This window comes from Mycobacterium sp. TY815, from assembly GCF_030755135.1.
Lineage (GTDB): Bacteria > Actinomycetota > Actinomycetes > Mycobacteriales > Mycobacteriaceae > Mycobacterium.
Map to the genome: position 1 here is coordinate 920,665 of NZ_JAUFRX010000001.1, position 57,671 is coordinate 978,335.

Annotated in this window: 42 protein-coding genes and 1 pseudogene (2 of these 43 only partly in view); 19 read left to right on the forward strand and 24 right to left on the reverse strand. The window is 67.8% G+C overall.

What is annotated here, in order from left to right:
• Positions 1 to 2,925, forward strand: partial view of a PPE family protein gene (locus QXK92_RS03950; protein ID WP_306240361.1) — the 3' portion only. The gene continues 1,341 nt to the left of window position 1, outside the view; only the last 2,925 of its 4,266 coding nucleotides appear in the window; its start codon lies off the left edge, out of view; it ends in the stop codon at positions 2,923 to 2,925.
• A 76-nt stretch (positions 2,926 to 3,001) separates the two neighbouring features.
• Here QXK92_RS03950 and aceA read toward each other — a convergent pair whose 3' ends face one another.
• Positions 3,002 to 5,290, reverse strand: coding sequence for an isocitrate lyase ICL2 (aceA, locus tag QXK92_RS03955; RefSeq protein ID WP_306240362.1), 2,289 nt, complete (start codon positions 5,288 to 5,290; stop codon positions 3,002 to 3,004).
• 294 nt (positions 5,291 to 5,584) lie between these two features.
• On the opposite strand from aceA, the gene QXK92_RS03960 reads away from it, so the two are divergent.
• Positions 5,585 to 5,959 (forward strand): hypothetical protein, encoded by a 375-nt coding sequence (locus tag QXK92_RS03960; protein ID WP_306240363.1) that lies wholly within the window; start codon positions 5,585 to 5,587, stop codon positions 5,957 to 5,959.
• A gap of 8 nt (positions 5,960 to 5,967) precedes the next feature.
• Here QXK92_RS03960 and QXK92_RS03965 read toward each other — a convergent pair whose 3' ends face one another.
• Positions 5,968 to 6,672 carry an MBL fold metallo-hydrolase gene (locus QXK92_RS03965; protein WP_306240364.1) on the reverse strand — a complete coding sequence of 235 codons (705 nt, stop codon included), beginning with the start codon at positions 6,670 to 6,672 and terminating at the stop codon, positions 5,968 to 5,970.
• The gene (locus tag QXK92_RS03970) at positions 6,672 to 7,943 is read right to left on the reverse strand and encodes a PucR family transcriptional regulator (protein ID WP_306240365.1); all 1,272 of its coding nucleotides are present in this window, start codon (positions 7,941 to 7,943) and stop codon (positions 6,672 to 6,674) included. The genes QXK92_RS03965 and QXK92_RS03970 overlap by 1 nt, the downstream gene beginning before the upstream one ends.
• Positions 7,944 to 8,030: 87 nt before the next feature.
• Here QXK92_RS03970 and QXK92_RS03975 point away from each other — a divergent pair, with 87 nt between their 5' ends.
• The 3 genes from QXK92_RS03975 to QXK92_RS03985 are packed head-to-tail and all read left to right on the forward strand — an operon-like array spanning position 8,031 to position 9,861.
• The gene (locus tag QXK92_RS03975; RefSeq protein WP_306240366.1) at positions 8,031 to 8,357 is read left to right on the forward strand and encodes a helix-turn-helix transcriptional regulator; all 327 of its coding nucleotides are present in this window, start codon (positions 8,031 to 8,033) and stop codon (positions 8,355 to 8,357) included.
• A gap of 13 nt (positions 8,358 to 8,370) precedes the next feature.
• Positions 8,371 to 9,375 (forward strand): zinc-binding dehydrogenase, encoded by a 1,005-nt coding sequence (locus tag QXK92_RS03980; RefSeq protein WP_306240367.1) that lies wholly within the window; start codon positions 8,371 to 8,373, stop codon positions 9,373 to 9,375.
• Between the two features lie 42 nt (positions 9,376 to 9,417).
• On the forward strand, positions 9,418 to 9,861 hold the full coding sequence (locus QXK92_RS03985; RefSeq protein WP_306240368.1) for an SRPBCC family protein: 444 nt from the start codon (positions 9,418 to 9,420) through the stop codon (positions 9,859 to 9,861).
• Here QXK92_RS03985 and QXK92_RS03990 read toward each other — a convergent pair.
• Positions 9,858 to 11,420: an NAD(P)/FAD-dependent oxidoreductase gene (locus QXK92_RS03990; RefSeq protein WP_306240369.1), complete on the reverse strand. Its 1,563-nt coding sequence runs from the start codon at positions 11,418 to 11,420 to the stop codon at positions 9,858 to 9,860. The genes QXK92_RS03985 and QXK92_RS03990 overlap by 4 nt on opposite strands.
• Positions 11,421 to 11,601: 181 nt before the next feature.
• On the opposite strand from QXK92_RS03990, the gene QXK92_RS03995 reads away from it, so the two are divergent.
• Positions 11,602 to 12,216: a TetR/AcrR family transcriptional regulator gene (locus QXK92_RS03995; protein ID WP_306240370.1), complete on the forward strand. Its 615-nt coding sequence runs from the start codon at positions 11,602 to 11,604 to the stop codon at positions 12,214 to 12,216.
• Positions 12,213 to 13,181 carry a nitronate monooxygenase family protein gene (locus QXK92_RS04000; protein WP_306240371.1) on the forward strand — a complete coding sequence of 323 codons (969 nt, stop codon included), beginning with the start codon at positions 12,213 to 12,215 and terminating at the stop codon, positions 13,179 to 13,181. The genes QXK92_RS03995 and QXK92_RS04000 overlap by 4 nt, the downstream gene beginning before the upstream one ends.
• Here QXK92_RS04000 and QXK92_RS04005 read toward each other — a convergent pair.
• Together QXK92_RS04005 and QXK92_RS04010 are read right to left on the reverse strand one after the other, a co-directional pair.
• Positions 13,178 to 14,611, reverse strand: coding sequence for a class I adenylate-forming enzyme family protein (locus tag QXK92_RS04005; protein WP_306240372.1), 1,434 nt, complete (start codon positions 14,609 to 14,611; stop codon positions 13,178 to 13,180). The two genes, QXK92_RS04000 and QXK92_RS04005, sit on opposite strands and share 4 nt — an antisense overlap.
• A 6-nt stretch (positions 14,612 to 14,617) precedes the next feature.
• Positions 14,618 to 15,307 carry a hypothetical protein gene (locus tag QXK92_RS04010; RefSeq protein ID WP_306240373.1) on the reverse strand — a complete coding sequence of 230 codons (690 nt, stop codon included), beginning with the start codon at positions 15,305 to 15,307 and terminating at the stop codon, positions 14,618 to 14,620.
• A 199-nt stretch (positions 15,308 to 15,506) separates the two neighbouring features.
• On the opposite strand from QXK92_RS04010, the gene QXK92_RS04015 reads away from it, so the two are divergent.
• The 3 genes from QXK92_RS04015 to QXK92_RS04025 are packed head-to-tail and all read left to right on the forward strand — an operon-like array spanning position 15,507 to position 17,172.
• Positions 15,507 to 16,136 (forward strand): nitroreductase family protein, encoded by a 630-nt coding sequence (locus tag QXK92_RS04015; RefSeq protein WP_306240374.1) that lies wholly within the window; start codon positions 15,507 to 15,509, stop codon positions 16,134 to 16,136.
• Entirely contained in the window at positions 16,136 to 16,630 is a 495-nt protein-coding gene (locus QXK92_RS04020; RefSeq protein ID WP_306240375.1) for an SRPBCC family protein, read from the forward strand. The genes QXK92_RS04015 and QXK92_RS04020 overlap by 1 nt, the downstream gene beginning before the upstream one ends.
• Positions 16,631 to 16,680: 50 nt before the next feature.
• Complete coding sequence (locus tag QXK92_RS04025; RefSeq protein WP_306240376.1) at positions 16,681 to 17,172, forward strand: hypothetical protein; 492 nt, start codon at positions 16,681 to 16,683, stop codon at positions 17,170 to 17,172.
• A 1-nt stretch (position 17,173) separates the two neighbouring features.
• Here the strand turns inward: QXK92_RS04025 and QXK92_RS04030 are convergent, their stop codons facing one another.
• The 3 genes from QXK92_RS04030 to QXK92_RS04040 form a co-directional block, all read right to left on the reverse strand.
• Complete coding sequence (locus QXK92_RS04030) at positions 17,174 to 17,596, reverse strand: anti-sigma factor antagonist (RefSeq protein ID WP_306240377.1); 423 nt, start codon at positions 17,594 to 17,596, stop codon at positions 17,174 to 17,176.
• A 207-nt stretch (positions 17,597 to 17,803) separates the two neighbouring features.
• Positions 17,804 to 18,202: a phage holin family protein gene (locus tag QXK92_RS04035; RefSeq protein ID WP_306240378.1), complete on the reverse strand. Its 399-nt coding sequence runs from the start codon at positions 18,200 to 18,202 to the stop codon at positions 17,804 to 17,806.
• A gap of 44 nt (positions 18,203 to 18,246) precedes the next feature.
• A complete protein-coding gene (locus QXK92_RS04040; RefSeq protein WP_306240379.1) occupies positions 18,247 to 19,314 on the reverse strand; it encodes an amidohydrolase family protein in 1,068 nt (355 codons plus the stop codon).
• Between the two features lie 67 nt (positions 19,315 to 19,381).
• Here QXK92_RS04040 and QXK92_RS04045 point away from each other — a divergent pair, with 67 nt between their 5' ends.
• On the forward strand, positions 19,382 to 20,641 hold the full coding sequence (locus QXK92_RS04045) for a sialate:H+ symport family MFS transporter (RefSeq protein ID WP_306240381.1): 1,260 nt from the start codon (positions 19,382 to 19,384) through the stop codon (positions 20,639 to 20,641).
• On the opposite strand, the gene QXK92_RS04050 is transcribed toward QXK92_RS04045, so the two are convergent.
• The 7 genes and pseudogenes from QXK92_RS04050 to QXK92_RS04080 form a co-directional block, all read right to left on the reverse strand.
• Positions 20,631 to 21,914 carry a competence/damage-inducible protein A gene (locus QXK92_RS04050; protein ID WP_306240383.1) on the reverse strand — a complete coding sequence of 428 codons (1,284 nt, stop codon included), beginning with the start codon at positions 21,912 to 21,914 and terminating at the stop codon, positions 20,631 to 20,633. The genes QXK92_RS04045 and QXK92_RS04050 overlap by 11 nt on opposite strands.
• A 168-nt stretch (positions 21,915 to 22,082) precedes the next feature.
• Positions 22,083 to 25,973: a PE family protein gene (locus tag QXK92_RS04055; protein ID WP_371934535.1), complete on the reverse strand. Its 3,891-nt coding sequence runs from the start codon at positions 25,971 to 25,973 to the stop codon at positions 22,083 to 22,085.
• Positions 25,974 to 26,867: 894 nt separating this feature from the next.
• On the reverse strand, positions 26,868 to 32,387 hold the full coding sequence (locus tag QXK92_RS04060) for a PE family protein (protein WP_306240385.1): 5,520 nt from the start codon (positions 32,385 to 32,387) through the stop codon (positions 26,868 to 26,870).
• Between the two features lie 487 nt (positions 32,388 to 32,874).
• Positions 32,875 to 35,469, reverse strand: coding sequence for a PE family protein (locus QXK92_RS04065; protein ID WP_306240386.1), 2,595 nt, complete (start codon positions 35,467 to 35,469; stop codon positions 32,875 to 32,877).
• A gap of 449 nt (positions 35,470 to 35,918) precedes the next feature.
• A pseudogene (locus QXK92_RS04070) lies at positions 35,919 to 41,991 on the reverse strand (PE family protein).
• A 644-nt stretch (positions 41,992 to 42,635) separates the two neighbouring features.
• Entirely contained in the window at positions 42,636 to 42,977 is a 342-nt protein-coding gene (locus tag QXK92_RS04075) for a hypothetical protein (RefSeq protein WP_306240387.1), read from the reverse strand.
• Between the two features lie 214 nt (positions 42,978 to 43,191).
• The gene (locus tag QXK92_RS04080) at positions 43,192 to 43,497 is read right to left on the reverse strand and encodes an MTH1187 family thiamine-binding protein (protein WP_306240388.1); all 306 of its coding nucleotides are present in this window, start codon (positions 43,495 to 43,497) and stop codon (positions 43,192 to 43,194) included.
• Positions 43,498 to 43,541: 44 nt separating this feature from the next.
• Between QXK92_RS04080 and dtd the strand changes: the two genes are divergently transcribed.
• Positions 43,542 to 43,973, forward strand: coding sequence for a D-aminoacyl-tRNA deacylase (gene dtd, locus QXK92_RS04085; RefSeq protein ID WP_306240389.1), 432 nt, complete (start codon positions 43,542 to 43,544; stop codon positions 43,971 to 43,973).
• A 16-nt stretch (positions 43,974 to 43,989) separates the two neighbouring features.
• Positions 43,990 to 44,898 (forward strand): class I SAM-dependent methyltransferase, encoded by a 909-nt coding sequence (locus QXK92_RS04090; RefSeq protein WP_306240390.1) that lies wholly within the window; start codon positions 43,990 to 43,992, stop codon positions 44,896 to 44,898.
• Between the two features lie 4 nt (positions 44,899 to 44,902).
• Here QXK92_RS04090 and QXK92_RS04095 read toward each other — a convergent pair whose 3' ends face one another.
• Genes QXK92_RS04095 through QXK92_RS04105 form a run of 3 tightly spaced genes read right to left on the reverse strand, consistent with a single transcriptional unit; the run spans position 44,903 to position 48,794 of the window.
• Positions 44,903 to 45,823 (reverse strand): carbon-nitrogen hydrolase family protein, encoded by a 921-nt coding sequence (locus tag QXK92_RS04095; protein ID WP_306240391.1) that lies wholly within the window; start codon positions 45,821 to 45,823, stop codon positions 44,903 to 44,905.
• Between the two features lie 9 nt (positions 45,824 to 45,832).
• Positions 45,833 to 46,858, reverse strand: a complete 1,026-nt coding sequence (locus QXK92_RS04100) for a zinc-binding dehydrogenase (RefSeq protein ID WP_306240392.1) — start codon at positions 46,856 to 46,858, stop codon at positions 45,833 to 45,835.
• A gap of 4 nt (positions 46,859 to 46,862) precedes the next feature.
• Entirely contained in the window at positions 46,863 to 48,794 is a 1,932-nt protein-coding gene (locus tag QXK92_RS04105; RefSeq protein ID WP_306240393.1) for an NAD(P)/FAD-dependent oxidoreductase, read from the reverse strand.
• A gap of 135 nt (positions 48,795 to 48,929) precedes the next feature.
• On the opposite strand from QXK92_RS04105, the gene QXK92_RS04110 reads away from it, so the two are divergent.
• The 3 genes from QXK92_RS04110 (at position 48,930) to QXK92_RS04120 (ending at position 51,028) form a co-directional block, all read left to right on the forward strand.
• A complete protein-coding gene (locus QXK92_RS04110) occupies positions 48,930 to 49,328 on the forward strand; it encodes a hypothetical protein (protein ID WP_306240394.1) in 399 nt (132 codons plus the stop codon).
• Entirely contained in the window at positions 49,328 to 49,786 is a 459-nt protein-coding gene (locus QXK92_RS04115; RefSeq protein ID WP_306240395.1) for a hypothetical protein, read from the forward strand. Before QXK92_RS04110 ends, QXK92_RS04115 begins: the two co-directional genes overlap by 1 nt.
• Before the next feature lie 111 nt (positions 49,787 to 49,897).
• Complete coding sequence (locus tag QXK92_RS04120; protein WP_055578921.1) at positions 49,898 to 51,028, forward strand: nitronate monooxygenase; 1,131 nt, start codon at positions 49,898 to 49,900, stop codon at positions 51,026 to 51,028.
• Between the two features lie 2 nt (positions 51,029 to 51,030).
• Here QXK92_RS04120 and QXK92_RS04125 read toward each other — a convergent pair whose 3' ends face one another.
• From QXK92_RS04125 to QXK92_RS04140, 4 genes are all read right to left on the reverse strand, one after another.
• Positions 51,031 to 51,249 (reverse strand): hypothetical protein, encoded by a 219-nt coding sequence (locus tag QXK92_RS04125; protein ID WP_055578922.1) that lies wholly within the window; start codon positions 51,247 to 51,249, stop codon positions 51,031 to 51,033.
• Between the two features lie 65 nt (positions 51,250 to 51,314).
• A complete protein-coding gene (locus QXK92_RS04130) occupies positions 51,315 to 51,590 on the reverse strand; it encodes a hypothetical protein (protein ID WP_306240396.1) in 276 nt (91 codons plus the stop codon).
• A gap of 13 nt (positions 51,591 to 51,603) precedes the next feature.
• On the reverse strand, positions 51,604 to 52,011 hold the full coding sequence (locus QXK92_RS04135; protein ID WP_306240398.1) for a hypothetical protein: 408 nt from the start codon (positions 52,009 to 52,011) through the stop codon (positions 51,604 to 51,606).
• Between the two features lie 150 nt (positions 52,012 to 52,161).
• Entirely contained in the window at positions 52,162 to 53,580 is a 1,419-nt protein-coding gene (locus QXK92_RS04140) for a PE-PPE domain-containing protein (RefSeq protein WP_371934287.1), read from the reverse strand.
• A 204-nt stretch (positions 53,581 to 53,784) separates the two neighbouring features.
• Between QXK92_RS04140 and QXK92_RS04145 the strand changes: the two genes are divergently transcribed.
• From QXK92_RS04145 to QXK92_RS04155, 3 genes are read left to right on the forward strand one after another with little or no spacing between them, the layout of a single operon-like run.
• Positions 53,785 to 55,080 carry a cytochrome P450 gene (locus QXK92_RS04145; RefSeq protein ID WP_306240401.1) on the forward strand — a complete coding sequence of 432 codons (1,296 nt, stop codon included), beginning with the start codon at positions 53,785 to 53,787 and terminating at the stop codon, positions 55,078 to 55,080.
• A gap of 15 nt (positions 55,081 to 55,095) precedes the next feature.
• Positions 55,096 to 56,109 carry an alcohol dehydrogenase catalytic domain-containing protein gene (locus tag QXK92_RS04150; protein WP_306240402.1) on the forward strand — a complete coding sequence of 338 codons (1,014 nt, stop codon included), beginning with the start codon at positions 55,096 to 55,098 and terminating at the stop codon, positions 56,107 to 56,109.
• A gap of 3 nt (positions 56,110 to 56,112) precedes the next feature.
• Complete coding sequence (locus tag QXK92_RS04155) at positions 56,113 to 56,670, forward strand: YceI family protein (RefSeq protein ID WP_306240403.1); 558 nt, start codon at positions 56,113 to 56,115, stop codon at positions 56,668 to 56,670.
• 3 nt (positions 56,671 to 56,673) lie between these two features.
• Here QXK92_RS04155 and QXK92_RS04160 read toward each other — a convergent pair whose 3' ends face one another.
• A protein-coding gene (locus QXK92_RS04160) for a hypothetical protein (protein WP_306240404.1) crosses the window boundary here: on the reverse strand, positions 56,674 to 57,671 show its 3' portion. The gene runs 142 nt beyond the window's last position; only the last 998 of its 1,140 coding nucleotides appear in the window; the start codon falls outside the window, past its right edge — the gene reads right to left on this strand; the stop codon is at positions 56,674 to 56,676.

Genomic DNA, 57,671 nt, shown 5'->3' on the forward strand with positions numbered 1-57,671 from the left:
CCACCCCTCGAGATCCCCGGATTCTCGATTCCGGCATTCGATCTGCCCACGGCCAGTCTGCCCGGGCTGACCATCCCCTCGTTCTCTATCCCCGCAGGCACCGCCTTGGGTGCGTTTGACCTGCCGACGTTGAGCATTCCGTCGCTGAATGTGCCATCGTTCTCGATTCCGGCGGGGACGGCGTTGGGTGCGTTCAATCTGGGGACGCTGAGCATTCCGTCGGTCACGGTGCCGTCATTCTCGATTCCGGCGGGGACGGCGTTGGGTGCGTTTGATTTGCCGACGTTGAGTGTTCCATCGTTGAATGTGCCGTCGTTCTCGATTCCGGCGGGGACGGCGTTGGGTGCGTTTAACCTGCCGGAGTTGAGTATTCCGTCGTTGAATGTGCCGTCGGTGTCGATTCCGGCGGGGACGGCGTTGGGTGCGTTCAATCTGGGGACGCTGAGCATTCCGTCGGTCACGGTGCCGTCGGTGTCGATTCCGGCGGGGACGGCCTTGGGTGCGTTCAACTTGCCGGAGTTGAGTATTCCGTCGTTGAATGTGCCGTCGGTGTCGATTCCGGCGGGGACGGCGTTGGGTGCGTTCAACTTGCCGGAGTTGAGTATTCCGTCGTTGAATGTGCCGTCGGTGTCGATTCCGGCGGGGACGGCTTTGGGTGCGTTCAACCTGCCGGAGTTGAGTATTCCCTCCCTCACTGTCCCGTCGTTCAAGATCCCGGCGGGGACTGCGTTGGGTGCGTTCGATCTCCCGCCGCTGAGCATTCCGTCCTTGAATGTGCCGTCGTTCTCGATCCCGGCGGGCACAGCTTTAGGTGCGTTCAACCTGCCGGCGCTGAGCATTCCGCCGTTGACCGTCCCGTCGTTCACGATTCCGGCAGGGACCGCATTGGGTGCGTTCGACTTGCCGGCGTTGAGTATCCCCTCGCTGACCATTCCGTCGGTCACGATCCCGGCGGGGACAGCCTTGGGTGCCTTCAACCTGCCCACACTAAGCATTCCATCGCTGAGTGTGCCGCCGATTACCATTCCCGCCGGGACGGCGCTCGGTGCGTTCAGCCTGCCTGCGCTGAGCATTCCATCAGTCACCGTCCCGTCGTTCTCGATTCCGGCGGGAACTCAGATCGGAGGGTTCAGCCTGCCGAAGATCGATACCCCAGCTATTGCCATAAAGGGCATCACGACGGATGCATTCAATACGCCAAGAATCGCCGGAACTCTTACTACGGGCACCATCTATCTGCCTGAGGCGCGAATCAACGACATCGTCATTTTCCTCCCCAACAACATCACGTTCCTGCAAACGGGTTTGGCGGGGGTATATCCGCAGATCGGTGGTAACGGTGGACCCAATGCGTTTGTCAGTATCGGCGGCGGCTACATCAATGGCTTCGGAATTCCTTACGCGATTGAATCGCTGACGATACCGCCAATCAACCTGCCTACGATCAACATCCCCGCCATCCACGTCGATCCAATCACGACCGCCGGCTTCACGTTGCCGGCCATCACGACTCCGCAAATCTCGACGCCGCCGTTGACGATTAACCCGATCGGTGTGGGTAACTTCGCGCTGCCGGATATCACCACGCCGGCGTTCTCGACTCCGCCGTTGACGATTAACCCGATCGGGGTGAGCAACTTCGCGCTGCCTGACATCAAGACGCCGGTGATCACGACGCCGCCGTTGGAAATTGGCCCGATCGGACTGAGTGGTTTCACACTTCCAGACATCATCACACCAGCGTTCTCGACGCCGCCGTTGACGATCAACCCGATCGGGGTGAGCAACTTCGCCCTGCCGGATATCACCACCCCGGCGTTCACGACGCCGCCGCTAGAGATCGGCCGGATCGGATTGGGCGCCTTCAACTTGCCCGATATCACGACGCCGGCAATTACCACGCCGCCGCTGGAAATCGGGCGGATCGGCCTGGGTGCCTTCACATTGCCGGATATCACGACGCCCGCGTTCTCGACTCCGCAGTTGACGATCAACCCGATCGGCGTGAGCAACTTCGCCTTGCCCGATATCACGACGCCGGCGTTCTCGACGCCGCCGCTGAACATCGGCCGGATCGGTTTGGGGGCGTTCGCGTTGCCGGATATCACGACGCCGGCGTTCTCCACGCCGCCGTTGGAGATCGGCCGGATTGGTTTGGGTGGGTTTACGTTGCCGGATATCACGACGCCGGCGTTCAGCACGCCGCCGCTGAACATCGGGCGAATCGGGCTGGGGGCCTTTACGTTGCCGGATATCACGACGCCGGCGTTCTCCACGCCGCCGTTGGAGATCGGCCGGATTGGTTTGGGTGGGTTCACTCTGCCGGATATCACCACAGTGGCGTTCACCACCCCGCCGCTCGAGATCGGCCGAATTGGTTTGGGTGCCTTCACGTTGCCCGACATCACCACGCCGGCGTTCACCACCCCGCCGCTGGAGATCGGCCGGATCGGACTGGGTGCCTTCACCCTGCCGGATCTCACCACGGTGCAGTTCTCGACGCCGCCTATCACCATCCCGCCGATCGGTCTGTCGTCGTTCACCACGCCACCGCTGGTCATCCCGAGCATCCATCTGCCCAGCACATTGATCACCGAATTCAACATCCCCCCGGCGCCGGGATACTTGAACTCAAGCCTCGGGCCGTCGTCGGGATTCTTCAACTCCGGCACCGGCGGCAACTCCGGATTCGGCAACAACGGTGCAGGCCTGTCTGGTTGGTACAACTCGAATGGTCCTGGGCTAACTGGTGGTTCAGGTTTCCAGAACTGGGGTGGCCTGATCTCGGCTGTCAGCAACTTCGGCAGCGGCGTCTCAGGCTTCGCCAACACCGGCGTGCTCGACCTCGCCGTGCGCAGCTTCGTCTCGGGCGTCGCCAACGTCGGCAACAACCTGTCAGGCCTGTTCTTCCGCGGCACGACGTAAACCCCCCTCAACGCAATTCGCGCCTGTCCTGTTAGGCAGGCGCGAATTGCGTTGTAGTGAAGCGAGACTCGAGGGGTCAGTCCTCCTTGAGGACGAGCTTCCGCAGCGCCACCCGATCCGGGTTCAGCAGCTCCTCGATGCGCGGCTTGTTCACGTCGGCGACGATGATCTCCCCGACCTCCTGGTAGACCTCGCTGAAGATGCCGTGCGACTTCATCTTCTCGGTCTGGTACTGGTTGTCCTCGGTCGGTGTCACGTAGTAGACCGCGTCCGCCTTGAACCGGTGCACCAGCCAAAGGTGGATCAGTGTCATCAGCCGCTTCTGCCGCAGCTTTTCGGCGAAGGTGTTCTGGTCACGCACCTGCAGGATGCTGCGGCCATGCCGGTCCTTGATCGGGTCGACGACGACGTTGGCCAACTGCTCGTCGCCCTCGCCGTAGATCCCGAGTTCCAGCACGTCCGAGCCGGCGCGGCGGGGCCGCAACGTGACCCGCAATTTCTCGCCGAGCTGGTAGTGCTCGCTCCACAGTGCCAGCCACTCCTCCAGCAGCTTCTTGGGCACCTCGGTCTGCACCAGATGCTGGTGCTGTGTCGAGCCTTTGCCCATGGACTTGGTGGTTGCCGTGCGACCGGAGGACGCGGCCAGCGCCGCATCGCTGCGTGGCCCGCCGACCAGGGTCTGCGGGGTGCGGTAGGGCGATTCCACCAGACGCATCTTGCGCTGCAACCGTGCCAGCGCCAGCATGCCGTCCTGGCGCAGGTTGGTGGCGAACTCCTCGGCGGCGACACCGTCGATCTGATGCCCGCCATAGGTGATGAAGTTGAAGACGAAGCCCATCTTGCCGAGTTCGACGGGGAACTGCCGCATCTCGTCGTCGCTCATCCCGGTGGTGTCCCAGTTGAACGAAGGCGAGAGGTTGTAGGCGAGCATCTGGTCCGGGAACACGGCGTGGATCGCCTCGGCGAACTGGCGCGCGTCGGCGAGGTCGGCGGTCTTGGTCTCCATCCACAGGATGTCGGCGAAGGGCGCGGCGGCAAGCGACTTGGCGATCGCATACGGAATGCCGCCCCGGATCTGGTAGTAGCCCTCGGGCGTCTTGGCCAGCTCGCAATCCCAGCTCGCGTCGGCGCCCAGTTCTTTGGCTTTGGCCCGTGCGGCATAAAGGGACGCCGTCGAGGCGAATTCGCGCCACTCCGCGGGACTCATCCCAGAGGGCTCTCCTTCGCTCTCACCGAATTCGAGCTTCTCGGCCACGGCCTCGCCGTAAGTCATCACTCCGGCGGCGTCTTCCCAGGCGGCGACGAAACGCGACTCGACCTCGTCGTACACGTCGTCGATCGACAGCTCCCCGCTGTCACGCCACTTGCTGATGGCCTCGGCGACGAGATCCAGGATCCCGTTGCGTTCCAGCCACGCGTTCGCTGCCGCGTATTCGCCGTCGCTGAGCGCGTACAGCAGATGGCCGTTGATCTCCTCGACGCCCGAGTCATAGAAGCGCCGCATCATCGCCAGGAAACAGCTCTTGTACGAGGGGATGCTCAGGTTCGTCGCGCCCAGCAGGAAAGGCTGGTCACGCTCGTCGCCGCGGCTGTCGATGAGGTTCGCGGCCTCGGCGTCGGTACGGGCCACGATGATTCCGGGCACCCGCATGATGTCGAGCTGGAAGCGGGCGGCGTTGAGGCGCTTGATCTGCTCGTCGGACGGCACCAGAACCTTGCCGCCCTGGTGGCCACACTTCTTGGTGCCCGGACGCTGGTCCTCGATGTGGTAGCCCGGCACACCGACCTCGACGAAACGGCGAATCAGGTTGCGCACGTGCGGATCACCACCGTGGCCCGTGTCGGCGTCGGCGATGATGAACGGCCGGAAGTCGTACTTGGTCGCCGTCGCCCGTTGCCGCTCGTTCATGTTGAGCCGCTGGTACTCCTGGTTGCGGTCGGCCGTGAGCAGCGCGCGCACCAGCACGGCGGCATCGTCGGGGACCTGGCTGAGTGGATAACTCGCCAGGTCAGGCCCCGGGTCCTCGGTGGTGGAGCCCTTGGCGGAGGTTGCCCAGCCGCCGAGGTAGATCCCCTCGATGCCCATGCGCTTCATACTCACGGCCTGGCCCGGCGAGTAGGGGCCGAAGGTGGTGATGCTCTTGTGTTCGGCGTACAGCTCGCGCAGGCGCTCGTAGAACGCGGCCGCCGCTTCGCGTGCCACGGTGTAGTCGGTCGGGATCGTGCCGCGCTGCTCGACGACCTGCCGGGCGGTATAAAGCCGGGTGATGCCGTTGAACCGCGAACTCTCGAAATACCGCTGGGTGGCGGCGACATCCTGCTCGAACGGTGATTGGACTGCGTTGTCCGTTTCAGCGATGGCCATGGCCTTCCGCTCCTCCTAAGCCCCGGTTCCCCTGACGCAGTGAGTGTATGCCCACCAGACGTGAGCTAAATCACCGGCCGAGGCCCGCACAGCGCGGCCATGCTGCTACGACACCCGCCGTGCGATCGGGCCGGTTGCGTCGGAGGCCGGCGGCGCATCGGGCTGCCGGATCAGACACCGGGTGCCGTAAGGGAACTCCTTCTCGTACAACGGGTTTTGTATTCAAAGACGTCCGTTTGTGGCGGCCGGCCGAAACGCTCGCCCGGACGCCCCGCCAGGCGTACCGTCACAACCGTGCAAGCGGAATTGCGCTTTGACCGGTGGTATGTCCCCTTAGCGGTGGCGGTCGGGCTCGGGCCCAAGAGCAGCGAGTTGCGGGTCGAGGGCGGCAAGCTGCACGTCAAGATGGGGTGGGCCTTTACCGCCGACATCCCTCTGTCGTCGATCAAGAGTGCCGAGGCGAGCAACGAGCGGGTGTTTACCGCCGGCGTCCACGTCATGGGCTCCCGCTGGCTGGTCAACGGGTCGCGCAAGGGTCTCGTGCAGTTGACGATGGACCCCCCGGTACCGGCGAGCGTCTGGTGGAAGTCGATCACCCTGAAGGTGCTGGTGGTCAGCGTCACCGACCCCGACGCGCTCATCGCCGCGTGCACCGCGTCCGCACGTTGACTCAGGTTCTAGGGTCCGGTTCGCAACCAATCCCGTTGGCGCCGGACGAACTCAGCGTCGACTACCCGTCCATGTCCGGGCACGAACACGGCATCTGATCCCGCGGTCGCCAGGAGCCGGTCCAGGGTGTCCGGCCAGGCCACCAAGTCGGAATCGGCGTCCACCGCGGGGTCGGCGGACTCCTCGACCAGGTCGCCGGTGAACACCACGGTTGGCTCGCCCGAGTGGCGTGCCGGAACCACGACGACCAGGTCGGAGCGGGTGTGGCCAGCGCCGAGGTGAGTGATGGTGACCGAGCGGTCACCCAGATCGACCGTTGCGTCGGATATTCCGTGCGGCGGTAGCCGCAAGGCGGCAATCGCGTCATCGACCGCCGCGGCATCGGCACCGTATGCCAACGCATCGGCACGCAGATGATCCGGCGCTGACGACAGATAGTCGACTACCTCCGGTGCGCAGTAAATCCGGGCTCCGCTGAACACCGAAGAACCGAGGACATGGTCAAAGTGCTTGTGCGTCAGCACAACATGAGTCACGGGCTGGGCCGCGAGTTCGCGCACATCGGCCTGCACTGCCCGGGCCTCCCCGAGAGTGGTGCCGGTGTCGACGAGCAGCGTTCCGTTGTGCCCGCAGACCAGGCCGATCGTGACGTCGCAGAAGGCCAACCGGCACCGATACACGCCGTCGCTCAGCCTCTCCCAATCTTGCTGCATCAGGCCGGTCGCAGCACAGCCGAGCCGTACCAATGGCAGACGAACAACGCGAGCTCGACGTCGGCGCGATCGTCGATCGGCCGGCCGCGGCGGCCGACCGCGCGTTCGACCCGACTGCGAAGGTCATTGAAGCTGACGTTGAGTTCCTTCGCCGCGACCTCGTGCGTGGAGCCGCGGTGCAGGAATACCCGCAGTGTCTCCCTCAGCAGCGCGTCGCCCTCGGTATCGGACGCCAGATTGCCCAGGACGTCTGCGACCCAGCCACGGACCTCGCCGATGCTGGTGCCCAACAACGCCGTCCCCATGACTGCGGGATCAGTGGCCGCGACCAGCACCCGTCGGGATGCCGGGGGTTTGCGCTCCCCGGTCAGCACGGCGGCCCGTGCACGCTGGGCCTGACGGTGAGATCGGCGGAATCCCTGGACGCCGGAGCCCAGTGCACCCATCGCAATGCTCGGGGATTCCGGACGTGCGTTGGTGTAATCGCGCACTCGGGCGGTGAGTTCACCGGGTGCTGATCGAAAAGGCAACCAAACCCACGCGGTGGCCCGGTCGACCGCAGCGAAAAGCGGTCTCGCTGAGGTACTTACCGCGGTAGCCAATTCGTGGGTGAACCGCTGAAGCCGGGGTAGATCGTCCTCTGTCGCATGCCAGACGACCAGTGCGAGGTGCTGTGCGTGAAGGGGATAATCGATTGCCGCAGAGGCGGTGTCGATGGCGACGGCGGTGTCGTCGCTGAGCAGGTCGCGAACCCGCATCGCCCGGATGCTGTTCTGATTCTCCAGCCACTGTCTTTGTTCGGTTTCGTACGCTCCCATGAAGTGTTGTGAAACCCAGTCCACGTACTCGAAGACGACGGTGGTGATCGCCTCGATCACCGCGACCTGGGTGGTCGGTTCCATCTGCAGGGTGCGCAGTTCGCCGAATACGTGCTCAGTCATCTGTCGCTGCCCAAGCCGGTAGGCACGTACCAGGCTGTTGGCCGGGACTTCATGTCGGGCCAGGCGCCGGACGTAGTCGATGGCCAGCCCGGGGACAGAGCAATCACTGACCGGCACGTCATGCAGCAGCACCTGGAAAATCGTGTCGAGGTTGGCCGCAACGCCGGCGTCGAGCATCTCGAACGTACGGTCCTCGCCGCATAGTTCGGGTATCTCGGCAACGAGAGCGGTGCAGATCGCGACGCTGATCTGGTCGACCTTTTGTTGTAGCCGGGCGGCGATGGTGACGACGCACTGATGCGCGTCCATACTTGCCGCATCGTCGCTCACGTGTGGTCACCTTAGATGGCGGACGCCAGGGTTGCCAGATGTCGGAAGAAGTTGACATGTCGGGAAACCCCGACATATAGTGCGCGAGTGGCCAACGCCGACCGCGTCTGTGATCGCATCTTCGCGGCACTGGCAAATCCGGTGCGGCGCAGACTCCTTGAGATCCTGAGCTGCCAGTCTATGTCCGCCGGGGAACTCAGTGAACGGTTCGAGTTGAGTCGGCCGGCCGTAGCTGAACACCTCAAGGTGTTGCGTGACGCCGGCTTGGTGGCTGATGAGGCGCAGGGCCGCCGCCGCATCTACCGCCTGACCGCGGAACCGTTGGCCGAGCTCGGTGACTGGCTGCACCCGTTCGAGAAGTTTTGGCGGGCAAGGCTTGCCGCACTCGCCGAGTCGGCGGAGAAGCAGCAATGAACGAGAGGTAAGAATGCGCGCAGTCGTTATCACCAAGCACGGCGACCCGTCGGTCCTGAAGGTGCAGGAGCGACCGGACCCGCCACCGCCGGGTCCAGGCCAACTGCGCGTCGAAGTCCGCGCCGCCGGAGTCAATTTCGCCGACCACCTCGCCCGCGTGGGCCTGTATCCCGACGCACCGAAGCTTCCGGCCGTCGTCGGCTACGAGGTGGCCGGCACGGTGACGGCCGTCGGCGACGGCGTGGATCAGGGTCGCGTCGGCCAAAGGGTTTTGGCGGGAACGCGATTCGGCGGCTACGCGGAGATCGTCAACGTTGCCGAAGCCGATTCGGTGGCGCTGCCCGACGCGGTGAGCTTCGAGCAGGGCGCCGCGGTCCCGGTAAACTACGCGACCGCGTGGGCCGGCCTGCACGGTTACGGATCGCTGCGCGCCGGCGAGCGGGTGCTGATTCATGCCGCTGCCGGCGGGGTCGGCATCGCGGCCATTCAGTTCGCCAAGGCGGCCGGCGCGGAAATTCACGGCACCGCATCCCCGGGCAAGCACGGCAAGCTCGCCGAACTCGGGGTGGATCGTGCGATCGACTACCGCCAGGACGGCTGGTGGAAGGGACTCGAGCCCTACGACATCGTCCTGGACGCGCTGGGTGGCACGTCGCTGCGTCGCTCCTACCACCTGCTACGTCCGGGCGGACGGCTTGTGGGTTACGGGATCTCGAATATGCAGGAGGGTGAGAAGCGTTCGCTGCGCAAGGCTGCGCCGCATGCCCTGGCGATGCTGCGCGGGTTCAACCTCATCGACCAGCTCTCGGAGTCCAAGACCGTCATCGGGCTCAATATGCTCAAGTTGTGGGACGACCGGGGCTCTCTCGAGCCTTGGATCACCCCGCTGAGCGAGGCGCTGCACGACGGGACGGTGTCTCCGGTCGTGCATGCGGCGGTGCCCTTCGCACAGGCGCCGGAAGCGCATCGCATCCTGGCCTCGCGGGAGAACATCGGCAAGGTCGTGCTCGTCCCATAGCCGGATGGTTTCAGGCGGCGCCGTGGTGGTTATGTTTGGCGCATGGCTGTCACCGAGTCCCGTGAGGTCGTCATCGAGGCGAAACCCGACGAGATTATGGATGTGTTGTTCGATATCGAGACTCTGCCGGAGTGGTCGTCAGTGCACCAGAAGGTCGAGGTGCTCGAACGGGATGACCAGGGTCACCCGCTGAAGTCGCGACAAGTCGTCAAACTCGTCGGGTTCACCGAGGAACAGGAACTGGCCTACACCGTGCACGACGACGGGGTGGGCTGGAGTCTGATCAAGGCCAAGCAGCAGAAGGCGCAGAACGGCCGCTACACCCTGACGCCCGACGGTGACTCCACCCGCGTGCGCTTCGACCTGACAGTCGAACTGAGTATGCCGGTGCCCGGATTCTTTGTCAGGCAGGGCACGAAAGTGTTGATGGACATGGCGACCAAGGGCCTGCGCAAGCGCGTCCTGCAGGTGAAGAAGAGCGCCTAGGTCGCGTCCTCGAGGGCCTGATACGCGGCGTTGTAGCCGGGCGTGAAGGTGATGCCGGGTCCACCGTGGCACCCGGCGCCGCCGAGGTAGAGCCCCGCGATCGGTATCGGGAAATCCAGAAAGCCCTTCGGGCCGGGACGGTTTGGACCCATCAGGTCCGGGTGCAGCAGTCCGTGGCAGAAGTCCCCGCCGGGCGCGGCGAACATGGTGTTCATGTGATAAGGCGCGAACGTGATGTGGCGAATCACGATGTCTTTAAAGTTCGGGGCGAATCTGCTGATCTTGTCGATAACCCGTTGCGCCATCTCATTTTTGAGGTGTCCGTGCTGGTCGCGGGAGACCTCTACCGGGAAGGCGTACGCGTAGGCGCTGGCGGCGTGCTTGCCGCGCGGCGCGAGGCCGGGATCGTGCACCGACGGGATCTGCAGGCCCATCGAGGGGTTGTCCGGCACGATGCCGCGGCGGCAATTCTCCCAGTGCCGCTGCTGCTCTTCGGGCGAGCCGAAGATGCCGACTGACATCTGCATGCCCTCTTCGTTCAGCAACTCATAGGGCGGGGCGAATTCGGGCAGCCCGTCGAGGGCGAAGTGCATCTGGATGAACGAGGCGCGGTGGTCACGGCCCGCCAGGCGCGAAACGAGTTCGGCAGGAACATGTTCGGGTTCGATCAGACCTGTCAGGGTGAGATCGGGTGCCAAGTTCGACACCACGATAGGCGCCGTGATGGTGGAGCCGTCCCGCAGTCGAACGCCGGTCACCTTGCCGTGACTGACGAGAATCTGCTCGACCTTGGCGCGATAGCGGATCTCGCCGCCGTGGCAGACGAAAAGCTCGCGCAGGTGTTCGGTGAGTGCGCCGATTCCGCCCTTGAGCTTGGTCATCATCGAGGTGCTGTTGTCGGGTACCGCCAGGGCGAAAGCGAGGCATGTTGCGCTGCCCGGTGTGTAGGGGCCCCGGTAGGTGGAGTTTACGGCCAGGAAAGCCAGCATCCCGCGCATCACCGCATGTCTGTCTTTATCAGGCAGATAGCGGTCGATGACGTCCATGGCCGAGCCGAACAGCATCTCGTGGATCGCGCGCCGCTCCCCCTCGTTGGCCGCGCACGCGTACATCTCGTCGAGAGTCTTCGGAGGCTTGCGAACATCGAAGCGGCCCAGTGCTTTTGCCGGGCCATGGCTCCAGCCGATCAGTTCGGCCATTCCCAGCACCGCCTCGACGCCGTGCTTCTCCCCCAGGTGTGTCATCAATTGCATCGGGTCGCGGTAGAAGACCATGGGCTCCTCACCGTTTTCACCGATGTTGGTGGACATCACCTCCGGTTCCACGGTGGGCAGCGTGTCCAGGCCGAGGTCCTTGGTGATCTGGCTTGCGGTGGGGAACTGCACCGACCCTGCGATCTCGTACCGGAAGCCGTCGATCAACTCGACGGTCGCCGCCATACCTCCGGCGTAGGTGTTGGCCTCCAGGCAGACCGTGCGCAGCCCCGCGCGCTGCAGTATCGCCGCGGCGGTCAGACCGTTGTGTCCCGCGCCCACCACGATCGCGTCGTAATCCGTCATCCGACCTCCTCGCCGAGACCCGTGCGGCAAGAATATGTCAGTACTGACATAATCGGAAGATGTCAGCACTGACCAGTTCCCATGTCGCGAGCAGACACAAACTCGCGCGCGGCAGCGCCGCGTGGCGCGAGTTTGTGTCTGCTCGCGTGGTAGGTCTCGTCGGATACCATCCGGTGTGGACATGAGCGCTGCGATGAACGGCCACCAGGCTCGTCGCCGGTCGACGCATGACGCGCTTCGGCAGGCGGCGCTGAAAAGCTTTGCCCGCAAAGGGTTTGCGAACGTCACAGTGACGGAGTTGGCCCGTGCGGCAGGCGTCACCGAGCGCACCTTCTTCCGGCACTTTCCCACGAAAGAGGCGGTGCTGTTCCAGGACTACGAGACCCAGCTGGAATGGTTGGCCGACGCGCTGGCCGAGCGTCCGGCCTCGGAATCGCTGTTCGACGCGGTGCTTGCCGGTGTGGCCTCCTACCCGCATGATCTCGAAGTTGTCCGCCAGGCAGCAACCGCCCGTACGGAGCTGATCAGCGCCGAGCGCATCGCCGGTCATCTGCGGGTGGTGCAGGCCTCGTTCGCCACCGTTCTGACCGATTTCGTCCGGGCCCGGAACTCCGAGCTGCCCGACATCGACCTGGTGGCCGAAGTGGCCGGCTCGACACTGGCAGCGGCTCTCGTTGTGGCCGTGGAGAATTGGGGCCGTAATGGCTGTTCTGGTGATTTGGGCGAGTTAGTTGCCAAGAGTCTGGCTCTGGTTCAGTCCGGGCTGGCGCCGCTGGCGGCGCAGGCACAACGATGACGCTGCGCACCCGCCTTACGGATTTCCTGGCCATTGAGCATCCGGTCCTGCTGGCGCCGATGGCCCTGGTGTCGGGTGGTCGGCTGGCGGCGGCGGTCACCGCTGCCGGTGGCCTGGGACTCGTCGGCGGCGGATATGGCGATCCGCAGTGGTTGCGGTCCGAGATCGCCGCGGCCCGGGGCGCCCGCGTCGGCTACGGCTTCATCACGTGGAGCCTGGCGCGTATACCCGACCTTCTCGACACCGTGCTGGAGCAACAGCCGCCAACGGTCATGCTGTCGTTCGGCGACCTCGAACCGTTCGCGGATCGCATCCACCGGGCTGGTGTTGCATTGACCGCCCAGGTGCAGAACCTGGCGCAGGCCGGCCAGGCGATGGAGGCCGGCGCAGACATCATCGTCGCCCAGGGTGGCGAGGCGGGTGGGCACGGGATGAGCGTCCGTTCCACCTTCACGCTGGTGCCCGAAGTCGTCGACCTGGTCGCGGAACGGGCACCCGCGACACTGGTAGTGGCTGCCGGGGGAATCGCCGACGGCCGCGGCCTGGCCGCGGCGCTGGCCCTCGGCGCGGACGGGGTCTTGGCCGGTACCAGATTCTGGGCGTCTGAAGAAGCGCTGGTGTCTCCCGCGGCGCAACGGCGGGCGATTGCGGCCGGCGGCGACGATACGATGCGCACCACAGTGTTTGACATTGTGCGACAACGGGATTGGCCAGACGGCTATGATCTGCGGCTGGTGCGCAACGCTCTGATCGAGCGCTGGCACGCCAGCCCGGACGAGCTGCTCGCGCGGCTTCCCGAAACCATCAGCGCCTACCGGGAAGGCGTTGCGGCCGAGGACTTCGACGTCGATACCGTACTGGTGGGTGAGGCCGTGGGGCTGATTCATGAGGTGCGGCCGGCCGCCGACATCCTCACCGCCATGGTGCGCGACGCGACGCGAATTATGAAGCGGGACAACGACTAAGAACGCTCGCAGATCAGCTCGGCCAGCCGGCGGCGGTCGACCTTGCCGGTCGCGTTGTAGGGGATGTCGCCGACGACCGCCAGACGTTCGGGCAGCTTGAAGTAGGCGATCAAGTCCCGGCAGTGCGACCGCAGCTCCTCGAGTGTCACCGGTGCGCGGGGCACGACCGCGGCGCCCACCCGCTGTCCCAGTTCATCGTCGGGAACTCCGGCGACCGCCACATCACTGACGGCCGGATGCGAACGCAGCGCCTCTTCCACCTCGATGGGGCCGAACTTCTCACCGCCACGGTTGATGGTGTCGCGCAGTCTGCCGCTGGGAAAGATGTAACCGTCGGCGTCCACGCGGCCCAGATCGCCGGTGCGCAACCATCCCGCGACGGTGTTGACCGGCGAGTTGACCCACAGTTCCCCGACCGCTCCCGGCTCCACGTCGGCGCCGGTGACCGGGTCGACCACCCGCACCTCGACCCCCGGCAACGGCCGGCCGACCGAGCCCGCCCGGGCCGGATCGAGATGATCGGCGGCGGTGAGGTTGGCGTAGGTACCCAGCGTCTCGGTTTGACCGAAAACGTTGGTGAACGCCACATTCGGCAGTGCGGCTATGGCCCTGCGCATCAGTGCCGAGGGTGCGGCGGCGGCTCCGTAGGTGATGGCAGCCAGCGACGACAGATCGGTCGCGGCGAAGTCGGGGTGTTCCAGAATCCGGTGCAGCATCGTCGGCACCAGGAACATGCCGGTGACCCGATGCTGCGACACCAGACGCAACCACTCGCCGGCGTCGAACCGCTGCTGCACCACCAGGGTGTTGCCCGAATACAGGCTGGCGAGCAGTCCGAGGGAACCGCCTACGTGAAAGTAGGGCACACACATCATCACAATTACGGGTGGAGTGCCCGGCGCGAACGGCTTGGATGTCCTGCTCAAACGCGCAGCCAGCTGACGGCTGCCGATGTCGACGGTTTTCGGCAAGCCGGTGGTGCCGCTGGTGAACAGCACCATGGCCGGTCGATCCACGTCATCGGCAGCGGCGGTCATGGACGCGTCGGCGCTGAGGAGTTCGGCCGCCGTGAGCGCTCTCGTCGACTCGGGGAGCCGATGCACGAACGCCTCCCCCGCCACCGCCGCCGAACAGCAACCGGCGTTGTCGAGCAGCGCAGCCAACTCCGCCGGCGTCAACGCGGGGTTCATCAAGGCAGCGGTGGCTCCGATTCGCGCCGTGCCGAGCAGAGAGGCGATGGACAGCACGCTCGCCGTGTCGACGACCGCGACCCGGTCGCCGGATTTGACCCCCGCCGCCGCCAGCCCGGCCGTGCACCGGCGCACCGCGTCATCGAGCGCCCCGTAACTGATTCGCTGGCCGTCGATGATCAGGGCGCTGCGCTGCGGATCGGCGACCGCGGCGGCGTCGATGATCGTCCCGAGATTCATGAATCCTTAGTACAGGGGCGACCAGGTCGAGGTGCGCAGCAGCCTGCTGGTCCACTGGTCACGCAGGTCCAACGCGTCGTGCAGCCAGGTTCCGGGGGTGCGGTACTCCGCCGGGATGTGGGTCCGGAGCAGGTCGAGCAGCGCTTCGGGCCGGCTGATCTGCTGCATCAGAATGACTTCACGACGCAGATGGCTGCCGAGCGCGGGCTGAAACGAGGCATCCATCTTCAACATCGACGACGGCTGCTCGAGGCTGCGGGCATATACCTCGCCGCACCGGACGATGTACTCCTCGAACTTGTCCTCGTAGGGCCACATGGTGTCTTCCATGTAGAGGCTCATCTCGTGTTCGCGGCCGTCGACCGGCACCTCGTCGAACGCCACCTCCTGCATCGGCGACCACGGCAGCGGCACCAGCAGTTTGGCGTCGACGCCATGGCGCAGTTCATCGGTGTGGTGCATCCAGTCGCGCAGGTCACCCTGCTGGACCCGCTTGGTCAAGCGCTCCCAGGCCGCTCCGTCACGCACCGCGGTCACGGTGATGACGGTGTAGGCCGGCCCGCTACCCTGCGCCTGGTTGGTGTACCAGAGCAGTCGGGCCTCGTCGCCGGCCGCCAGCATCGGCATCCAACCGTCCCGAAACGCGGCCTCGAACTCGTCTTCGGCGCGGCCTCGCACCGTGTGAACTTCGTGCATGAAAAGCAACGACCAAGACCTCCCACGCGGCGCTGCCTTCTGAACGCCCGCTCACTCACTTACTGGCAGGACGTTAATAGCAGCAAATCGTCCTGTCCACGCAGGGCCGACGGTGACGTCAATATCGGCGGGATGGCGCTGGGATGCGTCGGGTAAACCGCGGTAACTTCGTGACACGGAAACCGGTGAAAGGGACGGGATGGATATCGCTTCGGTCGACGAACTGCTCACCACCACCCGTGCGGTTCGCAAACGTCTCGACCTGACCCGCCCGGTGAGCCGTGACGTGGTCATGGAATGCATACGCCTGGCGATGCAGGCACCCACCGCCAGCAACGCCCAGGACTGGCGCTGGGTGGTGGTCACCGATCCCGGCAAGCGCGCCGCCATCGCGGAGATCTACCGCAGCGTGGGCGCCGAGTATCTGGTTCATGCCGCCGCCAACTCCGAAAATCCGCAGACCAAGCGCGTCTATCAGAGCGCGCTGGGCCTCACCGACACCCTGGCCAAGGTTCCGGTGCTGGTAATTCCCTGCCTTCTGCAGTCCATCGACGAAAGCAATCGACTGGCCGCCGCGTCGGCCTGGGCGTCCATCATTCCGGCCGGCTGGAGCTTTCTGCTTGCCTTGAGGTCGCGCGGTCTGGGCTCGGTGTGGACCACGATGCACCTGGCCCGGGAGCGCGAGGTCGCGGACCTGCTCGGTATTCCCAGCTCTGTCACTCAGGCGGCCTTGTTTCCGGTGGCCTACACGATCGGGACCGATTTTCGGCCCGCGGCGCGACCGCCGGCCGAAACGATCACCTTTTTCGACGAATGGGGTGAAGGCTGATGCAGTCCTACACCGTGCGGTTCCACGTGGACGCTCCGCCGGCCAGGGTGTGGCGCGTGTTGCATCCTCCGGTGCCGCCGAACGCGCCGCGCCCGCGGGTGCTCAGTTGGCCTACGGGCAGCATGGAAATTCTCAACGAGGGCGATGAGGCGGGTGAAGGGCTGGTGCGTACGTGCGTCTTTCCGGTGCCGAAATACCTGTTCTCCGGAGGAAAGGGCCGGTCGTGGGAGACCGTCACCGAGGCGAAGATCAACAAGTTGTCGCGGTATGTCGCCATCGGAAAGCCGTTGTGGTCCCGGGCCGAGGGCTACCACCAACTCGACGAGCAGCCTGACGGCACTACCGTGCTCACCTTCCACGAGACCTACCACGCGTACAACCCGGTACTGCGTTTACTCCTGGAGCGTCCGGTACACGCCCGAATCTCGCGGGACAATCTCGACACCTACGAACACGCGCTGGGCTACGCCGGCCCGGTACGGCGCCTGGACTGATCGGCTCGCGGGTTCGAAATGAGCCCCGCAGCCCGCTAAGCTAGTTACTTATGGGCTCTAAGCAAATCGCCGCCCGCACTGGTGTAGCCGCGCTGCTGGTAGCCGGCTGGTTCAGTGCGGCGGGTATCTCCGCCGCCGATCCCGACCCGACGCCTGCACCGGAACCAGTCCCAGCCCCGACGCCGGCACCGGCTCCGGCGGGCGCACCCGCGGCGGGCTCGCCCAAGACGACGATCGATCACGACGGCATCTTCACCGTCGGCACGGACATCGCGCCGGGCACCTACAGCACGGCCGGGCCGGTGGGCACCGGCACCTGCTACTGGAAGCGGACGGGCAATCCCGACGGCGCTCTCATCGACAACGCCATGTCCAAGAAGCCGCAGATCGTGCAGATAGAGCCGACCGACAAGACTTTCAAGACGAGTGGTTGCCAGCCCTGGCAGCCCACCAGTGACGCACCTCCGCCGAACACCCCCGGCCCGCAGGTGCAGGCGGGCCTGGGAATCCTCAACGGCCTACTCGCGCCGCACGGGCCCTGATCTAGGCGGGTGGCGCCAGCGCCGCCTCGACCGTGGTGTACATCGGCAGCAGACGGCGCAGTCCGCACGCGGCAATGGTGCGGGCGACGATCGGCTGATTGTTGACCAGACGCAGGTTGACGCCGCGGCGGCGGCAGCGCACCGATTCCTGGGCGAGCACCGCGTAGGCGCAGGATCCCAGGAAGTCCAGTTCGCGGATGTCGATGACGAACGGACCCGGTGCGATCGCGATCGCGGCGCTCCTGTTCACCAGCCGCTGCCAGATGACTTCGTTGCTGGCGTCGATGTCGCCGCCGACATGAACCACGACGGCGGACCCGGTGCATTCGGTGACCGCCCGCAAACCGCTGTTCGGGTCAGCTATTTGAGAACTCAGCCGCGTAGTCGAAGGACCTGACGTTGCTCCGATCGCGACAGTGTTCATTCGGCAGTATCCCGTCTTCGTGTGAATCACATAGGTACAGCGACGATCTCCGGCACGACAACGTTGCTCGATTTCGTGCCGAGAGACAGCGTAAATGTCCGGGGGCGTCGAGGGGCGGTCTTCGTAAGCACGGCTTAATCAGCATATGTGTAACAGGGCCTGACAACATAGGATGTCCACGCGATTTTTCCCGGCTGACGGGCTGAATTATTGGCGTTGCCGGGTGGCTCTGCGGGTGAGTAGCGACAGCAGCCAGCTAACGATCGACAAGAGGATCGCCGCCCAGATCGCGGTCCACCAGAAGTGGTCGATCTGCAGGCCCCAGTGCGTGGTGTCCCTGGTGATCTGCGCCGTGATCCACAACATGAACGCGTTGATGACGATGTGGAACAGGCCGAGGGTGAGGATGTACATCGGGATCGACAGGATCTGCACGATCGGTTTGACGATGGCGTTGACCAAGCCGAAAAGCACTGCGACGACAAAGATGATGCCGATGCGCTCGATTGTGCTGTTGCCGCCGACGAAGGTCAGCCCGGGTACGAAAAGGGTGACGACCCAGAGTGCGAGTCCGGTCAGTGCCGCGCGGATCAGAAAAGCCGCCATGTGCTGATCCTGCCACCCGGCGCCAATCCTGCCACCCGGGATGTTTAATTCAGCCCATAAAAGCGTTGGGCGTTGAGTCCGCCGATCTTTTCGCGTGACTGCTCGCTGATATCAGGCCGGTTGCGCAGATGCTTGGTGCTCTCCGGCCATTCCCCGTCCCAGTGCGGGTAGTCGCTGGCGAACATGATGAAGTCGTCGCCCAGCACGTCGATCACTCCGGGCAGAATCGGCTCCTCCGGTTCACACGTCACCCAGACGTTGCCGGCACGCAGGTATTCATGCGGATCACGGCGCCAGCCGCCCTCGATCCAGTCACCGCGCTTCTCGTAGTGCTCGTGCAGCCGGTCGACAAAGAACGGCACCCATCCGGCCCCCGACTCCAGAAATGCGACCCTCAGGTCGGGATGGCGTTCAAAGACACCGCCGGACACCAGCGCCGTCATCGCGGTCATCTGGTCGAACGGAAAGCTGACGCAGTGCACCTGGATGTAGTTGGTGAAGCGGTCGACGCCGATCTTCGGTAGATGGATGCCGGGCGCGCCGTGAATGCCCAGCGGCATATTGAGTTTCACGGCAGCGGCGTAGAAGGGGTCGAGATCCGGGTGATCGAGATTGCGGGTCTTCAGCGCGGGCGGAACAAGGGTTGCGACCAGGCCCAGCTCCTTGGCCTCGGTCATGACGTCGATCGCCACCTCACCGTGTTCGATCGGCGCGACGGCCACCCCGCGCAGCCTGCCATGCGTGGGCTCGCAGAAATCGGCGATCCACTGGTTGTAGAGGCGCGCGAAGCCGGCCGCGAATACGGGATCCTCCAGGCTGGGCACGCACAGCCCGAGACTGGGATAGAGCACCATCGTGTCCAGATGGTCACGGTCGGCGTCGGCGAGCACCCCCTCTGCGGTCGAGCAGTTGATGCCGGGCGCCTTGGTAATGCCGTGCTCGGGCGGACAGCCCGCGCCCGGGCCGGTGTCCTCGGGATAGTTGCGGCCCTCGATCGTCAGCCGCGGCCGCCGATCGTTGCTCAACTGCACGTGATCCGGCCAGCGCTTCAGCGCTTCGAAAGCGAGCGACGCGTTCTCCGCGACATGTCCGTCGGCATCGATGATCCGCATGTATCCGGAACATACTCGCTCGCGCGCCAGACTCGCGGTATCGGGACACGTAGGCCACGATGCTCTCGTGACCAGACAGCGGTTGACCAGCGACCAGCGCAACTCCTTCATGGCAGCCTTCCTGGGCTGGACGATGGACGCTTTCGACTTCTTCATCGTTGTGCTGGTCTACGCAGACATCGCCGAGACATTTCATCGCAGCAAGACCGAAGTCGCGTTCGTCACGACGGCCACGCTGGCCATGCGACCGGTCGGCGCGCTGCTGTTCGGGCTATGGGCCGACCGGGTCGGCCGCCGGCTTCCGCTGCTGGTCGACGTGTTGTTCTACTCGGTGGTGGGGTTCCTGTGCGCGTTCGCGCCGAACTTCACGGTGCTGGTGATTCTGAGGCTGCTCTACGGCATCGGCATGGGCGGCGAGTGGGGTTTGGGCGCGGCGCTGGCCATGGAGAAGGTTCCCACCGAGCGGCGCGGCTTCTTCTCCGGTCTGCTGCAGGAGGGTTACTCGTTTGGGTACCTGCTGGCCAGTGTGGCCTCGCTGGTGGTGATGAACGGGTTGGGTCTGTCCTGGCGCTGGCTGTTCGCGCTGAGCATCATCCCGGCGCTCATCAGCCTGATCATCCGCTACCGAGTGGAGGAATCCGAGGTCTGGGAAGCCGCGCAGGACCAGATGCGGCTGACCAAGACAAGGGTGCGCGACGTGTTGCGCGAGGCTAAGGTCATCCGCCGGTTCTTCTATCTGGTCTTGCTGATGACCGCATTCAACTGGATGAGTCACGGCACCCAGGACGTCTATCCCACCTTCCTAAAGGCGACCACCGATCACGGCGCGGCGCTGTCGAGTGCGACCGCCCGCTGGATTGTCGTGGTCTACAACGTCGGTGCGATCATCGGCGGCTTGATTTTCGGGACTCTTTCCCAGCGGTTCGGCCGCCGCTACACCATCGCGTTTTGTGCCGTCCTCGCGCTGCCGATCGTGCCGGTCTTCGCGTATTCCCGGACCGCGGCGATGTTGTGCCTGGGCTCGTTTCTGATGCAGTTCTTTGTGCAGGGCGCCTGGGGTTGCATCCCGGCGCACCTGACCGAGCTCTCACCAGATGCGATCCGAGGCTTGTACCCCGGGGTGACGTATCAGCTCGGCAACCTGCTGGCGGCTTTCAACTTGCCGATCCAGGAGCATCTGGCCGAGACGCACGGTTATCCATTCGCGTTGGCCGCAACGATCGTGCCGGTGCTGGTGATGGTGGCGTTGTTGACGCTGATCGGCAAGGACGCCACCGGAATTCGGTTCGGGTCCTCGGAGAGCGCGTTTCTGCCGGCTAAGAGCTGAGCAGCTTCAGCAGCAGGTGCATGGCCACCGTGGTCGAGCGTTCCCGGACGTCGGAGCGGTTTCCGGGCAGCCGCAGGGTGCGGGTGAGTTTCGGACCGTCTGCGAGTGCGACTGTGAAACACACTGTGCCGACCGGCTTTTCGTCGGTTCCACCGCCGGGGCCGGCGATTCCGGTGATGGCGACCGCGGTGTCGGCGTCGAACCGTTTGAGCGCGCCTGCGGCCATCGCTTCGGCGACCGGCTCGGAAACCGCGCCGTATTGCTGGATGAGTGCTGCGTCGACGCCGAGCAGTTCCACTTTCGCCTCGTTGGAGTACGACACCACCCCGCCGGCCACGTAGTCCGAGGATCCGGGGCGGTCGGTCAGCCGTGCCGCCAGCAGGCCGGCGGTGCAGGATTCCGCGGTGGCGATGGTGCGGCCCTTGAGCAGTTGGGCGACCAGGTCGTCGACCTGCGAACCGTCCTCGGAGAACACCTGGTCGCCGTGCCGGTCGCGTAGCAACTTGGTGAGTTGCGCGTAGGTGTCGGCGGCGTCCGGCTCGTAGCGCGTCACGATCTCGAGCTCGCCGCGCCGCAGGCAGGTGGTGATCTCCAGCGCGGCGAATCCTGGGATGGCGGTTTCGGCTTCGCGCAACGTCTCGGCGAGTCCCGACTCCGGCAGCCCGAACATCCGCACCATGTCCTGGCGGTAGACGGTGCGCCCGGCCAGGGCTTCCTGCACGCCTTCGGTCTCAATTGCCTTGTGCCACATAGGTTGCAGCTCGCGTGGTGGGCCGGGCAACACCAGCACGGTCGGCTTGCCCGGCACCACCACGCCGGGCGCCGTGCCCACCGGGTCGAGGATTTGCGAGCCGACCGGAACCATCGCCTGCTTGCGGTTGGCGGCCCGTACCGATTCGAACTTCCCCGGTTCCATCAGCGCGGCGAACGCGGGATTGCGCGCCATCAGGGACTTGAGGATCTCGGCGATCCGGTTCTCCAGCGCCTCGTCGAGTTTGAGCTCGCGGCCGCAGAAGCGGGACACCACCTCGACGGTCATGTCGTCGGCCGTGGGGCCCAGTCCGCCGCTGGTGATGATCAGGTCCACGCCCTGGTCGGCCAGGAAACGCAGCTGCGCCTCAATGTCGGCGGGCCGGTCCCCGCAGATGGTGATGTGGGCGAGCTCGACGCCCAATTCCAGCAGCCGGTCGGCCAGCCAGGGGCCGTTGCGGTCCTGGACCCGTCCGGTCAGAACCTCGGTGCCGGTGACCACGATTCCTGCGCGTGCGCTCACCGTGCCGAGCCTACGCACCCGGGTGGTCCTTATGTCACCCAGCACATCGCCGTAGCGCACCTGATAGAGGTGTCCGACGGGGTTGTTTCTGCCGCGTCAGCACCACCTCATCGCGACGTCGATCCGGCCGTTGCGGTGCCCAGGTCGGCTTCTCTCTTAGTCTGGTCGTCACACGACGATGCCGCTCAGGCCCGTGGTTCCATCGGCGCCGCCGGCGCCGCCGGCGCCGCCGATACCGCCGAAACCTGGTATCGCAGTTCCGCCGCCCGCGCTGGCATTGCCGCCGTTACCGCCGTTGCCGCCGTTAATCCCGTTGCCCGAGCTGTCTCCGCCGTCGCCGCCAGCACCACCGGTGCCGAACCCACTTCCGGTGGTGGTCCCAAAACCGCCGACCCCGCCGGTCCCGCCTGTGGTGCCGTCACCGCCGTCACCGCCGTCACCGCCAGTAGCCGTGGCCGCGGAGCTACCGTTGCTGATCGTCGCGGTGCCGCCGTTGCCGCCGTTGCCGCCGATTCCGCCGGTGGTACCGATGCCGCCTGCCCCGCCGGCGCCGGAGGTGACGTTTCCGAGCCCGAAGGTAGTTGCCGCTCCGCCGATTCCGCCGTTTCCACCAGTGGTGGCGCCGGCTCCGCCGTTTCCGCCGCTGCCACCGATCGCCGTGGCTTTGGAGACAGGGTTGCTGATTGTTGCACTACCGCCGTTGCCGCCGGTCCCGCCGGCGACGGCGCCGTTTCCGCCGTCACCGCCGTTGCCGCTGGTAGCCGTGGCCGTGGAAGTAGCGTTGCTGATCGTCGCGGTGCCGCCGATACCGCCGTTTCCGCCGTTGCCGGTGGTACCGGTGCCGCCGGCCCCGCCGGCGCCGGAGTTGACGTTGCCGAGGGCAGAGGAAGATCCCGTTCCCCCGGTGCCGCCGTTTCCGCCGTTGATGGCGCCGGCGCCACCGGTGCCGCCGGTGCCGCCGGTAGCCGTGGCGGTGGAGGCAGTGTTGCTGATCGACGCACTACCGCCGATGCCACCGTTTCCGCCGTTGCCGGTGGTACCGGTACCGCCGTCCCCGCCGGCCCCGGAATTGACGTTTCCGAGCCCAGAGGTAAACGCCGACCCGGCGTTGCCGCCGTTTCCGCCCGTGGCCCCGTCGCCGCCACGGCCGCCGTTGCTGCTAACAGCGTTGGTTGTGGAGACAGCGTTGCTGATCGACGCGGGGCCGCCGTTTCCGCCGTTCCCGCCGGTGCCGGTGGTGCCGGTGCCGCCGTTCCCGGCGGCGCCGGAGTTGACGTTTCCGAGCCCGGAGGTGAATGCCGATCCGCCGTTGCCACCGTTTCCGCCGTTGGTGGCGCCGTCTCCCCCGTGACCGGCGTTGCCGCCGGTGGCCGTGGCTGTGGAGACAGCGTTGCTGATCTGTGCGCTATTGACGGAGCCGCCGTTTCCGCCGCTGCCGGTGGTACCGGTGCCACCGGCCCCGCCGGCGCCGGAGTTGACGTTTCCGAGCCCAGTAGTGAATGCCGATCCGCCGATGCCACCGTTTCCGCCGTTGGTGGCGCCGTTTCCGCCGGTGCCACCGTTGCCGCCGGTGGCTGTGACCGTCGAGACAGCGTTGCTGATCTGCGAGGAGCCGCCGGAGCCGCCGTTTCCGCCGCTGCCGGTGGTACCGGTGCCGCCGTTCCCGGCAGCGCCGGCATTGACGTTTCCGAGCCCGGCGGTGAAGGCCGATCCGCCGCTGCCGCCGCTGCCGCCCGTGGTTCCATCACCGCCGTTACCGGCGTTGCCGCTGGTAGCCGAGCCCGAGGAGGCGGCATTGCTGATCTGCGCGCCACCGCCGCTGCCGCCGTTGCCGCCGACGCCGGTCGGGCCTCCGCCGATGCCATCGGCGCCGTCCCCGCCAACGGCGTTGCCGGTGCCGGTGTTGTTGGCAAAACCGCCACTGCCGCCGGCTCCGCCGCCACCGGGACCCGATCCGCCGGTCGCGGCAGCCCCGCCAAGCGCGTCGCCCGCCCCGGAGTGGGTTGCCTGACCGCCGCCACCACCGATGCCACCGACACCGGTCGTGGCGTCGCCGCCGGTGCCGCCGGTGCCGCCGATGGCTGCAGCGCTGGTGCTGTTGGAACTCGCGTTCCCCCCGTTCCCGCCGCGGCCCCCGAGCGTTGCGTTGTTGTTGCCGGTGCCGCCGTTGCCGCCGGCGCCGCCCTTGGCGGTCGCGGTCGACGCGGCATTGGAGATGTTTGCGTTACCGCCGGTGCCCCCGTTTCCACCGTTCCCGGTGGAACCGGTGCCGCCGTCGCCGCCTGTACCGGGTGTGACGTTTCCGATCCCCACGGTCAATGCGGTCCCGCCGGTCCCGCCACTTCCGCCGCTGTTGGCGCCGGCCCCGCCCGCGCCGCCGGCCCCGCCCGTAGCCGTGGCGGTAGAGGCGGTGTTCGTGATCTGTGCCAGACCGCCGTTGCCGCCGGTTCCGCCGATGCTGCTGGGAGCGACGTTGGCGCCGCTAGCGCCACCGGCGCCGCCCTGGCCGCCGTTGGCGGTCCCGGTTGCGTTCTGCACCGCGTTGCCGCCGTTGCCGCCGTTGCCGCCCCTGCCGGTGTCAGCTCCGGCGCCGCCGTCCCCGCCATTGCCGCCGGTAGCTGCCGTTGCCATCGAACCAGCGTCACCGCCGGCCCCGCCGTTACCGCCGTTACCGGTACCGGCGGCATCGCCGCCGTGCCCGCCGTTGCCGCCTTTGCCGTGGGTGCCGCCGGCGCCGCCAACTCCACCTTGACCGCCATTGCCGCTGACGGTTTCGTCGTAGCCGGCGCCTCCCGTGCCACCGTCGCCACCGGCGATGACGGCTCCGCCCGCACCGGTCGCGCCGGCCACTGCGCCGGGACCGCCCGGCGCCCCTCCGGTGCCGCCGCCGCCCACCACGCCGGCGTTGCCCCCGTTGCCGCCTCTGCCACCCGCAGTGGCCACGTTCGCGCCATCACCCCCAGATCCGCCGTCACCGGGCGCCCCGGTATCGCCGCCGGCCCCGCCGGCACCACCGGCACCGTTCGTGCCTGCAGCGCCGAATAACGAGCCCTTACCGGCGGCACCGCCCATCCCGCCGGAACCGCCGCTGCCGCCGTTGCCGCTGTCACCGCCGTTGCCGCCGTTGGCACCCAGAGTTGTGGCGTTCCAGCCGTCGCCGCCGGACCCGCCGGCGCCACCCGCCCCGCCCACCCCACCGGCGCCGCCGGCGCCGCCGGCGCCGAAAAGCAGCCCGGCGTTGCCGCCGGCCCCGCCGGTACCGGCATTACCCCCGTTGCCGCCGGCGATGCCGTTGGTGCCGTTCGGAAGCGCTAGGGTGCCCGGGGTGCCGGGGCCGCCCACGGCCCCCACAGCGCCGGCCCCGCCGACTCCGCCAGCCCCACCATTGCCGAACAGCAGCGCGCTGCCCCCGAGTCCGCCAGTGCCGCCGTTGACGCTGGCACCGCCCACTCCGCCAGCGCCGCCGGCGCCACCATTGCCCCACAACCACCCGCCTGAGCCCCCGGCCCCACCGTTGCCGCCACCGGTCCCGCCGGCGCCGCCAGCACCGCCAGCGCCGAGCAGGCCCGCCGCGCCACCGGCCCCACCCGATCCGCCGGGTGCGCCCGATCCGCCGTTGCCGCCGTTACCCCACAGGATCCCGCCCGCCCCGCCGGCAGCCCCGGTTCCCGGCGCGCCATCGGTGCCGTTCCCGATCAGCGGACGCCCCAGCAATGCGTTGGTGGGCGCATTAATGACGCCCAGGACGGCCTCTTGCAGGGTCTGCAACGGCGTGGCGGCCGTCGCGTCGGCAAGTGCGTAAGAGCCCCCGGCGGCGTTTAATGCCTGGATGAACTGCGCCTCGAAAGCCGCCGCTCGCGCACTGACCGCCTGGTACTGACGGGCGTGGTCAGAAAACAGAGCCGCGATCCCCGCCGACACCTCATCGCCCGCAGCGGCCAGCATCCCGGTGGTCGGACCCGCAGCTAATATCTGGGCCGCGCTCAGCGACGAACCGATGCCCGCCACTTCCGCTGCGGCCGCCGACAGCATCTCCGGAATTGCCAGCACATAGGACATCGCTACCTCCAATGCATCCGGGTCGGCCACAGCGCCTCAACGGTGGAAGGAGTGTATGACGGATTTGTTGAGGTGGAAAGGCTAATGCAAGCTTCCTGATCCGCATCGGCTCTCGATCTATGATGAATTCATTACGCCTAGGTTGTCGGGATGAGTAAAACGGTCTCTGAGCTCGGATGGCGTAGGTTGTTTGGGGTGGACAAAAACCTTCTGGATTCCCTCGGCTGGCAACCGCGCAACGCATCAATTTCATTGCTTAGATTTCAGTCTTGAGGTTCTGGACCGCCTGCCGGACGGGTCTGCTTGTCGCAGTGCAACGGCAGAACTGACGATTCGCTGGATGGCGAGATCTCCTGTGCGACAGCCACAAAAGTGAAGGCTGGCAAGGTGTCGACCGCTGCCTTTGGGTGACCTCGCGGTGCTGCCAATTGTGGTGCCGGGATCCCAGTCGGTCGCTACGGCCGTGAAAAATTTTCCGTCATCTCAATGACCGTGACGCAACAGGGTCAAGCACAAAAAGGATCGATATGAATTCGTATCCCGCAACGAAGTGAGACATCTTATGACGTATCGAGTCAGGGGGCGCACAAAATTCACAAATCGTACTCATAGGACTCTCCAAATAGGTCCGCAGGGCTGCTCGAGGCACCACTCATTACCGTTCGTCCCGCGCTTTCCGAGAGAACGGCACAGAGCCGTCTTCGTCATTTAACCTGCAAGCGCGGAGGACCATTCCGCAGAGTTCGTGTTGTGGAAATGACAACCAACCGTTAATGAGCACGGCGGCTAACTCAACCGAGGTGCTTGACGGTCGTGTCGTCTGCCATCGGCTCCGGCAGCTGGGGAGCCACGGGCCGTTGTGGACCCGTCCGGTCAGAACCTCGGAGTGACGCGTCAGACGATGTTGCCCTTGGCGCCCGAGAAGCCTGGGAAGAACGCGCCGGAACCTCCCTTGCCACCTGACCCGACGATCGCATTGCCGACCGTGGCGGCGTGGGCATCGCCGCCGTCGCCGCCGCTACCGCCGAAGCTGGCGCTCGTGCTATTGCCGCCGACGCCGCCTCCGCCACCGATGCCGAAAGCGGTTCCGTCGGTCCACCCCAAACCACCTTTACCGCCAGTTCCGCCCGTGCCGCCGGTAGCGCCATTCCCCCCGGCGCCGCCGGTCGCGTTCGCCGCTGAGGTGATACGGGTGATTCGCCCGGTTCCGCCGGCCCCGCCGTCCCCACCGTCACCGCCGTCACCGCCTAGCCCGCCTTGTCCGCCTTTGCCGCCGGTCGCCGTGCCCAAGCCGTCATTCTGCGCGTCCCCGCCTGCGCCCCCGGTACCGCCGCCCGCGCCGATGCCGGCGGCACCTGCCCCACCGGCGCCCCCGGTGGCGCTGCCCGCGGAGTTGGAGGAGGTAACACGCGCGTCGCCGCCGCGACCGCCGGTGCCGCCGTCGACCAAAGCTCCGCTGGATCCTCCAACCGCGCCGTTGCCTCCGATGGCGTTGCCGGTTCCGCTGTTGGTTGCGAGACCTCCGCTGCCGCCCGTTCCACCGAAAGTCGACCCTGACCCACCGGTGGCGCCATTGCCGCCGACAGCCACGCCCGCACCGGAGTGCACCGCGAATCCGCCTGTGCCGCCGGTCCCGCCTACGCCGTTGAACGCCGTGCCACCGGTTCCTCCCGTGCCTCCTGTGGCCGTGGTGGTCGGGCTCTTGCTGTTGATCTGGGCGGAGCCGCCAGCGCCGCCCTGGCCGAACAAGGTGCCGTTGTTGGCGCCGGCGCCGCCGGCGCCGCCAGTACCACCCTTGGCGCTTGCGGACGAGCCGATGTTGCTGATGAATGCGTCACCGCCTCGACCACCGTTTCCGCCGCCCGCCGCGGCGCCCTTACCAAAGCCGCCCGCACCGCCGGTGCCGGGATTGACGCTGCCTAGCCCGTTAGTGGTGGCTGATCCTCCGAAGCCGCCGTTGCCGCCCACGGATTGGCCGGCGCCGCCAGCTCCGCCGATGCCTCCGACAGCGCCCGCCGTGGACGTCTGATTGTTGATGGTCGCGGTGCCGCCACCGCCACCACTACCGCCCGCGCCGGCAAAGCCCTCGCCTCCCTTGCCGCCGGCGCCTGACACAGCAGTGCCTGAGCCGGCGTTGGTAGCCGACCCACCGAAGCCGCCGGCCCCGCCAGTAGGTCCATCGGCACCGGCACCACCCTTGCCGCCGGTAGCCACACCGGATGATGACGGCGACGAAACGGTTGCGGTGCCACCGTTGCCGCCGGCCCCGCCGATCGCCCCCGACGAGGTGCCGTTGGCACCATCACCGCCGATTGCGTTGCCCGTTCCAGTATTTGAGGCGCCGCCGCCGTCGCCACCGCGACCACCACCGGCGGTACCAGTCCCACCGGCACCACCGGTGCCGCCGCGTGCATCACCGACCCCGGCGTGGAAGCCGAAGCCGCCGGTCCCACCGGCGCCGCCCGAGCCGGTGCTGGTGCTGCCGCCGGCTCCACCCTCACCGCCCCTGGCTGTTGCGGTAGACGTGGACTTGAAAATTTGCGCATCGCCGCCGGTGCCACCGATGCCGGCGGCACCTGTGGTCCCGTTGCCGCCTGCGCCACCCGTGCCGGGGGTGACCGCTCCCAATCCCAAGTTGATGGCCCGGCCGCCTGAACCACCGTTTCCGCCGGCCGTGCCATCGGCGCCGGCCCCACCCTGACCGCCCACCGCGATACCCGAGGAGTCGGGATTTCCGACCTGCGCCAAGCCACCGGCGCCTCCCGCGCCGCCTCTGCCCGTGGCACCGCCATTGGTACCGCCGGCGCCGGCGCCGGCGATGGCGTCACCGGTTCCATTGTTGAAGGCGTTCCCGCCGTCGCCTCCGGCCCCGCCGCCCGCTAAGCCCTTGCCACCAACACCGGCGACGCCGCCCACGGCGGTGCCGGTCCCACTGTGCGTGCCGCTACCACCGGAGCCACCTGTTCCACCGGTACCGGTGCTGGCCTCACCGCCAAGCCCACCCGTGCCGCCCGTGGCCGTCGTCGACGAGTTGCTGCTGTTGGTGTTCGCACCCCCACCGGTGCCGCCTCGCCCCAGGAACTGGTTGTCTACCCCGGCCCCGCCGTTACCACCAGTACCGCCGACAGGACTGACCGTCGACGCGGCATTGTTCACGGCTGCGGTGCCGCCAAAACCTCCGCTGCCGCCCCCGCCGGTGTTTCCGATGCCTCCTGCGCCCCCGTTGCCCGGGGTGACATTGCCCGTCCCGGTGGTGGTGGCCGATCCGCCGAACCCGCCGTTGCCGCCAGTGGCACCGTCACCGCCGGCGGCGCCATCGGCGCCGGTCGCGGTTGCGGTGGATGCGCTGTTGGAGATGGTGGCGGATCCGCCGCTGCCGCCGGACCCTCCCGAGCCGGTCGTCCCGTCGCCTCCGGCGCCGGCAGCGCCGCCAATTGCTGCTCCCGTTCCAAAGTTGGTCGCCGATCCGCCAACACCGCCGTTGCCGCCAAAGACGCCATCGGCGCCTGCGCCGCCTTTGCCGCCGGTCGCAATCCCCGATGAAATGTCGATGGCGACTTCGGCGGCCCCTCCGCCGCCGCCGGCACCGCCGCCACCGGTAAGACCACCACTCGTGCCGGCGGCTCCGGTACCGCCAAGGGCGTTGCCGGTGCCGCTGTTACGCCCGAGTCCCCCGTTGCCGCCTGCCCCTCCGCGCGTGGGACCCTTGCCGCCGGCACCACCGTCACCTCCTGCTCCGACGCCGGCATTGCTGTGCGTCCCGACTCCGCCTGTCCCGCCGGTTCCGCCGGTGCCCGTGCTCGCGTCGCCACCGACGCCACCCGCGCCCCCGAGCGCCACGGTGGTCGCGTTACCGCTGTTGGTTTGCGCGCTCCCGCCGCCGCCGCCGCGGCCGAGGGCGGTGTTGTCGACGCCGGCGCCGCCGGCGCCGCCGCGCCCGCCGACCGGGCTGACGTCGGAAGCGGTGTTGTTGATGACCGCACTGCCGCCGAATCCGCCAATTCCCCCGCCTCCGGTGGTGCCGGTGCCACCGGCGCCACCGGTTCCGGCGGTCACGATTCCAGTTCCGGAGGTCGACGCCGAACCCCCGGCGCCGCCGAAGCCGCCGGTGGTTCCGGTGCCGCCGTCGCCACCGTTGGCTGCAGTGGCGGTCGCCGTGGACTTGCTGTTGCTGATGTTCGCGTTCCCGCCGGACCCGCCGGAGCCGCCGTTAAAGGCGGCGCCGTTCCCGCCCTTGCCGCCGGTTCCGGACGTGACACTGCCCAGGCCGGCAGTCGATGCCGTGCCGCCCGTACCACCACCGCCACCGAAGGTGGCGCCATCGCCGCCGGCGCCGCCAGCAGCCCCGGTTGCGTTGACCGTCGATCCCGCATTGGAAATCGACGCGGTACCACCGGATCCGCCGTTGCCACCTGATCCGACGCTGCCTTCACCGCCCGCTCCGCCAGCGGCTGGGTTGACCTTGCCGGTCCCGCTGGTAAATGCCGATCCACCATTACCGCCGAAGCCGCCGGTGGTGCCGTCGGCGCCCGCTCCGGCGGTGCCTCCGGTGGCGGTCGCCGTTGAGGTTGCGGTGGTGATGACCGCATCGCCGCCGCTGCCACCTCGGCCGCCGGTGCCGGTGTTGCCGCCACTGGTCCCGTCTGCCCCGGCGCCGCCAGTCGCGTTACCCGTTCCGCTGTTGAACCCGGCGCCCCCGAAACCGCCGTCACCACCACCAGTTGGGCCCGCGCCGCCCGCCGCTCCGGCGCCGCCGAAGGCATCGCCGGCTCCACTGCTGAATGCGTTGCCTCCGGAGCCGCCGTTTCCGCCGCGGTTGCCATCGCCGCCGGCACCGCCGGCGCCGCCGACAGCGTTTCCGGCTCCGTTATTGAAGCCCGTCCCCCCGATGCCGCCGTTGCCGCCTGCGCCGGTGCCGGCACCGTCACCGCCGGCCCCACCCGCCCCGCCGGTACCACCCGTTGGGCCGCTGGCCCCGCCCCAGCCGCCGTCGCCCCCGGTGCCTCCGGCCAGCGTGGCATTGCCGCCGGCGCCGCCGGCGCCGCCAGCTCCGTACAAGCCGCCGGCGCCTCCGTTTCCGCCTTTGCCGCCGGAGGTGCCGGGCACCGCCCCCGCGTCGCTGGCGGCGTCGTAACCGCGGCCACCAGCGCCACCGTTGCCGCTGATACCCGTGATCGTGCCTGCGGCGCCGCTCGCGCCCGCGCTGCCGCCGGGTCCACCGGCACCGCCGCCGTTGCCGCCAAGGCCGACGGCGCCGGGATTGCCACCATTTCCGCCCGCGCCGCCCTGGGTGATGAGGGCGTCGCCGGCGCCGCCGATGCCGCCGTCTCCGGCATTGCCCGCGTTACCGCCGGCGCCACCTATGCCGCCGTTGCCGTTGGCGCCCGCGGCGCCGAACAGGATGGAGCCGCGCCCGCCGACGCCACCCGTGCCGCCGTTACCGCCGGTACCGCCGGAGCCGCCGTTGCCGCCGTCACCGCCATCGACACCGGCGCCCAGCGCGTTAAAGCCTGCGCCGCCCAGGCCGCCGGTGCCGCCGGCCCCGCCGGTGCCGCCGCTGCCGCCGGCGCCGCCTGTGCCATAGACCAGTCCTCCGTTGCCCCCGGCGCCGCCCGTCCCGGCGTTTCCGCCCGTACCGCCCGTACCTCCGACGCCGCCGGTCGCGCTCGCAGTGCCGGGATCACCCGGGGTGCCCGTGGCCCCAGCCGCGCCGGCACCGCCAAGCCCACCGGCTCCACCGTTGCCGAACAACAGGGCATTGCCGCCCACACCACCCACTCCGCCATTGACGGTCGCGCCGCCGATACCGCCGGCCCCGCCGGCCCCGCCGTTGCCCCACAACCAGCCGCCGGTGCCGCCGGCGCCGCCGATACCGCCACCGGCGCCTCCGGCACCGCCGACGCCACCACTGCCGATCAGACCGGCCGCGCCCCCGGCGCCCCCGGCCCCGCCCGCGGCGCCTGAACCGCCGCTACCGCCATTGCCCCACAGGATGCCGCCGGCACCTCCGTTCTGCCCTGTACCGGGCGCCCCGTCTGTGCCGTTGCCGATCAACGGACGACCCAGTAGCAGATTGGTGGGGGCGTTGATCGCTCCGAGTATCTGCCCTTCCAGCACTTGCAGCGGCGACACGTTGGCGGTCTCGGCGAGGGCGTAGGAGTCGCCGGCGCTGGCGAGCGCCTGCATGAAGTGTGAGTGGAATACCGCTGCCTGGCTTTCGATGGCTTGGTAGCCGGCGCCGTGGCTGTTGAAAAGTGCTGCGATGGCCGCCGAAATCTCGTCACCGGCGGCAGCGAGCACCTCAGTTGTCGGTATGGCGGCGGCGAAATTCGCCGCGCGCAATGACGAGCCGATACTGGCGACATCCGCGGCGGCCGCTGCGAGAAAGTCCGGAGTTGCAAAGACGTACGACATCTTGGTCGCTCCCGCCTGATCGTGCCTGACGAAGGCAAGTAATTCTGTCGTTCATCAGTACCACGAACGGGCGGCCGTTACTAAGCTTTTATGCCATTAGTTAAATCGTTCATTACTTGAATCATTCAAATCTGGTGGCAGGGCAGTGAGGTGATCCAAAAGCGTTGTTCTAGAACGAAGTTCGGCGAACGCGTGTCCGCGCGGTTTCATTTGATGGGTCGCTATTGGGGTGATTTCCGGCCGGTCCAGGGTGCGACCCGATTATAAGCCCCAGTCCGTCTTCGGAATGAATTTATTATTGCGACGAAAGGGCGAAGTGAGAGGAATAAGTCGACGACGAGTCGGGGCTGCGCCGCTTTTTAACGGGGCGCGGGATGGAGCGGAGCCCAACTGGGTGCTTGGATCAACAACACCCGCTTTCGCGAGGAAATCCCGCGGTCCAGGGTGGCATCCCGCCCGGCGAAAGGCGAGGTTGGCGGCACAGGGTCTAGACGACTACACCGCTCTTGCCGTCTGCGCCCTTGCTGCCCCCGGTCCCGCCGGCGCCGCCGACGCCGCCGCTGCCGACGACCGGGGTACCACCAATGCCCGCGTGAGCATTGCCGCCATTGCCGCCGCTCCCACCGTTGGTCGACGCAAGGGTGCTGTTTCCGCCGTCGCCGCCCTTACCGCCGATCCCGGATCCGGAACCGAGGGTGGACCCCAACCCTCCGCTGCCGCCATCGCCGCCGGTTCCCCCGTTGCCGCCCCTGCCGCCGGCGCCGGCGGTCGCAGTATTCGTGGACACTGCGTTGTCGATAACCGCTTTGCCGCCATTACCGCCGAGCCCGCCGGCGATACCTCCCTTTCCGCCCGTGCCACCGTTGCCGGCCGTGGCCGCGCCGGTTTCTTGATTGGTGGCAGTACCGCCGCTACCGCCCTCGCCACCTGCCCCGAGGCCATCGCCGCCGGCGCCGCCGTCACCTGAGAACGCGTTGCCGCTGCCGCCGGGGGCCACGACCGCGTCACCGCCGATTGCCCCGGCCCCGCCTGCGGTTCCTGCGCCGCCAGCTCCGCCCTTGCCCCCGACGGCGTTGCCGGATGCGTTTGTGGTCGGGTCTTTGGCATTGACACTTGCGGTCCCGCCCGGGCCGCCATTGCCGCCTTTGCCCGTCGTGCCGCCGCTGCCCCCCAACCCGCCGGACCCGCCGAGCGCATTCCCGGTTGCCCCGTTTTGATCCACGTTGCCCCCGGCCCCGCCGTTCCCACCACCATCAACTCCCGATCCGCCCGCCCCGCCGTGGCCGCCGACTGCGCCGCCGGTACCAACAGGGTTCGTTGTGCTCCCGTTGCCGCCGTTTCCTCCCCGGCCCCCTGTGCCGGTGGAAGTCGCGTTACCGCCGTCCCCGCCGGTGCCGGTGAAGACGCCGCCGATTCCGCTGTTGACCGCGTCGCCGCCGTTGCCGCCATTGCCGCCACCTGCGAGGCCATTGCCACCGACCCCGCCGGCGCCCGATTGCGCATCGCTGGATGAGTACCCCACGGCGTCACCGCCCCGTCCCCCGTTCCCACCAGTAACGCCGTCACCGCCGGCCCAGCCTCGGCCGGCAGCTGCGCTCACCGAGCTGCCCCCGACGTCGTTGCCGCCGTTCGCAGCACCGCCGGCACCGCCGCTACCACCGTTGCCCGTGCTGCCGCCACTGCCGCCGCCGCCGCCAACGCCGCCCCTGGACGTCCCGCTATCGCCTGCGTTGAGCGCCTTGCCGCCGTCCCCGCCGTTTCCGCCACCGGCCGGCCCGGCGCCGCCGGCCCCGCCCTTGCCGCCCGTGGAGGTACCGCTAGCCAGCAGATTCTGGACCGCCGCTGCGCCGCCGGCTCCTCCTGCTCCACCCTTGCCTGAGATGGCGGCGGCGCCGCCCTCACCTCCGTCACCGCCAATGGCGCTGCCGGTTCCGTTGTTAGTCGCTTGGCCGCCGATTCCCCCCTGCCCGCCGCCCAAGGGTCCGCTGCCACTGGCGCCTCCGCTGCCGGCTATCGCAGAACCCGTACCGATGTAGGCCGCCGCGCCGCCGGCACCGCCGTTGCCACCAACGCCGCCGGCTGAGATGCCGCCCTTGCCCCCGGCACCTGCGATGGCGTTGCCGGATCCATCGTTCTGGCCTGCTCCTCCAGTACCGCCGGTGCCGCCGGCGCCCGTGCCGGTGGCGTTACCACCGTCTCCGCCGGCGCCTCCGGATCCGGCGATCAATCCGCTCTTGCCTCCGGCTCCGCCATCTCCGCCGGCGCCGCCGCCGAAGGCGGAGCTTCCTCCCGCGCCACCGGCGCCGCCGTTGCCGTAACTGCCGCCGTTGCCGCCCGTCCCGCCTTTGCCGCCCGATGTGCCAGGAGCCGCCAGGGTTGCGTCGTAGCCGTGGCCACCGGCGCCGCCGTTGCCTCCGTTGCCGGCAGTGATGGTGCCGTTGAGCCCGGTCGGACCGTCGGTCGCGCCCGCTCCGCCGGCGGCACCGCCGACCCCCCCGATGCCGACGTTTCCGGGGTCGCCGCCGTCGCCGCCGGTGCCGCCGACCAGGGCGGGTTTACCGACACCACCGGAGCCACCGTTGCCAGGCGCCCCCGGGTCGCCACCGGCGCCGCCGGCGCCGCCGTCACCGTTGGCGCCCGCTTGTCCCGTTATCGTCAATGCTTGTCCGCCGGCCCCGCCCATTCCGCCGGTGCCGCCTGCTCCGCCGTCGCCACTGTTGCCGCCGTTGCCGCCGTCGGCGCCGGCGTTGGTGGCGTCCCAGCCGGCGCCGCCGGTCCCGCCGGTGCCGCCGGCACCGCCTGCCCCGCCGTGGCCGCCGGCCCCGCCCGAGCCGGTAGCCAGCACCACCAGCGGCTTCGGCGGCGCCGGTGGCGCGGCGGGGAACGCGTGCCTCCCGGAGCCCCGGCTCCGCCGTTGCCGCCGGTGGCACTGCCGGTCGAGGGCGCGTTTACTCACTTCGGCGTCGCCGCCAACACCGCCGGCCCCGCCGTTTCCAGTGGTTGCTGATCCTTTGTTGCCGATACCACCGTCACCGCCGGTGGCGTTTCCAGTTCCGCCTAGTGGATTTTGCGGTGATGGCAAGAAATGCAGATGCGCTTCAGTATTCCGAAGCGGACCGTGATTAGTAAGTCTTTCGGCGCGATACGGCGAGCCGAAGAGCCGATTGGACCGTCGTGCACGGAATTATCTGAATTTCAACGGAATTCGATGAGTGGTGGTCGCAGTCGATGGCACCGACGTGAGCGGTGATCTCTCCGCCCCTTGATCGCTGCGGAGATCGCAGAAACAATCCGAAGAATGAATTCAAATGCCATCGTCGGTGCGCCAGTAAGGGCTGAAATTACAGGCAGTGAATGGTGCCCACGTATGCATAGCGTGAGCGCAAGTGCAGCAACAGAAATGTGAAACGTGAGTAATGCTTACGGACAATGTATTACCTTGCAGAACCCCATTCTGGATTGCCGCGGGGTGTGGCAGTTGTTGGCATTTGGTCAGAGGACCCGCGGCTTCCTCACCGCTTAAGTGACCAGTCAGACGATCGATCCTCCGATACCGTCTGCGCCGGGCAAACCACCGCCCGGACCGCCCAACCCGCCGAAACCGCCGTTCCCAGGGCTGGCGTTGCCCAGCGTCGCCGCGTGGGCATTGCCGCCCGTGCCGCCGTCGCCGCCGTTGACACCGGTCCCGGAACTGTCGCCGCCGTCACCGCCCTTGCCGCCGACGCCGGTGCCCCCACCGTCAGTAGAACCTGTGCCGCCGTTGCCACCCGATCCACCGGCGCTGCCGTTGCCACCGGCACCACCGTTACCGCCGGTGGCGACTCCGAGCCCACCCGGGCCGGCGATGTTTGCATTAGCACCGCTGCCACCAGCACCGCCGGCACCCGTAGTGCCGGTTCCGCCCGCACCCCCGCTTCCGCCGGTCACGTTGCCCGTTCCGGAGGTTCCGCCGGAACCGCCGGCGCCCCCTCTGCCTCCGCTGACGCCGTTGCCGCCGGCGCCACCATTGCCGGCGTTAACGGAGCCGCTCGATGCCGGAGCGGAGATGGATGCCAGGCCACCGTTGCCGCCGTCTCCGCCAGCGCCGGTGGTGCCGTTTCCACCCGCGCCGCCGGCACCGGAGCTGACATTCCCGGTTCCGCTGTTCAGTGAGTTGCCACCCTTTCCTCCGTCCCCGCCCGCGCCGCCGTTACCGCCGGCGCCACCGGCTCCGCCGGTGGCAGACGCCGTGCCGGTGGCGCTGGCGCTACCGCCGGCGCCGCCCTTGCCGCCGAGGCCGGTGGTGCCGTTGCCGCCGTCGCCGCCGGCCCCCGCCGTGGCGTTGCCCGTTGCGAGGGCGTTGTTGATGGTGGCGCTGCCGCCTATTCCCGCGGCTCCGCCGGAGACGCCCCCACCACCCTCGCCGCCTCCACCGCCGGTGGCAGATCCCGTGCCGGTGGTGCTTGCCCCTCCTCCGGCTCCACCCGCGCCGCCGGCGCCGGTAGTGCCGTTGCCTCCATTGCCGCCGGCGCCGCCGGTCGTTGATCCGGCGCCGGCGTTGGACGCTGATCCGCCCTTGCCGCCGTCGCCGCCCGTGGTACCGCCGCTACCGCCGGCGCCTCCGATTCCAGCTGTGGAACTTCCTGACGAGATGAAGTTGGCGATCGTCGCGTCGCCGCCTTTTCCGCCGGTTCCACCGGTGCCGTCGGCGGCTTGCCCGCCTACTCCGCCATTGCCTGAGGTGGCGTTGCCACCTGCACCTGTGGTCGAGGCTTCTCCGCCTGAGCCGCCGGTCCCACCGCTGGTGGTACCGTTGCCGCCGGCTCCGCCTTTACCTGCGATTACGGTGGCGAGGGATTTGCTGTTCACAATGCCGGAGTTACCGCCGCTACCGCCGGCACCGCCGACAGTGGCGCCGTTTCCGCCGAGACCGCCGTCACCGGAAATCGCTGATCCCGTTCCGCCGTGGGTTGCGGTGCCGCCGTCACCACCCTTACCGCCGGCGCCGGTGGTGCCGAGGCCGCCATCGCCCCCTGAGCCCGCAGCAATGGCACCTACCCCGTTGCTTCCCACACTTCCGCCGAGGCCCCCGTTTCCGCCGGTGGCCCCGACACCGCCTTTGCCGCCTTGCCCGCCGGTCGCTGTGCCGGTGGTGGAAGTGTTATTGAAAAAGGCGACGCCGCCTGCTCCGCCGTTACCGCCGGTGCCGACGGTCCCGCTTCCGCCTGCCCCGCCGTCGCCCCCGATAACGGAACCGATCCCTGCGCTAAAGGCGGTTCCGCCAGCTCCGCCGGCCCCGCCACTGGCGCCCTGCCCGCCGGCGGCGCCGTTGGCGCTTGTGGACTTGGCGGTAGAGCTGACGTTGGTAATGCTGGCATCGCCGCCGGCACCGCCGGCACCGCCAGCACCGACGGTGGAGTTACCGCCGGCTCCTGCCCTGCCGCCGGTGGCGTTACCGGTGCCGGAGCTGGTGGCGGCTCCCCCGGTTCCGCCCTTCCCGCCGCCCGCCGCTCCGCTGGCGCCATCGGCTCCGGCCCCGCCGACTGTGTCGCCGGCGCCCGCATGGCTGGCAGCACCGCCCGCGCCGCCGGCTCCGCCGGTACCCGAGGTAGTGGACCCTGCCTTGCCGCCCGCGCCGCCCGTCGCGTCGACGGTCGAGCTAGCGTTGGTAATGGTCGCGCTACCGCCTGCACCGCCCGCGCCGCCGGCACCAGTCGGCGCACCTCCACCCCCACCCCCGTTACCCGCGGCGATAGTGCCTGTGCCGTTCTGAGAAGCTGCGCCTCCGTTGCCCCCGGCCCCGCCGATCGAAATGCCGGCGCCGCCAGTTCCGCCATTACCTGCGGCGGCGGAGGCGGAGGAAGCGGTATTGCTGATTGCCGCACTGCCTCCTGCACCACCCACGCCTCCAGCTCCGCTGGTACCAATTCCGCCAGCACCGCCATTACCAGCCGTGACGTTGCCGGTGCCATTGCTCGACGCTGACCCGCCCTTGCCGCCGTCGCCGCCCGTGGTACCGCCGCTACCGCCGGCGCCTCCGGTTCCAGCTGTGGAACTTCCTGACGAGATGAAGTTGGTGATCGTCGCGTCGCCGCCTTTTCCGCCGGCGCCGCCTGCGCCGGTCGTCGCGTCGCCGCCGTTGGCCCCTTTACCTGCGGTGACGTTTCCGAGGCCTTGGGTCGAGGCGTTGCCGCCCATCGCGCCGGTGCCGCCGGTAACGCCTTTTCCGCCTGCACCGCCGTCGCCGGCGCTAGCTGCCGCCGTCGAGGTGCTGTTGAGGAGGGTTGCGGCGCCGCCGATCCCGCCGGTTCCACCGGTGCCGTCGGCGGCTTGCCCGCCTACTCCGCCATTGCCTGAGGTGGCGTTGCCACCTGCACCTGTGGTCGAGGCTTCTCCGCCTGAGCCGCCGGTCCCACCGCTGGTGGTACCGTTGCCGCCGGCTCCGCCTTTACCTGCGATTACGGTGGCGAGGGATTTGCTGTTCACAATGCCGGAGTTACCGCCGCTACCGCCGGCACCGCCGACAGTGGCGCCGTTTCCGCCGAGACCGCCGTCACCGGAAATCGCTGATCCCGTTCCGCCGTGGGTTGCGGTGCCGCCGTCACCACCCTTACCGCCGGCGCCGGTGGTGCCGAGGCCGCCATCGCCCCCTGAGCCCGCAGCAATGGCACCTACCCCGTTGCTTCCCACACTTCCGCCGAGGCCCCCGTTTCCGCCGGTGGCCCCGACACCGCCTTTGCCGCCTTGCCCGCCGGTCGCTGTGCCGGTGGTGGAAGTGTTATTGAAAAAGGCGACGCCGCCTGCTCCGCCGTTACCGCCGGTGCCGACGGTCCCGCTTCCGCCTGCCCCGCCGTCGCCCCCGATAACGGAACCGATCCCTGCGCTAAAGGCGGTTCCGCCAGCTCCGCCGGCCCCGCCACTGGCGCCCTGCCCGCCGGCGGCGCCGTTGGCGCTTGTGGACTTGGCGGTAGAGCTGACGTTGGTAATGCTGGCATCGCCGCCGGCACCGCCGGCACCGCCAGCACCGACGGTGGAGTTACCGCCGGCTCCTGCCCTGCCGCCGGTGGCGTTACCGGTGCCGGAGCTGGTGGCGGCTCCCCCGGTTCCGCCCTTCCCGCCGCCCGCCGCTCCGCTGGCGCCATCGGCTCCGGCCCCGCCGACTGTGTCGCCGGCGCCCGCATGGCTGGCAGCACCGCCCGCGCCGCCGGCTCCGCCGGTACCCGAGGTAGTGGACCCTGCCTTGCCGCCCGCGCCGCCCGTCGCGTCGACGGTCGAGCTAGCGTTGGTAATGGTCGCGCTACCGCCTGCACCGCCCGCGCCGCCGGCACCAGTCGGCGCACCTCCACCCCCACCCCCGTTACCCGCGGCGATAGTGCCTGTGCCGTTCTGAGAAGCTGCGCCTCCGTTGCCCCCGGCCCCGCCGATCGAAATGCCGGCGCCGCCAGTTCCGCCATTACCTGCGGCGGCGGAGGCGGAGGAAGCGGTATTGCTGATTGCCGCACTGCCTCCTGCACCACCCACGCCTCCAGCTCCGCTGGTACCAATTCCGCCAGCACCGCCATTACCAGCCGTGACGTTGCCGGTGCCATTGCTCGACGCTGACCCGCCCTTGCCGCCGTCGCCGCCAATGCTTCCGCTGCCTCCAGCACCTGCATCGCCGCCGATTGAAGCGCCGAAGCCAAAGTTGGTGTCCACCCCTCCACCGGCCCCGCCCGCGCCGCCTCCCGCGCCGCCACTGCCCCCTTCGCCGCCACGACCGCCGGTAGCCATACCCGAAGCGGCCGCGTTGTAGACGTTGACGCCTCCGCCTTCGCCACCATTTCCCCCGGTACCCGAGTTGCCGCCGCTGGCGCCGGCGGCTCCGGCACCGCCCGTGGCGCCGCCCGTGCCGTTGTTGACCGCCGCTCCACCGGCGCCACCGTCGCCACCGCCCGTGGGTCCGACGCCACCAAGCCCACCGTCCCCGCCGATCGCATCCCCAGTCCCAGCGTTGGTCGCAGCACCACCGGCGCCGCCGTTGCCGCCGCGACCGATGCCGGAGTCGCCGCCCTTGCCGCCCGCGCCGGCGACGGCATTGCCGGGTCCTTCGTTCTGCCCCGCCCCACCGGCGCCGCCGTTACCGCCCGCGCCGGTGCCCAGGGCGCTTCCGCCGTCGCCGCCGGTCCCGCCCTTACCGGCGATCAGGCCGCTCTTTCCGCCGGCGCCACCCGCACCCCCGGCACCGGCGCCCAGCGCGGAGTTCCCCCCAGCGCCGCCGGAACCGCCGTTGCCATAACTGCCGCCGTTGCCACCTACTCCGCCTTTGCCGCCGGGAGTGCCCGATACCGCGCTGGAGGCGTCGTAACCGTGACCGCCTGTGCCCCCGTTGCCGCCGTTGCCGGCAATGATGGAGCCCGCGATTCCGGTTGCACCGGAGCTGGCGCCGGGGCCGCCCGCGGCGCCGCCGCTGCCGCCGACGCCGAAGTTGCCCGGGTCGCCGCCGTTTCCGCCGTTGCCCCCGACGGTGCTGGCGTCGCCGACGCCGCCCGTGCCGCCATTTCCGGGTGCTCCGGCATTCCCGCCGACACCACCGGCCCCGCCATCACCGAAAGCACCCGCGGCGCCGAATAGCGCCGATCCGCGCCCACCGGCGCCACCCATTCCGCCGTTGCCAGCGTCGCCGCCCGTGCCGCTGTTCCCACCATTGCCGCCCGTGCCGCCAACCGTGGTGGCGTCAAAGCCGGCGCCACCAACTCCACCTACGCCACCGGCACCGCCGACACCGCCTTGCCCACCGGCTCCGCCCGAGCCGTACAGCAGTCCGCCGTTGCCGCCGGTCCCCCCCATGCCGGCATTGCCGCCGTCACCGCCCGCACCGCCAGTACCGGCCGCGAGCAATGGCGTGCCTGCCGAGCCCGCGCTGCCAACAGCGCCCGCCCCGCCGGACCCGCCGGTGCAGCCGGCCCCGCCGCTGCCGAACAGCAGTGCGCTGCCGCCCAGACCACCGGTGCCGCCACTGCCTCCGATGGCGCCAACGCCGCCGGATCCGCCGGCCCCGCCGTTGCCCCACAGCCAGCCGCCGGTGCCGCCCGCACCGCCGGATCCGCCGCCGACACCGCCCGCGCCACCGACTCCGCCATTGCCGAACAGGCCCGCGGCACCCCCAGCCCCGCCCGCCCCACCGGGCGCGCCGGAGCCGCCGGCCCCGCCGTTGCCCCACAGGATGCCGCCGCCACCGCCGTTTTGGCCCGTCCCTGGTGCGCCGTTGGTGCCGTCACCGATCAGCGGACGCCCCAACAGCAGATTGGTGGGCGCGTTGATCACGCCGAGCACGGCGTCTTCGATGAATCCGAGGGGGGGATGTGCTCGCGGCCTCCGCTGCGGAGTACGAAGTCCCGGCGTTGTTCAACGCCTGGACGAACTGCAATTGAAATGCGGTCGCGCGGGCACTGAGCGCCTGATAGTCCGCACCGTGACGAGTGAAGAGTGCCGCGATCGCCGCCGACACTTCATCCCCGGCCGCAGCCAGCACTCCGGTCGTCGACGCCGCCGCCGCGGCATTGGCCGCGGTCACCGAGGAACCGATTCCCGCCGCCTGCGATGCCGCCGCTGCCAACAATTCTGGTGCTGCAATCACAAACGACATCAGGGGACTCCCAACGGATACCTAGGGAAAGGAAGGTAGCCATTAGTATCACGCGTACAAGCCGAAAACGCGGTACATTCAGGTAAAGTTCGGCTGCGTCAGCGAGCAAGGCGACATCCCGGATAGTGCGAAGCCTGAGCACTGGCGATTCGTGGGTATCGCCGCGACCAGATGCAATATCGACCGTATCGCGACAGTATCTCAAAGCTGTTGTAGGGCAGGGTATTTGCCGAGTCGGGTTCACATGATGCGCTGGGCCTGGGATCCCCTGACGGCGATATTCGAGAGGCGCATCGGAATCCGCAGCCGATTCAGAACCGCGTTCTAAAAGCCTGAGCGCCAGCAGAATTTTTGGCAACGCCGGTAAATTGCCACGCGTCAGATGAATTCATAAATTCGTGCAGTCCGATTTCGATGCTTGCGAGGTCAACGGGCCGACATAGCACAATTAATCCATACCTGATTCACATATACGTCGACGAAACCTGAAAATTCAGTGCAGAAAATCTATTGCCGCAGGCAGATGCAAGCGAACCGTCATCAGCGCACGCAGGGGCGACGCCTGCCGCGCACGCAGGGGCGACGCCTGCCGCGCCGCCGGAGTTCGTCGTAAGCAGCCAGCGGCCGTCGACCACGTCCGCGAGCTATGCGGTCGTCGGCGCGCCCATCGTCACGACGCCATCGACCAGCAAAGTCAATTCAGCCGGGCTGCCCGGGCTGCCCGGGCTGACCTGGACGCCCCGGCTCCCCAGGCTGACCGGGCTGACCCGGCTCACCAGGCTGACCAGGCTGCCCCGGCTGGCCCGGCTGACCGGGCTCACCACCGCGGCCGGGTTCACCGCCGGCGCCTCCGGCTCCACCGGGCCCGCCAGCGCCCCCGGGGCCTCCGTCGCCACCGCGACCACCGTCACCGCCCCGCCCGCCGGCACCACCCCGGCCGCCCGCACCACCGGCACCGCCGGCACCACCGCGGCCGCCCGCACCACCAGCACCGCCTAGCCCGCCGTCGCCACCGCGCGCGACATCTTCTGCCGGATCAGTCATGAGACTCGCACCAGCATGTGTGCAGACGACCTGGACATCCTGCGGCCTCCTGAGGCTTGACCCAATGTGATCGGGTTCACGCTACGCCCACCGGCCACGCGCTGAGCATTCCGGGCTGGGGTGGCCATCAGAACGATGGAGGGTCGCCGCCCGGGCTTAGCCGTCGGACAGGTACCGCTCGACGGATTGCACCTTCTGCGTCATCGCGTCGGTCACTCCGGAACGCATGTCCGCCTTGATCACGGTGCTGACCCGGGGCGCCCGCGCGGCCACCGCCTCCACCGCCCGTTGCACCACGGCCATCACTTCCGCCCAGCTGTCGCCTTCGATCACGGTGAACATCGAATCCGTCTTGTTGGGTAAGCCCGACTCGCGGACCACCCGGACCGCCTCGGCGACGATCTCGCCGACGGCCTCCCCCACGCCTATCGGAGTGACCGAAAACGCAACCAGCACAGACACCTCACGAGCCTCGCACATGGACGGGCATGGCAGCATCAGGGGCCATGCGGGTTCTGGTGCAACGGGTCTCCTCGGCAGCGGTGGTGGTGGACGACCGGGTGGTCGGGGCCATCCGCCCGCCGGGCCAGGGTCTGCTGGCCTTCGTTGGCGTCACTCACGACGACGGACCTGAACAGGCTCGGCGGTTGGCCGAAAAGCTTTGGACGCTAAGGATTCTCGACGACGAGAAGTCCGCCTCCGATGTCGGAGCGCCGATTCTGGTGGTCAGCCAGTTCACCCTGTACGCCAACACCGCCAAGGGCCGTCGCCCGTCCTGGAACGCGGCAGCGCCCGGCGCGGTCGCCGAACCGCTCGTTGCCGCGTTCGCCGACGCGCTCCGCACACTGGGCGCACACGTCGAGACGGGAACCTTCGGCGCGCACATGCAGGTCGAGCTGACCAACGACGGGCCGGTGACCGTGTTGCTGGAACTCTGAGGGGTACGTTCGCTGTATGACGACACCTGAATTCGGATCCCTCCGTTCGGAGGACGACCAGTGGGACATTGTCAGCGGTGTCGGCTACACCGCCCTGCTCGTGGCGGGTTGGCGCGCGGTACATGCGTTGAGTGCCCGGCCGCTCGCGCGTGACGACTATGCACAGCACTTCATCACCGCGACTGGAGACCCTTACCTCACCGGGCTGCTCGAAAATCCCGGCACCTCGGAAGACGAGACCACCTTCCCGCGCCTGTACGGCGTGCAAACCCGATTCTTCGACGATTTCTTTACCAATGCCGGTGAAACGGGCATCGAGCAGGCGGTGATCGTTGCAGCCGGCCTCGACACGCGGGCTTATCGCCTCGATTGGCCCACCGGGACAACGGTTTTCGAAGTCGATTTGCCACAGGTCCTGGCATTCAAGTCACGGGTGCTCGACGAACTCGGTGCGCAGCCCAGGGCGCGCCGGGTCGAGGTCGCGGCGGATCTACGCGCCGACTGGACCGCTGAACTCGTCAAAGCCGGCTTCGACCCCGGGGTCCCGACCGCCTGGTCGGTGGAGGGACTGCTGCCCTATCTGACTGGCGACGCCCAGGAGGCCCTGTTCGCCCGCATCCACGAACACAGCGCGTCCGACAGCCGGATTGCGACCGGTGCATTGGGCTCTCGCCTGGACCACGACCAGCTCGCGGAACTGGAACAGGCGCACCCCGGCGTCAACATGTCCGGCGACGTCGACTTCTCCGCGCTCACCTACGACAACCCAGCGGATCCGGCGCAGTGGCTCCGGGACCACGGGTGGTCTGTAGAGCAAGTTCGGAACACGCTGAACCTGCAGGCCGGATACGGGATGACCCCGCCCGCGGTGGATGTGAAGATCGACAGCTTCATGCGCTCGCAGTACGTGTCGGCCACCCGTTGAGCGGTTACGACGCGGCGACGTGATGTCGGTAGTAGCGGCGACCGTGCACCCGCTGGTAATGCCACACCACCGCTGGCAGCGCGCCCCGCGGGTGCAACCAGAACCGTTCAGGGACAACAGAACTCGGCGAAACTCGGCCTACCGACACGTCAGCCACGACGACGCCCTCACCCTCGTCCGCAGCTGCCAGCACCCTGCCGTCGGCAGCCACGATCATGGTGCCGCCCTCGAAGCGGCCCGAGTAACCCAACGGCAGCCACGGCATGCGGCACCGCACGGCTCCCACGTGCGCCGCGTGCAGAACCGGAGCGCCCACGAAGCCCGCGAACGACGCCGCGGCCTTCCGCGCCGTCGCCGCATTGCGCCGCTCCATCCGGCGAAAGGCGGCGCGCGGCCACCAGTCGGGGATCGACCACCAGCCTGACCCGGTCATCGCCAGGTCAATGCGGCCCCGCAGGCGACGCACGGTTTGGGTACGCATCAATTCCCAGCACACCGCCGCGCCCACTGTCAGATCACCGACCTCGATGACCCCGTCGTCGTGGCCGCCTACGTAGAAGGCGTTCTCCCACATGGTCGGAAGGTCCTTGTCATGCCGCCCGGCAACGCCCTGCGGGGTGACAACCAGATACGCATTTCGCACGTCTCCGTCGGTGTCCCGGATCAGCAATGAGCCGCCGATCATCACCTCGTGCCGGGCCGCCAGAGCCAGCAGCAGTTCAGTGGCTTTTCCGTCAGCCGGCAGCGCCGCATCCGCCAACTCGGGCCAGAACCCGACGCCGGTGGTGAAGAACTCCGGCAACGCGATGGTCTGCGCGCCGGCGTCGACGGCCTGCTCGACCAGACGTTCAACGGTGGCCAGATTGGCGTCGACGTCGGCCGGCACCGCCTCGAGTTGGATTGCGGCACAGCGCATAGACGCCATGCTGCCACATTAAGGCGTCAACAGGACCTTGACGTCGTCGCCGGAACGCGTCGCGGCGGTCGCGTAGCCCTTGGGGGCCTCATCGAGCGGCAGCGTCGTGGTGAAAATGCCGTCGACGGCCAACCGGCCGGACTGGAGCAGCGGGATCAGCTCCGGCCAGGTGCGCTGCACCGGTGCGGTGGTCCAGCGCACCGTGATGCTGCGGATAAGGCACGCCAGAGCCGGGAACGGAAAAGGCTGCAGATTATGCACACCGACCACCGAGACGGTGCCACCCGGCCGTACCGCGTAGAGGGCGTCGGTCAGGGACGCGTCCGTCGCGACGGCATCGATCACCGCGTCAGCACCCCTTCCGCCGGTGGCTGCCAGGATCGACTCCACCGTCGACGACGGGACTGGCGTGGCGCCCCATTCAACCGCGCGCTGCAACCTTCCCTCGACCCGATCGACCGCGAAAACCGTTGCTGCCCCTTGAGCGAACGCACTGCGCAGCGCACAGAGACCGACCGCGCCAAGCCCGATCACCGCCACTGTGCCACCGAGTGGGATGTCGGCCCGCTGGGCCGCCGCCCAGCCGGTGGCCAGGTTATCGGTCAACAGCAGTGCCTGTTCGGTGCTGATGCCCTCGGGAATTCTGCGCACCTGGAAGTCGGCGGCGTGCACGGCGAGCAGATCGGCCTGAGCCCCGGGAAGCGCTCCGCCGCCGAAGATTTGCAGACCTGAGTGGCACATCACCGGGTCGTTGGTGGCACACCCCGGGCACGCACCGCACCCGGCCACCGAGGACACCATCACCTCGTCGCCGACCTTGACGGATCGCACGTCCGCGCCGGCCTCGACGACGGTGCCGATGGCTTCGTGACCCAGGGGTACGGGTTCGGCCAGCGGGTAATCGCCCTCATAGAAGTGCAGGTCGGATCCGCAGATGCCGGCGGCGCGCACGGCGACGATCACGCCGTCCGGTCCGGTCAGTGCGGGATCGGGTCGGGTGTCCACCCGGATGGCGCCGGGTCCATCGATGACTACCGTGCGCATGGCCTCACTTCTCCTGTCGCAGAACGAAATCAGACCACTCCGGTTCGCGCACAGCGGCCCAGTAATCGTTGAGCCGCCACGGGCTGACCGTGTGAATCTCGCCGTCGGCATTCTTGAAATACGAATGTTTGACGGCCGGGTGCGACCACACCATCTGCTTGATCTCGGCTTGGGTCCGCTGATGCCATTGCTCGGCGGCCTCGGCGGTAGGCTCCATCGCCACAATGTGTTCCTCAGCCATGTGCTGCAGACACAGGTTGACGTAACGCATCTGCAGTTCGGACTGGAAGATCAGGCTGCCGCCGTGTGCGAGGTGCGTGCCCGGTCCGTAGATCAGGAACAGGTTGGGGAATCCGGGCACGGTAATGCCCAGGTGCGCGACCGGCCGGCTCCCCCACAGCTCGTGCAGGTCAATTCCGTTGCGGCCATTGATCTTCAGCGGCCATAGCACGTCGGTGTGCCGGAAACCGGTGGCGTAGACGATGATGTCGACGTCGTGGGTGACCCCGTCTTCGGTGACGATGCCGCCCGGCGTGATCCGCTCGATCGGTGTCCGCACCAACTCGACGTTGTCGCGCTGCAGGGTTTTCAGCCAACTACCGTTGTCCTGCAGCGTGCGCTTGCCGGTGGCCGGGTAGTCCGGCAGCACTTTGGTCAACAGTTCGGAGCCCTCATCGACCTGGCTAGTGATCCACTGGCTGAACATCATTCGGGCAGCCGCGTTGATGTCGCTGACCGCGTAGTCCTGGTCGGCGTAATTCGGGTCCCCGCGCGCCGCGTCCAAGCCTTTGTCGGCACCTGGCCAGAGCAGCAGGAAGCGGTACCAGCGGCCGTAGTACGGCAGGTGCCGCATCGCCCAGCGCACACCGTCACCCACTTCGTCGTGGTACATCGGGTTGGGAAACATCCATTGGGCGGTGCGCTGGAAAACCGTGAGGTGCTTGACGGTTTCGGCGATGGCGGGGGCGATCTGGAATCCGCTGGCTCCGGCGCCCACGAGGGCGACCCGTTTGCCGGCCAGGTCCACCGAGTGATCCCAGGCGGCCGAGTGGAACGACGGCCCCGCAAAGGACTCGGCGCCCTCGAACTCGGGAACATACGGCCTGTTCAACTGACCGACCGCCGTGATCACCGCTCGGGCCTGCACCGTGCTGACCGTGCCGTCCACTGCGCGTAGCGCCACACTCCAGAACCCGGCCGCGTCGTCCCATTCGGCGCCGAGGGCCTCGGTATTCCAGCGGACATTGCCGCCCAGATCGTGCTTGGCCATCACCTGGGTGAAGTAGCTCTGCAACTCGTGCTGCTCGGCGAAGAAATGCGTCCACTCGTTGTTGGGTTCGAAACTGTAACAATAGAAGTGGTTCGCGACGTCCACCCGGGCACCGGGATAGCTGTTCTCCCACCAGGTTCCGCCGGGGCCCGCGTTCTTCTCGATGATGGTGAACGGAATGTTGGCCTGCTTGAGCCGGATTCCGGCCAGAATGCCGGATTCGCCACAGCCGATCACGACGACCGGGAAATCCGACATGCTGTCGACGGGAAGTGTCGCCGGCCTGCGCGGGTCCACGCCCTCGAGGTCCATCTCCTCGCGCGCCAAGGGCAGATAGTCGTCGGGAACGTGTTCGCACGCCGCCCAATCCATCATCTCGCGGATGAGGTCGTCGCTCAGCGGCGGCGGTTCCGGGCAGCCGCGGTCGCGGTACTCGCTGAGCACCGTCAGCGCCTCGGCCCGCGCCCGCGCCTTGTCCTCCTCGGACATGAATCCCTGTACCTCGTTGAGGAACAGGCCCATCTGCTTGAAGTCTCGGATGAACCGCGGATCGCCGGTGATATGTACCAGCGACAGCAGCAGCGTCGGGATGCTGACGTCCTCGAGCGCGGCCGCGATGTCTGCGGTGGGTGTGGTGAAGGGTTCCCCGGCGTACCGGCTGCGCATCGCGAGCGATCCTTTCGACGGAATGCAATTACGCTACGCGTCGTTTCGTAATTGGCAGCCCTACGGTACCCGCGGTGTCGCGCCGCGGGCAAGGGCGTACCGGCTCTACTGAGCGCGGCGTGCGAGGATCTGCCGATGAACTGGCGCGACATGTCAGCGGGTCAGCCACGCCGGCGCGGCGGCCGGCTCGGTGAGACGGTCGTCAAGGTGGCACTGCTCACCGGGATCTGCGTGGGCGGCGCGGCAGCGTTGACCTCGGTCGTTCCGGCCAGCGCGTTATGGACGAGCTCGTTTGTCTGCCGCCACGGCTATGAGCTGGCTTACGCCACCGCGCGGTACACCCAATCGTCCAAACGAACGAGCACCAGCGTGCACTTTCAATGCGTCGCCGCGGCGGACGGGTACGGCGCGAATGTCGTGCTGATCGGCGCGTTGCAGACGGTGTTGGTGGCGGTGGTGCTGGGCGCTGTGCTGTTCGTTGTGCGGGTGCGAGCACGGCGGCGGGACGCGACGATCGGAGAGGCGGACGTCTGATGGCACCGCTGCTGACGGCCTGTAGCGGTTTTCTGCTGGCCGTGCTGTGGATGGATCTCATCTTCGACGTTCAGACAATCGGGCACGCCGGGCCGGAACTGCCCGAGACCGTATTGGAGTCGGTCGCGAGCTACTATCGCCGCGCCACCACCACCTCCCAGCCGATGAGCCGGTTGATCGCCGTGGTGATGGTGATCTTGTTGGGCTCGCTGGTATTTCAGGCCGCCAACGGCCGCGATCCGGTATGGGTGTTGGTGATCTCGGGTGGCACCGCAGCCATTCCGGTGGCGCTGGCTCTGACGCGCATCGTCCCGAACGCAATCCGGTTGGGCAGTCGTGTCGACCCGCCGGACGAACAGACTCGCCTTGCCCGTGCGGTGTGCCGCGACCACCTCATCTGCTTCGCCTGCATGCTCGGCTTTCTGGCGCTGTGGGTGGCCCGCGGCCTGCTGATCTGAAGGGGCCTAGTCCGTACAAACGGGACCTGGCTGGTCTCGTCGGCGATATTCGTATTAAACTAGAACACGTTTCAATTTCTTGCATCGGTCTCGCGCCCCACAGGAGTAGGCATGCACACCGCCCTATGCGATCAACTCGGTATCGAGTTCCCGATCTTCGCGTTCACCCACTGCCGCGATGTCGTCGTCGCTGTCAGCAAAGCCGGCGGGTTTGGCGTGCTGGGCGCCGTCGGCTTCACCCCCGAGCAGCTCGAGATCGAATTGAACTGGATCGACGAGAACATCGGAGACCACCCCTACGGCGTGGACATCGTCATCCCCAATAAGTACGAAGGCATGGACGCCCACCTGTCAGCCGAGGAATTGGCCGACACCCTGCGCAAGATGGTGCCGCAGGAGCACCTGGACTTCGGCAAGAAAATCCTTGCCGACCACGGCGTTCCCGTCGAGGACAGCGACGGCGACAGTCTGCAGCTGCTGGGCTGGACGGAGGCTACCGCCACCCCCCAGGTCGAGGTCGCGCTCAAGCACCCGAAGGTGACGATGATCGCCAACGCGCTGGGCACTCCCCCGGCGGACATGATCAAGCACATTCACGCCGAAGGCCGCAAGGTGGCGGCGCTGTGCGGGTCGCCGTCGCAGGCCCGCAAGCACGCCGACGCGGGCGTCGACATCATCATCGCCCAGGGCGGTGAGGCCGGCGGGCACTGCGGCGAGGTCGGCTCAATTGTGTTGTGGCCCCAGGTTGTCAAGGAGGTCGCGCCGGTTCCGGTCCTGGCCGCCGGCGGCATCGGCAGCGGCCAGCAGATCGCCGCGGCGCTGGCGCTGGGCGCGCAGGGCGCCTGGACCGGTTCGCAGTGGTTGATGGTCGAGGAATCCTCCAACACGCCCGTGCAGCAAGCCGCGTACATCAAGGCAGGCAGCCGGGACACCGTGCGCAGCCGGTCGTTCACCGGCAAACCGGCCCGGATGCTGCGTAACGACTGGACCGAGGCGTGGGAGCAGCCGGACAACCCCAAGCCGCTGGGAATGCCGTTGCAGTACATGGTTTCCGGCATGGCCGTTCGCGCCACCAACCGGTACCCGAACGAGTCGGTCGACGTGGCGTTCAACCCGGTCGGGCAGGTCGTCGGTCAGTTCCAGAAGGTGGAGAAGACTGCGACGGTCATCGAACGCTGGGTGCAGGAATACCTCGAGGCCACCACTCGGCTCGACGAACTCAACGCCGCCGCCGCTATCTGAGCTCAGTCCAGGTCGTCGTCTTTACCGGTGAAGACCTCTTTGACCCGGTCGACGGCGTGCGTGCCGATCTCGATGGAATTCTGGACGATGCCGCTGGCGCCGCCGGCGATGTCACCACGGATGATGTCGCTGGCGTGCTCGACGATGTCCGAAGCCTTCTCGACGGCGTTGGTGGCGATGTCGCGGACGGCGTCTACGGCATCTTTGGGGTCGAACGCCATGATGAATCTCCTCTTCGTGGGCTGCTCGTGGATATGACGGGTGGATACGACTGTAGGCGCTGGCGTCAGTAGTCGACGAGGGTGCGCCAGTAGTCTTCGGGGATCTCGCCGCCGGAGCGTAGTACCCGCGCCAGCCCGGCGGCCATCGCGATTCCCAGCAGACCGAGCCACAATCCTGCCAGGCCGATCACCCACCACAGCACGGTGGTCACCGTCGGCCACGGTGACAGCACCGCCAGTACGGGGGCGAAGAAGAACCCGGTGCCGATGTACCACGCCGAACCGGCGCGGTCAGACGCCAGCACGAACCGCAGCCATCGCGGAATCGGGGCGTCGGCCATCGGTTCGGGCCTGTCAGGGTTCGGGCGGGAAGAAGCCGGCTCCGGTGAACCAGCCCTCCTGCCAGCCCTGCGCTCCCAGGCACAGCATCGGCAGACCCGCCGGCGACTGGGCCGCCACCTTCGGGCCGGGGCACGGAGCGCCGATCTGCTGAACACCGCGAAGCGGGTAGGAGATGACCCAGTATCCGGTGGTGGCGGCCGGGAACTGGTTGGGCGGCGGGAAGTGGCAGGCTTCGGCCTGTCCGCTGGGGCCGCGACCGAAGATGAAACGTTCGTAGTTGTCGCATGGCGCACCGAGCGATGCGTCGTAGTTCATCCCCGGAACGTCGCCCTCCCACCGACCGTTATCGGCACTGGCGACCGGTGCTACCCCGATCATCGAACCCGTGATCGCAGCGGCGGCGAGTAATTCGCGAATCATGTCTTCGCTCGTCCTTTCCTGGCACCGGTGCCTCGTTCCTGAAGAGCATATCGTTTGCTGCAGTCGCCACAAGGCCGTATCGGCAGCCGGAATCCGTGCTCATCGGCATAGCCACATATGCCGCCCGCCGGAAGCGGCCGGCGGCCGCGGCTAAGTGAGAACCGGAGCCAGAACCGGGCAGGTGTTCACCGGCGGGATCAGATGCAGGATCGATCCGAGCGCACAGCTCAGCACGGACAGCCCGGTGACACTCGGCTGGCCAAAGCTCAACGACAGTCCGGGATTCAGCGACGGCACATAGGGATAGGTGTCCGGCAGATACGACGGCGGCAACAACCCGATGTCAACCAGGGCGGCCTGCGGTCCCTGCACCGCGCCCTTGGCCAGGTCGAAGGTGACGGTGAAGGGGTCGATCACCTGCCACAGCCTGGCCGGCGTGGGCACGTTCGGGTAGTCGGCGCCGATGCCGATGTTGCCGTAGCCGAGATCCACCAGCACCCGCAGGTCCGGTTGGATCAGGTCGGCGAGGGGCGGCCCCAGCAGCGGAATGTCGCGGATCGGCTGCACCAGCGGCAGATTCTGCGTCAGCAACATGTAGTACTGGCTGCTGCCGGTGTACCCCGGCGACGTCGGCAGCAGCACGGCGCCGGCGACCTGGGCTGCCGTCAGGTGCTGATAGGTGTCGTGCAGATAGAAGTAGCCCATGATGGCGTTGAGGTCGGACAAGATGTGCAGGGGGTATTGCGGGGCGTTGGCCACGCCTTCGTACTGAATCCCGTACATGGAGGTCGGATAGGGGCTGTTCGGTGGGGTTGCCCCGGTGAACGGCACGTCGAGGAACGGGATATAGAAGCCGGGGAACCGCGCGAGTATGCCCCCGTCGGGAGTGTTGGGGTTGCTCGCCAGCACGAAGGACAACTGGCCCGCATACGGGTTGCCCATCGCCATCAGCGCGTTGATCTCGTTGGTGGCGATGGCGGCGCTCTGCGAGTAGCCGAACACGACGACGGAGTTGCCCAGCGTGCTGATCTGATGATTGATCTCGTTGTTGAGCAGCGTGACGCCCTGGGCGACGGACTGGCCGAAGGTCAGGTTTCCGGTGACCGGCCAGAATTGCTCGGGCGTGAACAACCCTTGTGGCAATGCCCCCGGAAAACGGGGCTGGATGTAGGCGTCGTTGATTGCCGCCACGTACTCGGGAAGGGGTAGCGGATTGTCGGTGCCGCCCATGATCAGTGCCGTCAGGGGATCCGCGGCCGCGATCGGCGCGAACCCCGCAACCAGGGATGCGTTCGCGGCCTCTGCGTCGGCATACCATCGCGCCGCCGCCGCAAGCGTCTCGCTGAACCGGGCGTGGAACGCCGCCGCCTGCTCGGCCACAGCTTGATATTGCTTGCCGTACAACGACATTGCGTTCGCGATGGCGGCTGAAACTTCGTCACCCGCCGCGGCGATCACGCCGGATATCGGTGCCGCCGCAGCGGCGTTGGCGCCGGCGACCGCCTCCCGAATCTCGGTGAGATCCGCGGCGGCGGTCGCCAATACTTCGGGGGCGCTCAGCACCAGCATGTCGGCCATCGGTTCAATGAAACGGCCGCCGTGACGCGCCTGCTAGTGCCGAAAGTCCCCGTCGGGGTGCCGGATCAGGGGTGCCGCCTGAACACGTTTCAGTTCGGCTTTGGCGTCTTTTGTTCCCAAGCTTCCCAACTGTGGTGTAGCAAGGAATTATTGGCACGGGACGCCCACGTGAACACGGTTACGAGGAGTAGGCAATTGTCAACGACGCCAGCCGAACCGAAAGCAAAGCCCAACCTGCCCCCCGGGTTCGATTTCACCGACCCGGACATCCACGCGGAGCGTCTGCCCGTGGAGGAACTCGCCGAGCTACGCCGAACCGCACCGATCTGGTGGAACGAGCAGCCCTATGGCGCCGGTGGTTTCGATGACGGCGGCTTCTGGGTGGTGACCAAGCACAAGGACGTCAAGGAGATCTCCCGGCGTAGCGACGTGTTCTCCAGCCTGGCCAAGACCGCACTCCCCCGCTACAAGGATGGCACCGTCGGGGAGCAGATCGAGCGCGGCAAGTTCGTCCTGCTCAACCAGGACGCCCCGCAGCACACCCACTTGCGCAAGATCATCTCCCGCGGCTTCACCCCGCGCGCCGTCGAGCGGCTGCGCGACGACCTCGCCGAACGTGCCCGCCGCATCGTCGAGGTAGCGGCCTCGCAGGGTTCCGGCGACTTTGTCGAGCAGGTGTCCTGCGAGTTGCCGTTGCAGGCGATCGCAGGTCTGCTGGGGGTGCCGCAAGAGGACCGGATGAAACTGTTTCACTGGTCCAATCAGATGGTGGGTGACCAGGATCCCGAGTTCGCCAGCAACGACGCCATCACCGCCTCGGTGGAACTGATCATGTACGCGATGCAGATGGCCGCCGACCGGGCGCAGAACCCCGGCGAAGACATCGTGACCAAGCTGGTTCAGGCCGACGTCGACGGCCACAAACTCAGCGACGACGAATTCGGCTTCTTCGTCATCCTGCTCGCGGTGGCCGGCAACGAGACCACCCGCAACTCCATCACCCAGGGCATGATGGCTTTCACCGACTTCCCGGATCAGTGGGAGCTCTACAAGCGGGAACGTCCGGTCACCACGGCCGACGAGATCGTCCGCTGGGCCACGCCGGTGACCTCCTTCCAGCGCACCGCGCTGGAGGACTACGAGCTCTCCGGTGTGCAGATCAAGAAGGGCCAGCGGGTGGTGATGGTCTACCGCTCGGCCAATTTCGACGAAGACGTATTCGACGACCCGTTCACCTTCAACATCAAGCGCGATCCCAATCCGCATGTGGGCTTCGGGGGTACCGGCGCGCACTATTGCATCGGCGCCAATCTGGCCCGCATGACGATCGACCTGATGTTCAACGCGATCGCCGACGCGATGCCCGACCTGGAATCGGTCGGCACACCCGAGCGGCTGCGTTCGGGCTGGCTCAACGGCATCAAACACTGGCAGGTGGATTACCACACCGAGGGAACAGCTTCCGGTCAGCAATGTCCGGTAACCCACTGAGCGACAGAGAGACCCATGCCCACGCATAAGGCTGTACACGTTCAGTCCGCCGGTGCGCCGCTCGAGCTCACCGAAGTCGAGACGTCGCCGCCCGGGCGCGGCGAGGTACGCATCGCGGTGACCGCCTGCGGCATCTGCGGCACCGACGCGCACTTCGTCAACGGCGGATTCCCGGATATGTCATGGCCACTCACCCCTGGCCACGAGATTGCCGGAACCATCGCCGAACTCGGCGACGGTGTCGAAGAATTCGCGGTCGGTGACCGCGTCGCGGTCGGCTGGTTCGGCGGCAACTGCAATCATTGCGACCCGTGCCGAAAAGGCATCCTGATCCACTGCGCCAACGGGAAGGTGCCGAGCTGGCAATACCCCGGCGGCTACGCGGAATCCGTGACGGTGCCCGCCACGGCGCTGGCGCGGATTCCCGAAGGGCTCAGCGACGTCGACGCCGCCCCCATGGGGTGTGCGGGCGTCACCACCTACAACGCGTTGCGCCACACCCGGGCACTGCCCGGTGACCGGGTCGCCGTCCTCGGGGTCGGTGGTCTGGGGCACCTCGGCGTGCAGTGGGCCCGTGCCATGGGATTTGAAACGATCGCCATCGCGCGGGGCACCGGCAAAGCCGAAGACGCCAAGAAGCTGGGCGCTCACCACTACATCGACTCCACCGCGGTGAATGTCGCCGAAGCGCTGCGCGCCCTGGGCGGCGTCGCGGTTGTCCTTGCTACAGCGGGCAATTCGAAGGCCATGGCCGACACCGTCGGCGGCTTACTGCCGCAGGGCGAGTTGGTCACCATCGGGGTGACGCCCGAGCCGCTTCCGATCAGTCCCGTGCAATTGATCACGCCCGGGCTCAGCATCATCGGCCATCCCTCGGGAACTGCGAAAGATATCGAGGAGACAATGCATTTCGCGCTGCTGTCAGGAGTGCGCGCGTGGATCGAGGAGCTGCCCCTGCCGCAGGCCGCCGAGGGGTACGCGGCCCTGGAGCAGGGCAAGGCCCACTACCGCACCGTCCTCACGGTCTGATTCGTGGCCACCGACGACAACGCCGCGTGGACGTTCGATGCGGCCGACGGCGAATTGACTTTGCACACCGGAGTTGCCGGCCGCGCTGCCAGGATGGGCCACCGGCTCACCATCGCGATGACGCGGTGGCAGGCGACCGTGAATTGGCATGACGGACAGCCTGATACGGCCAACGTGGTGGTCGAGGTGGATTCGTTCGAGGTGTTGCGCGGCGAAGGCGGCGTCAAGGGCCTGTCCGGGCCGGAGAAGGCGCTGGTGCGTTCGAATGCACTGAAGTCGTTGTCCGCGAACCGGTTTCCGGAGATTCGCTTTGACACCGACTCGATCGAGAAGACCGACGACGGTTACCGGCTGAACGGGAAGCTGCAGATCCGCGGCAAGGAGCGCGACCACTCCGTAGACCTGCACACCGAGGAACTCGCGGACTCCTGGCGCCTGTCGCTGCAGTCCACGGTCCGGCAGTCGGATTTCGGCATCAAGCCCTACTCGTTGCTGATGGGATCGCTGCAGGTAGCCGATGACGTCACGGTGTCCTTCACCGCGACCCGGCCCAAAGCCTGACCGTTATTCGGGCGGACGCCCCGGTTCGGCGAACGTCCCCGGAATGTGTTCGAGCACCCGGCTGAGCCGTAGCGGCCCGCTGTTGGGGTCGGTGGCGTCGGGTTCGGGCGCCGCGACGGTCGGCTGACCGCCTGACGTCGTTTCCTCGGCCTGCTCGCCCGCGGTGAGTCGCACCGGCTCCTGCTGCACCGGAGGAGCGGCCGGAATCGCTTGCGCCGGAGGCGGAACGGGTGGCGCGACCGCCTCGGCCATCGGTGGCGTGGACTTGTGCGCGGGCTGGGACGGAGAGGAATCCTTCGGGGCGAGTTGCAGACCGACAGCCAGTGAAACCGACGCCACGAAGGTCACCGCAGCGGCCGCCAGTGCGGTCGCCGCGCCGGCGTATTGGAGCGACCGCTTGGGTGCCGCGGCGACGGGAGCCGCCGCACCGGCCGCCACGAGTTCGGCATCGGTGAATTCCGTGCTCTGTGCGGCCGCCAGGGCCGCTCCGCGCGCCACGGTCACTTGCGCCATGGTCTGGGAGAAGACGGGGACCGGCAGCGCATTCTCCAACTGCCACGAGAAATCGCCGACATCATGTTGGGAGCCGACCACCACCACGCCGCCCGGGCGCCAGCTGCTGCGGTCGAACATCCCGGTGAGCCAGGACGCCAGGCCGTCGTAGCCGCCGCGAACATGCTTGACGGCGGTCTGGGTTTCGCCGTCGTGGGTGTCCACCATGACGACGGTCGCCCACTCGCGCTCAAGGATGCACACGGCGGTCTGCTCGTAGCCGATCACCGGCGCGATGGCCCGCGCCAGTGTTTCGACGGCGTCGAGCTGGCGGACGGGCACGACGTTGTCGAAACCCGCGTCGGTCAGTGCCTCCAGCAGGAGTGCGGCCTGGGCCGAAGCCTCGTCGCTCCAGGTCACTCCGACGACGCGCAACCGGTGATCGTCGGCGTTGGCGACCTCGCTGGCCTGTATCGCTTCGGCGGTGAGCTGCTGTGCGGTGCTCACGG

Excerpts from the sequence above, each read along its gene's own strand:
- QXK92_RS04035 (WP_306240378.1), bottom strand. The coding sequence starts at position 18,202 with ATGGCGGCTTTTCTGATCCGCGCGGCACTGACCGGACTCGCACTCTGG.
- QXK92_RS03995 (WP_306240370.1), top strand. The coding sequence starts at position 11,602 with ATGAGCGCTGCGATGAACGGCCACCAGGCTCGTCGCCGGTCGACGCAT.
- QXK92_RS04140 (WP_371934287.1), bottom strand. The coding sequence starts at position 53,580 with ATGCTGGTGCTGAGCGCCCCCGAAGTATTGGCGACCGCCGCCGCGGAT.
- QXK92_RS04120 (WP_055578921.1), top strand. The coding sequence starts at position 49,898 with ATGCACACCGCCCTATGCGATCAACTCGGTATCGAGTTCCCGATCTTC.
- QXK92_RS03965 (WP_306240364.1), bottom strand. The coding sequence starts at position 6,672 with ATGCAGCAAGATTGGGAGAGGCTGAGCGACGGCGTGTATCGGTGCCGG.
- QXK92_RS04010 (WP_306240373.1), bottom strand. The coding sequence starts at position 15,307 with ATGCACGAAGTTCACACGGTGCGAGGCCGCGCCGAAGACGAGTTCGAG.
- QXK92_RS04005 (WP_306240372.1), bottom strand. The coding sequence starts at position 14,611 with ATGAATCTCGGGACGATCATCGACGCCGCCGCGGTCGCCGATCCGCAG.
- QXK92_RS04130 (WP_306240396.1), bottom strand. The coding sequence starts at position 51,590 with ATGGCCGACGCCCCGATTCCGCGATGGCTGCGGTTCGTGCTGGCGTCT.
- QXK92_RS04105 (WP_306240393.1), bottom strand. The coding sequence starts at position 48,794 with ATGCGCAGCCGGTACGCCGGGGAACCCTTCACCACACCCACCGCAGAC.
- QXK92_RS04125 (WP_055578922.1), bottom strand. The coding sequence starts at position 51,249 with ATGGCGTTCGACCCCAAAGATGCCGTAGACGCCGTCCGCGACATCGCC.
- QXK92_RS04110 (WP_306240394.1), top strand. The coding sequence starts at position 48,930 with ATGAACTGGCGCGACATGTCAGCGGGTCAGCCACGCCGGCGCGGCGGC.
- QXK92_RS04020 (WP_306240375.1), top strand. The coding sequence starts at position 16,136 with ATGCAGTCCTACACCGTGCGGTTCCACGTGGACGCTCCGCCGGCCAGG.
- QXK92_RS04090 (WP_306240390.1), top strand. The coding sequence starts at position 43,990 with ATGACGACACCTGAATTCGGATCCCTCCGTTCGGAGGACGACCAGTGG.
- QXK92_RS04095 (WP_306240391.1), bottom strand. The coding sequence starts at position 45,823 with ATGGCGTCTATGCGCTGTGCCGCAATCCAACTCGAGGCGGTGCCGGCC.
- QXK92_RS03990 (WP_306240369.1), bottom strand. The coding sequence starts at position 11,420 with ATGACGGATTACGACGCGATCGTGGTGGGCGCGGGACACAACGGTCTG.
- dtd (WP_306240389.1), top strand. The coding sequence starts at position 43,542 with ATGCGGGTTCTGGTGCAACGGGTCTCCTCGGCAGCGGTGGTGGTGGAC.
- aceA (WP_306240362.1), bottom strand. The coding sequence starts at position 5,290 with ATGGCCATCGCTGAAACGGACAACGCAGTCCAATCACCGTTCGAGCAG.
- QXK92_RS04055 (WP_371934535.1), bottom strand. The coding sequence starts at position 25,973 with ATGTCCTATGTGCTGGCAATTCCGGAGATGCTGTCGGCGGCCGCAGCG.
- QXK92_RS03980 (WP_306240367.1), top strand. The coding sequence starts at position 8,371 with ATGCGCGCAGTCGTTATCACCAAGCACGGCGACCCGTCGGTCCTGAAG.
- QXK92_RS04150 (WP_306240402.1), top strand. The coding sequence starts at position 55,096 with ATGCCCACGCATAAGGCTGTACACGTTCAGTCCGCCGGTGCGCCGCTC.
- QXK92_RS04115 (WP_306240395.1), top strand. The coding sequence starts at position 49,328 with ATGGCACCGCTGCTGACGGCCTGTAGCGGTTTTCTGCTGGCCGTGCTG.
- QXK92_RS04100 (WP_306240392.1), bottom strand. The coding sequence starts at position 46,858 with ATGCGCACGGTAGTCATCGATGGACCCGGCGCCATCCGGGTGGACACC.
- QXK92_RS04030 (WP_306240377.1), bottom strand. The coding sequence starts at position 17,596 with ATGAACACTGTCGCGATCGGAGCAACGTCAGGTCCTTCGACTACGCGG.
- QXK92_RS04135 (WP_306240398.1), bottom strand. The coding sequence starts at position 52,011 with ATGATTCGCGAATTACTCGCCGCCGCTGCGATCACGGGTTCGATGATC.
- QXK92_RS04060 (WP_306240385.1), bottom strand. The coding sequence starts at position 32,387 with ATGTCGTACGTCTTTGCAACTCCGGACTTTCTCGCAGCGGCCGCCGCG.
- QXK92_RS04000 (WP_306240371.1), top strand. The coding sequence starts at position 12,213 with ATGACGCTGCGCACCCGCCTTACGGATTTCCTGGCCATTGAGCATCCG.
- QXK92_RS03985 (WP_306240368.1), top strand. The coding sequence starts at position 9,418 with ATGGCTGTCACCGAGTCCCGTGAGGTCGTCATCGAGGCGAAACCCGAC.
- QXK92_RS04015 (WP_306240374.1), top strand. The coding sequence starts at position 15,507 with ATGGATATCGCTTCGGTCGACGAACTGCTCACCACCACCCGTGCGGTT.
- QXK92_RS04040 (WP_306240379.1), bottom strand. The coding sequence starts at position 19,314 with ATGCGGATCATCGATGCCGACGGACATGTCGCGGAGAACGCGTCGCTC.
- QXK92_RS04025 (WP_306240376.1), top strand. The coding sequence starts at position 16,681 with ATGGGCTCTAAGCAAATCGCCGCCCGCACTGGTGTAGCCGCGCTGCTG.